At 59.3% G+C, this 57,222-nt stretch carries 51 protein-coding genes and 5 tRNA genes (1 of these 56 only partly in view); 30 read left to right on the top strand and 26 right to left on the bottom strand.

Going from position 1 to position 57,222, the window contains the following annotated elements:
• The 3 genes from C8D82_RS00290 to C8D82_RS00280 form a co-directional block, all read left to right on the top strand.
• Positions 1-848, top strand: the 3' end of a protein-coding gene (locus tag C8D82_RS00290; RefSeq protein ID WP_116882260.1) for a glycoside hydrolase domain-containing protein. Its footprint begins 1,789 nt before the window's first position; 848 of the gene's 2,637 nt are visible here — the last part of the coding sequence; its start codon lies off the left edge, out of view; the stop codon is at positions 846-848.
• Positions 849-1,238: 390 nt separating this feature from the next.
• Complete coding sequence (locus tag C8D82_RS00285; protein ID WP_116882259.1) at positions 1,239-2,315, top strand: glycoside hydrolase family 172 protein; 1,077 nt, start codon at positions 1,239-1,241, stop codon at positions 2,313-2,315.
• Positions 2,316-2,448: 133 nt separating this feature from the next.
• A complete protein-coding gene (locus C8D82_RS00280; protein ID WP_116882258.1) occupies positions 2,449-4,536 on the top strand; it encodes a glycoside hydrolase family 3 C-terminal domain-containing protein in 2,088 nt (695 codons plus the stop codon).
• 67 nt (positions 4,537-4,603) lie between these two features.
• Here the strand turns inward: C8D82_RS00280 and C8D82_RS00275 are convergent, their stop codons facing one another.
• The 3 genes from C8D82_RS00275 to aroE all read right to left on the bottom strand — a co-directional run bounded on the left by C8D82_RS00275 (position 4,604) and on the right by aroE (position 7,779).
• Positions 4,604-5,851 (bottom strand): L-rhamnose isomerase, encoded by a 1,248-nt coding sequence (locus C8D82_RS00275; protein ID WP_116882257.1) that lies wholly within the window; start codon positions 5,849-5,851, stop codon positions 4,604-4,606.
• Between the two features lie 201 nt (positions 5,852-6,052).
• Positions 6,053-6,943, bottom strand: a complete 891-nt coding sequence (locus tag C8D82_RS00270) for a prepilin peptidase (protein ID WP_116882256.1) — start codon at positions 6,941-6,943, stop codon at positions 6,053-6,055.
• Complete coding sequence (aroE, locus tag C8D82_RS00265) at positions 6,937-7,779, bottom strand: shikimate dehydrogenase (RefSeq protein ID WP_116882255.1); 843 nt, start codon at positions 7,777-7,779, stop codon at positions 6,937-6,939. The genes C8D82_RS00270 and aroE overlap by 7 nt, the downstream gene beginning before the upstream one ends.
• A gap of 132 nt (positions 7,780-7,911) precedes the next feature.
• On the opposite strand from aroE, the gene C8D82_RS00260 reads away from it, so the two are divergent.
• The 5 genes from C8D82_RS00260 to trhA are packed head-to-tail and all read left to right on the top strand — an operon-like array spanning position 7,912 to position 13,371.
• The gene (locus C8D82_RS00260) at positions 7,912-8,484 is read left to right on the top strand and encodes a hypothetical protein (protein ID WP_116882254.1); all 573 of its coding nucleotides are present in this window, start codon (positions 7,912-7,914) and stop codon (positions 8,482-8,484) included.
• Between the two features lie 26 nt (positions 8,485-8,510).
• A complete protein-coding gene (locus C8D82_RS00255) occupies positions 8,511-10,085 on the top strand; it encodes a Ppx/GppA phosphatase family protein (RefSeq protein ID WP_116882253.1) in 1,575 nt (524 codons plus the stop codon).
• The gene (gene ppk1, locus C8D82_RS00250; protein WP_116882252.1) at positions 10,082-12,271 is read left to right on the top strand and encodes a polyphosphate kinase 1; all 2,190 of its coding nucleotides are present in this window, start codon (positions 10,082-10,084) and stop codon (positions 12,269-12,271) included. The genes C8D82_RS00255 and ppk1 overlap by 4 nt, the downstream gene beginning before the upstream one ends.
• A gap of 1 nt (position 12,272) precedes the next feature.
• Positions 12,273-12,737 carry a GNAT family N-acetyltransferase gene (locus C8D82_RS00245; protein WP_165832727.1) on the top strand — a complete coding sequence of 155 codons (465 nt, stop codon included), beginning with the start codon at positions 12,273-12,275 and terminating at the stop codon, positions 12,735-12,737.
• Between the two features lies 1 nt (position 12,738).
• Complete coding sequence (gene trhA, locus C8D82_RS00240; protein WP_116882250.1) at positions 12,739-13,371, top strand: PAQR family membrane homeostasis protein TrhA; 633 nt, start codon at positions 12,739-12,741, stop codon at positions 13,369-13,371.
• A 194-nt stretch (positions 13,372-13,565) separates the two neighbouring features.
• Here the strand turns inward: trhA and C8D82_RS00235 are convergent, their stop codons facing one another.
• On the bottom strand, positions 13,566-14,060 hold the full coding sequence (locus C8D82_RS00235; protein WP_116882249.1) for a YbaK/EbsC family protein: 495 nt from the start codon (positions 14,058-14,060) through the stop codon (positions 13,566-13,568).
• A gap of 347 nt (positions 14,061-14,407) precedes the next feature.
• Between C8D82_RS00235 and C8D82_RS00225 the strand changes: the two genes are divergently transcribed.
• The 5 genes from C8D82_RS00225 to C8D82_RS00205 all read left to right on the top strand — a co-directional run bounded on the left by C8D82_RS00225 (position 14,408) and on the right by C8D82_RS00205 (position 16,020).
• Positions 14,408-14,483: transfer RNA gene (locus C8D82_RS00225), tRNA-Gly, on the top strand.
• A gap of 35 nt (positions 14,484-14,518) precedes the next feature.
• Positions 14,519-14,594, top strand: a tRNA-Gly gene (locus C8D82_RS00220).
• Positions 14,595-14,632: 38 nt separating this feature from the next.
• Positions 14,633-14,708, top strand: a tRNA-Gly gene (locus C8D82_RS00215).
• Between the two features lie 38 nt (positions 14,709-14,746).
• A tRNA-Gly gene (locus C8D82_RS00210) sits at positions 14,747-14,822 on the top strand.
• A 31-nt stretch (positions 14,823-14,853) separates the two neighbouring features.
• Complete coding sequence (locus C8D82_RS00205) at positions 14,854-16,020, top strand: DNA glycosylase AlkZ-like family protein (RefSeq protein WP_116882247.1); 1,167 nt, start codon at positions 14,854-14,856, stop codon at positions 16,018-16,020.
• On the opposite strand, the gene yfcE is transcribed toward C8D82_RS00205, so the two are convergent.
• From yfcE to C8D82_RS00130, 15 genes are all read right to left on the bottom strand, one after another.
• Positions 16,006-16,560 (bottom strand): phosphodiesterase, encoded by a 555-nt coding sequence (gene yfcE / locus C8D82_RS00200; protein WP_116882246.1) that lies wholly within the window; start codon positions 16,558-16,560, stop codon positions 16,006-16,008. The two genes, C8D82_RS00205 and yfcE, sit on opposite strands and share 15 nt — an antisense overlap.
• A gap of 66 nt (positions 16,561-16,626) precedes the next feature.
• Positions 16,627-17,775: a sialidase family protein gene (locus C8D82_RS00195; RefSeq protein WP_116882245.1), complete on the bottom strand. Its 1,149-nt coding sequence runs from the start codon at positions 17,773-17,775 to the stop codon at positions 16,627-16,629.
• Between the two features lie 34 nt (positions 17,776-17,809).
• Positions 17,810-19,144 (bottom strand): glycosyltransferase family 2 protein, encoded by a 1,335-nt coding sequence (locus C8D82_RS00190; RefSeq protein ID WP_116882244.1) that lies wholly within the window; start codon positions 19,142-19,144, stop codon positions 17,810-17,812.
• 100 nt (positions 19,145-19,244) lie between these two features.
• A complete protein-coding gene (locus C8D82_RS00185; protein WP_116882243.1) occupies positions 19,245-20,162 on the bottom strand; it encodes an aldo/keto reductase in 918 nt (305 codons plus the stop codon).
• 67 nt (positions 20,163-20,229) lie between these two features.
• Positions 20,230-22,239: a GH92 family glycosyl hydrolase gene (locus C8D82_RS00180; protein WP_116882242.1), complete on the bottom strand. Its 2,010-nt coding sequence runs from the start codon at positions 22,237-22,239 to the stop codon at positions 20,230-20,232.
• Positions 22,236-24,113, bottom strand: a complete 1,878-nt coding sequence (locus tag C8D82_RS00175; RefSeq protein WP_116882241.1) for a hypothetical protein — start codon at positions 24,111-24,113, stop codon at positions 22,236-22,238. Before C8D82_RS00175 ends, C8D82_RS00180 begins: the two co-directional genes overlap by 4 nt.
• Positions 24,114-24,245: 132 nt before the next feature.
• Positions 24,246-24,956: a prepilin-type N-terminal cleavage/methylation domain-containing protein gene (locus C8D82_RS00170; protein ID WP_165832726.1), complete on the bottom strand. Its 711-nt coding sequence runs from the start codon at positions 24,954-24,956 to the stop codon at positions 24,246-24,248.
• 23 nt (positions 24,957-24,979) lie between these two features.
• Complete coding sequence (locus C8D82_RS00165; RefSeq protein ID WP_116882239.1) at positions 24,980-25,705, bottom strand: type II secretion system protein; 726 nt, start codon at positions 25,703-25,705, stop codon at positions 24,980-24,982.
• 9 nt (positions 25,706-25,714) lie between these two features.
• Positions 25,715-26,830, bottom strand: a complete 1,116-nt coding sequence (locus C8D82_RS00160) for a GntR family transcriptional regulator (RefSeq protein WP_116882238.1) — start codon at positions 26,828-26,830, stop codon at positions 25,715-25,717.
• 191 nt (positions 26,831-27,021) lie between these two features.
• Positions 27,022-28,332, bottom strand: a complete 1,311-nt coding sequence (locus tag C8D82_RS00155; protein ID WP_116882237.1) for an FAD-dependent oxidoreductase — start codon at positions 28,330-28,332, stop codon at positions 27,022-27,024.
• A 26-nt stretch (positions 28,333-28,358) separates the two neighbouring features.
• Positions 28,359-29,633 (bottom strand): adenosylmethionine--8-amino-7-oxononanoate transaminase, encoded by a 1,275-nt coding sequence (locus C8D82_RS00150; protein ID WP_116882236.1) that lies wholly within the window; start codon positions 29,631-29,633, stop codon positions 28,359-28,361.
• A gap of 3 nt (positions 29,634-29,636) precedes the next feature.
• A complete protein-coding gene (gene bioD, locus C8D82_RS00145) occupies positions 29,637-30,317 on the bottom strand; it encodes a dethiobiotin synthase (protein WP_116882235.1) in 681 nt (226 codons plus the stop codon).
• A gap of 3 nt (positions 30,318-30,320) precedes the next feature.
• On the bottom strand, positions 30,321-31,079 hold the full coding sequence (gene bioC, locus C8D82_RS00140) for a malonyl-ACP O-methyltransferase BioC (protein WP_165832725.1): 759 nt from the start codon (positions 31,077-31,079) through the stop codon (positions 30,321-30,323).
• Positions 31,063-31,722, bottom strand: a complete 660-nt coding sequence (locus C8D82_RS00135) for a pimeloyl-ACP methyl esterase BioG family protein (protein WP_116882233.1) — start codon at positions 31,720-31,722, stop codon at positions 31,063-31,065. The genes bioC and C8D82_RS00135 overlap by 17 nt, the downstream gene beginning before the upstream one ends.
• The gene (locus tag C8D82_RS00130) at positions 31,719-32,882 is read right to left on the bottom strand and encodes an aminotransferase class I/II-fold pyridoxal phosphate-dependent enzyme (RefSeq protein WP_116882232.1); all 1,164 of its coding nucleotides are present in this window, start codon (positions 32,880-32,882) and stop codon (positions 31,719-31,721) included. The genes C8D82_RS00135 and C8D82_RS00130 overlap by 4 nt, the downstream gene beginning before the upstream one ends.
• A 174-nt stretch (positions 32,883-33,056) precedes the next feature.
• Here C8D82_RS00130 and C8D82_RS00125 point away from each other — a divergent pair, with 174 nt between their 5' ends.
• Positions 33,057-34,214, top strand: coding sequence for a Gfo/Idh/MocA family protein (locus C8D82_RS00125; protein WP_116882231.1), 1,158 nt, complete (start codon positions 33,057-33,059; stop codon positions 34,212-34,214).
• A 12-nt stretch (positions 34,215-34,226) separates the two neighbouring features.
• Entirely contained in the window at positions 34,227-34,697 is a 471-nt protein-coding gene (locus C8D82_RS00120) for a pyridoxamine 5'-phosphate oxidase family protein (protein ID WP_116882230.1), read from the top strand.
• 24 nt (positions 34,698-34,721) lie between these two features.
• Here C8D82_RS00120 and C8D82_RS00115 read toward each other — a convergent pair whose 3' ends face one another.
• From C8D82_RS00115 to C8D82_RS00105, 3 genes are all read right to left on the bottom strand, one after another.
• Positions 34,722-35,678 carry a calcium/sodium antiporter gene (locus C8D82_RS00115; protein WP_116882229.1) on the bottom strand — a complete coding sequence of 319 codons (957 nt, stop codon included), beginning with the start codon at positions 35,676-35,678 and terminating at the stop codon, positions 34,722-34,724.
• Positions 35,679-35,753: 75 nt separating this feature from the next.
• Positions 35,754-36,836 carry a 3-phosphoserine/phosphohydroxythreonine transaminase gene (serC, locus tag C8D82_RS00110; protein WP_206212552.1) on the bottom strand — a complete coding sequence of 361 codons (1,083 nt, stop codon included), beginning with the start codon at positions 36,834-36,836 and terminating at the stop codon, positions 35,754-35,756.
• A gap of 134 nt (positions 36,837-36,970) precedes the next feature.
• A tRNA-His gene (locus C8D82_RS00105) sits at positions 36,971-37,047 on the bottom strand.
• A gap of 258 nt (positions 37,048-37,305) precedes the next feature.
• On the opposite strand from C8D82_RS00105, the gene trpB reads away from it, so the two are divergent.
• A complete protein-coding gene (trpB, locus tag C8D82_RS00100) occupies positions 37,306-38,535 on the top strand; it encodes a tryptophan synthase subunit beta (RefSeq protein ID WP_116882228.1) in 1,230 nt (409 codons plus the stop codon).
• A 3-nt stretch (positions 38,536-38,538) separates the two neighbouring features.
• Positions 38,539-38,826 carry a DUF1805 domain-containing protein gene (locus C8D82_RS00095; protein ID WP_116882227.1) on the top strand — a complete coding sequence of 96 codons (288 nt, stop codon included), beginning with the start codon at positions 38,539-38,541 and terminating at the stop codon, positions 38,824-38,826.
• 63 nt (positions 38,827-38,889) lie between these two features.
• Here C8D82_RS00095 and C8D82_RS00090 read toward each other — a convergent pair whose 3' ends face one another.
• On the bottom strand, positions 38,890-39,420 hold the full coding sequence (locus C8D82_RS00090) for a hypothetical protein (protein ID WP_116882226.1): 531 nt from the start codon (positions 39,418-39,420) through the stop codon (positions 38,890-38,892).
• Positions 39,421-39,609: 189 nt separating this feature from the next.
• On the opposite strand from C8D82_RS00090, the gene C8D82_RS00085 reads away from it, so the two are divergent.
• From C8D82_RS00085 to C8D82_RS00065, 5 genes are all read left to right on the top strand, one after another.
• On the top strand, positions 39,610-40,338 hold the full coding sequence (locus C8D82_RS00085; protein ID WP_165832724.1) for a glycosyltransferase family 2 protein: 729 nt from the start codon (positions 39,610-39,612) through the stop codon (positions 40,336-40,338).
• Between the two features lie 78 nt (positions 40,339-40,416).
• On the top strand, positions 40,417-40,731 hold the full coding sequence (gene rplU / locus C8D82_RS00080) for a 50S ribosomal protein L21 (protein WP_116882224.1): 315 nt from the start codon (positions 40,417-40,419) through the stop codon (positions 40,729-40,731).
• Positions 40,732-40,756: 25 nt separating this feature from the next.
• Positions 40,757-41,653 carry a phosphoribosylaminoimidazolesuccinocarboxamide synthase gene (locus tag C8D82_RS00075; RefSeq protein ID WP_116882223.1) on the top strand — a complete coding sequence of 299 codons (897 nt, stop codon included), beginning with the start codon at positions 40,757-40,759 and terminating at the stop codon, positions 41,651-41,653.
• Positions 41,654-41,728: 75 nt separating this feature from the next.
• A complete protein-coding gene (locus C8D82_RS00070; protein ID WP_116882222.1) occupies positions 41,729-42,484 on the top strand; it encodes a sulfite exporter TauE/SafE family protein in 756 nt (251 codons plus the stop codon).
• 111 nt (positions 42,485-42,595) lie between these two features.
• On the top strand, positions 42,596-43,933 hold the full coding sequence (locus tag C8D82_RS00065) for a hemolysin family protein (protein WP_165832723.1): 1,338 nt from the start codon (positions 42,596-42,598) through the stop codon (positions 43,931-43,933).
• Here the strand turns inward: C8D82_RS00065 and C8D82_RS00060 are convergent, their stop codons facing one another.
• Positions 43,934-44,719 (bottom strand): amidohydrolase family protein, encoded by a 786-nt coding sequence (locus C8D82_RS00060; protein WP_116882220.1) that lies wholly within the window; start codon positions 44,717-44,719, stop codon positions 43,934-43,936.
• 59 nt (positions 44,720-44,778) lie between these two features.
• Positions 44,779-45,942, bottom strand: a complete 1,164-nt coding sequence (locus tag C8D82_RS00055) for an SDR family oxidoreductase (RefSeq protein WP_116882219.1) — start codon at positions 45,940-45,942, stop codon at positions 44,779-44,781.
• 220 nt (positions 45,943-46,162) lie between these two features.
• Here C8D82_RS00055 and C8D82_RS00050 point away from each other — a divergent pair, with 220 nt between their 5' ends.
• Genes C8D82_RS00050 through C8D82_RS00025 form a run of 6 tightly spaced genes read left to right on the top strand, consistent with a single transcriptional unit; the run spans position 46,163 to position 52,031 of the window.
• Positions 46,163-47,149, top strand: a complete 987-nt coding sequence (locus C8D82_RS00050) for a metal ABC transporter solute-binding protein, Zn/Mn family (RefSeq protein ID WP_147835618.1) — start codon at positions 46,163-46,165, stop codon at positions 47,147-47,149.
• 9 nt (positions 47,150-47,158) lie between these two features.
• Positions 47,159-47,944: a metal ABC transporter ATP-binding protein gene (locus C8D82_RS00045; RefSeq protein ID WP_116882217.1), complete on the top strand. Its 786-nt coding sequence runs from the start codon at positions 47,159-47,161 to the stop codon at positions 47,942-47,944.
• Complete coding sequence (locus tag C8D82_RS00040; protein ID WP_116882216.1) at positions 47,941-48,786, top strand: metal ABC transporter permease; 846 nt, start codon at positions 47,941-47,943, stop codon at positions 48,784-48,786. The genes C8D82_RS00045 and C8D82_RS00040 overlap by 4 nt, the downstream gene beginning before the upstream one ends.
• A gap of 23 nt (positions 48,787-48,809) precedes the next feature.
• Positions 48,810-49,568 (top strand): tetratricopeptide repeat protein, encoded by a 759-nt coding sequence (locus C8D82_RS00035; protein ID WP_116882215.1) that lies wholly within the window; start codon positions 48,810-48,812, stop codon positions 49,566-49,568.
• Positions 49,569-49,584: 16 nt separating this feature from the next.
• Entirely contained in the window at positions 49,585-51,441 is a 1,857-nt protein-coding gene (dnaG, locus tag C8D82_RS00030; RefSeq protein WP_165832722.1) for a DNA primase, read from the top strand.
• 17 nt (positions 51,442-51,458) lie between these two features.
• Positions 51,459-52,031, top strand: coding sequence for a hypothetical protein (locus C8D82_RS00025; RefSeq protein ID WP_116882213.1), 573 nt, complete (start codon positions 51,459-51,461; stop codon positions 52,029-52,031).
• Here the strand turns inward: C8D82_RS00025 and C8D82_RS00020 are convergent.
• Positions 52,018-53,943, bottom strand: coding sequence for an N-6 DNA methylase (locus C8D82_RS00020; RefSeq protein WP_116882212.1), 1,926 nt, complete (start codon positions 53,941-53,943; stop codon positions 52,018-52,020). The genes C8D82_RS00025 and C8D82_RS00020 overlap by 14 nt on opposite strands.
• A gap of 124 nt (positions 53,944-54,067) precedes the next feature.
• On the opposite strand from C8D82_RS00020, the gene C8D82_RS00015 reads away from it, so the two are divergent.
• Entirely contained in the window at positions 54,068-55,807 is a 1,740-nt protein-coding gene (locus tag C8D82_RS00015) for an ABC1 kinase family protein (RefSeq protein WP_165832721.1), read from the top strand.
• On the top strand, positions 55,800-56,663 hold the full coding sequence (locus C8D82_RS00010; protein ID WP_116882210.1) for an aldo/keto reductase: 864 nt from the start codon (positions 55,800-55,802) through the stop codon (positions 56,661-56,663). The genes C8D82_RS00015 and C8D82_RS00010 overlap by 8 nt, the downstream gene beginning before the upstream one ends.
• Positions 56,664-57,222: the final 559 nt, after the last annotated feature.

Raw genomic sequence — 57,222 nt, 5'->3', positions numbered from 1 at the left:
CCGCCGATATTCCGCTGGATGCGCCGCTGTACGGCCGCGACGGCAAGGTGAAATACAATCCCTTCGGCAGGATTCAGGACCTGCGCAAACGCTACTGGAATTTCGATGACCCGGAATTCAACGCATTCGCGGTCAAGGTCCTGCGCAACCTGGTCCGGCACCTGACCGAAAAGGGGTGGATCGGGCAGTTCCAGTTCATCTACCGCGACGAACCGGACCCGGTGATGTTCGCCAACGGCAGGCACGTGTACAAACACCTGCAGAAGATCGCGCCGGAGCTGGTTTACATGAACACCCTGACCCATACCGGACTGATCGAAGGATATCCGGATGTGGACATCGTGGTTCCCGCCTGGACCGCCAACGAAGGGATGGATGCGGCGATCCGGAACGCGACCGCCGCCGGACGCAGGGCGATCGTGTACAACAATTTCTCCAGCTATCTCGACCGCTCGCTGCTCTGCACCCGCACCATGGGCGCGATCCTCTACAACCTCGGCTGCGAGGGTTTCAACCAGTGGTCATGGGCGTGGTCGTGGGATAAGAGGAGCAATCCGTATCAGGATGCGTTCGTCGACGGATACGGGCCGGGGGAAGGGTATCTGGTCTACTTCGATCCCTATACAACCGAGATCACCAGTTCGATGCGCTGGGAGCAGTTGCGGGAGACGGCCGAGGATTTCGACGCATTCAAACTGTATGAAAAGCTCGGCGGCGACCCGCGCCGGTATACCGGACGGCTCGGCCGGGACATGGTCAATTTTGAAACCGATCCACAGCGTTTCATGGAAGTTCGGCGCGAATTTCTCGCCGATCTCGAAAAACTGGCCGCCGGCCGGAAGAATTGAGCGGCATGCTTTTACGCCCGCTTTCCGGAAAAAAACGCCGGGGAGCGGGCGTGATCCGATGCGGCCGGTATCGAGATTGGTCTGGTTATCGCCGTTGTGGACATTGTCCGGCCGCAATTCCGCTGCCGGACAGCGCAGCGGTTTGTGCATCCGCTTGCCGCCTTCGCTTTCGGAGAGGCCGATATATTCCGCGAAGTTCCGGAATTTGCCGGGAATAGACGCCGACCACGCCGTATATGAAGGAGATAAAAAGACGTTTTTTTGAAACACGGCTTGACTTCCGGTTCGGAAGTCGGTATAATTGAAAGTGTGCGATATAGGGATGAAATCCTTGGCCGCCGCCGGATTATTGGGATTTTAATTCCGAAACCATAACCACAAGGTGAATTCATGAACAATTTCGCATCCGCCTCCTGGAATGCCGTGTCGCGTCTCTCCGGCGCGCTGAGCCGCTCGATCAGTCCCGAGAACTTCACCGGCGCGCCGGGCAACGGCGGACGCGCCGCCGAAGGAACCGGCGCGGATTGCGCCCGCGAACTGGGCGTGGGCTGGAAGGTTTCGCCGAGCGTGGCGATTCCGGCCGGAACCACTTTCACGCTGGCCGATATCGAGGGGGAAGGGGTGATCCAGCAGATCTGGATGACGCTGACCGGCAACTGGCGCTTCCTGATCCTGCGGTTTTACTGGGATAACGCGGAGACTCCGGCGATCGAATGTCCGGCAGGTGACTTCTTCTGCAACGGCTGGGGCAGAACCGCCGTGTTCGCCAGTCTGCCGGTCTGCGTGAATCCCGGCAGCGCCTTCAACTGCTACTGGGAGATGCCGTTCCGCAAGCGCGCCCGGATCACGCTGGAGAACATCTCCGGCGAAGAGATGCGCGCCTACTACCAGATCAACTATGCGCTCGGCTGCGTGCCGGAGGACGCCGGATATTTCCACGCCCGGTTCCGCCGCTCCAATCCGCTGCCGTACAAGGAGGTCCATACGATCCTCGACGGCGTCGAAGGCTTCGGCCACTACGTCGGGACCTATATGGCGTGGGGCGTCAACAACTGCGGCTGGTGGGGGGAGGGGGAGATCAAATTCTACCTCGACGACGACACGGATTTCCCCACCATCTGCGGTACGGGGACGGAGGATTACTTCTGCGGCTCCTATAACTTCGAGAACCAGCAGACCCATCAATATCAGGAGTTTGCGACTCCGTACTCCGGCATGCCGCAGGTGATCCGTCCCGACGGCGTCTACCAGTCGCAGCAGCGATTCGGTCTCTACCGCTGGCACCTGACGGATCCGGTCCGTTTTCAAAAGCGGCTCCGGGTCACGATCCAGGCGCTCGGCTGGCGTTCCGGCGGCCGCTATCTGCCGCTGCAGGACGATATCGCTTCGGTCGCATTCTGGTATATGGATAAGCCGGCGCACAAGGCGTATCCACTCCCGGATAAAGACAGTCTTGAAGTCATCTGAACCGCCGTTGAGTTCCGCCGCTTGTGGAAGGATTGGTGAAATAGGCTGAATTTCAAGTTAACATTTGCCGTTTGCGGCTGCATTTTTATGATTGTAACGGAAAACAACCATTTTCAGGGAGCCGGATGGAGTTATGGAAAAGTTCAGGAATGTTGCACTGCCGCTGGAGGAGCGGATTGATGCGTTGCTGTCGGCATTGACCGTTGACGAGAAGCTCGGATTCATCAATTACCGCAATGAGGGTGTGCCGCGTCTCGGCATACCGCCGTATGTGTGGTGGAACGAGGCGCTGCACGGGTTAGCCCGCAGCGGTACGGCGACGGTGTTTCCGCAGGCGATCGCGATGGCCGCGACGTTCACGCCGGAGCTGGTGGAGCGCATGGGCGAAGTGATTGCGAAAGAGGGGCGCGCCCGCCATTTCGAATCGGCGCGGTATGGCGACTACGGCACCTACAAGGGGCTGACCTACTGGTCGCCGAATGTGAACATCTTCCGTGATCCGCGCTGGGGCAGGGGGCAGGAAACCTACGGCGAATGCCCGTGGCTGACCGGCGAGATGGGGGCCGCCTATGTGCGCGGCGTGCAGGGCGATGACCCGGAACACCTGAAAGCGGCGGCCACGCCGAAGCACTTCGCGGTTCACTCCGGGCCGGAAAAGACGCGGCTGGGTTTCGATTCCCGCGTCAGTGAGAAGGATTTGCGCGAGACCTATCTGCCCGCGTTCCATCAGTGCGTGAAAGCCGGGGCGCAATCGGTGATGAGCGCCTACAACGCGGTCAACGGCACGCCGTGCAGCGTGAATTCCCGGCTGCTGAATGAAATTCTGCGGGATGAGTGGGGATTCGACGGCGCGGTGGTCACCGACGCCGGGGCCGGCGAGGCGCTGGTGCGCGATCATAAACATTGCGCAGATTATCCCGCTGCGATTGCGGAAGAACTGGGAAGCGGCGTGGATGTGGTGACCGACTGGGCGGCCGGAGTGCGCGAGGCGTATGAACGCGGCCTGATCGCGGAGGCAGACCTTGACCGGGCGTTGCGGAACCAGTTGCGCGTGAAGTTCCGGCTGGGGCTTTTCGATCCGCCGCGCGACGTGCCGCCGTGCGATGTGATCGAGTGCCCGGAACACCGGGCGCTGGCGCTCGATGCGGCGCGCAGAAGCATTGTACTGCTGAAAAATGACGGAAATATTCTGCCGCTGGATTTCGCCAAGCTGAAGTCGGTCGCGGTGATCGGCCCGAATGCGGATTCGCGTGAAGTGCTGATGGGAAATTACTTCGGTACACCGACCCGCACGGTCACATTGCTGGAAGGAATTCTGGATGCGGCCGGCGGCGATTGCCGGGTGATCTATGCGCGCGGCTGCGAGCCGGTTGCGCGCAAAACGGAAGGGTGCGCCGAGGAATACGACCGGATCGCGGAGGCGGTCAGTGCAGCGGAGCGGGCCGATGTCGCAATTCTGTGTCTGGGGTTGAATCCGCTGATCGAAGGCGAAGCCGGAGATGCATTCAACTCCGAAGCGGCCGGGGATAAGGTGAGCCTGGAATTGCCCGGTTTGCAGAAGCTGCTGCTTGAAAAGGTTGCGGCGGTGGGCAAGCCGGTGATTCTGGTCGCGGTGTCGGGCAGTGCGCTGGCGCTTCCCGAGGAGTCGGCGGCCGGAGTGGTGCAGTGCTTCTATCCGGGAGCGGAGGGCGGCACGGCGCTGGCGGAGGTGTTGTCCGGCCGGGTGAACCCGTCGGGCAGACTCCCGGTGACCTTCTACCGGAGTGCGGATGACCTGCCTCCCTTTGAAGATTACGCGATGGCGGGGCGCACCTACCGCTTTTTCGGCGGAGAAGTACTGCATCCCTTCGGTTTCGGCTTGAGCTACACGGAGTTCAGGTATTCCGGCCTTTCCGTTCCGGGCAGGATCGCCGCCGGCGAACCGTTGAAGGTTGCGGTCGGCGTTGAAAATACCGGAAAGCGCGCCGGTGAGACGGTGGTGCAACTTTATGTCGCGGCGTTGAATCCGCCGACCCGGGCGCCGCAAAAACAGCTGGCGGCGGTGAAACGCATCTCGCTGAAACCCGGCGAAACGCGCCAAGTGGGGCTGGAGGTCAAGCCGGAATCCTTTTTGCTGACCTTCGACGACGGCGAACGCAAACTGCTGCCCGGCGCGTGGCGGATTGAGGTCGGCCACGACTCCAGAAGGAGCGCGGCAACGACTGAAATCGAACTGATTTGATAGAAAAATCGCCGCCCTGTCTCGATGTTCAGATACAGGGCGGCGGTATCGGTCAGCGGAACTGAGGTCAGGCGCGCTTGGCGAGGACGCTCTTTTCGTAGCGTTTGACCTCCTCGATCCAGGCAGTGCCGACCGGAACATTGTGGCGTTCGCAGTATTCGTTCCAAATCGGGGCGAAGGGCAGGGTCTTGATCTCCTCCATCAGCGCGAGGCGGGTGGAGAAGTCGCCGCTGTTCTCCGCATCGCGGAGCTGCTTGGCGGGTTCGACCAGCGCCATCAGCAGCGCCTTGGACATATTGCGCGCACCGATGGTCCACGCCATGATCCGGTTGATCGACGCATCGAAGTAATCAAGGCCGATATGGACGCGCTTGTCGTAGTTGTGGCGGATCACCTCCTCGGCGATCGCCTTGAGTTCTTCATTCATGATGACCACGTGGTCGCTGTCCCAGCGGACGCCGCGGCTCACGTGCAGCAGCACCTCGTCGACGAACATCAGGCAGCTGGTGAGCTTGTCGGAGATCACTTCGGTCGGGTGGAAGTGGCCCGCATCGAGGCAGAGCAGCTTTTTATTCCTGGCTGCATAGCCCATGTAGAATTCATGGGAACCGACGGTGCAGCTCTCCGCGCCGATGCCGAAGAGCTTGCTTTCGACCGCGTCGCGGTTGCAGTTCTGATCGATTTCGACCGCGAAGATTTCATCGAGGGAGTCGCGCAGCCGCTCGCGGGGGGCGAGACGGTCGAACGGAATATCCTTATACCCGTCCGGCACCCAGAAGTTGGTGATGCAGGTGTCGCCGAGTTCCCGGCCGAAGGCTTCGGCGATCTTCCGGCAGGCGATGCCGTGGCGGATCCAGAATTTGCGCACTTCCGCATCGGGGCTGCTCAGCGTGAAGCCGTCCTTCATCATCGGGTGGGAGAAGAAAGAGGGGTTGAAGTCCAGGCCGACGTTATTCTTTTTCGCCCAGGCGATCCAGTTGGCGAAGTGTTCGGGCCGGATTTCGTCGCGGCTGACCTTCTCCTTGCCGGGTTCGGCGTAGAGCGCGTGCAGATTGAGCCGCTTTTTGCCCGGAATCAGCGACAGGACTTCATCGATGTCGCTGCGGAGTTCTTCCGCGTTGCGGGCCCGGCCCGGATAGTTGCCGGTCACCTGAATGCCGCCGTCCAGCGCGCCGCTGTTCTCGAAACCGGCGACGTCGTCGCCCTGCCAGCAGTGCAGGCTGACCGCGATCTGATCCAACCGCTTGAATGCCGCCTCGACGTCGACGCCGAGTTCCCCGTACACCTGCTTTGCGGAGTCAAACATGGAAGCCATACTCGTTTTCCCTTCTCTGTTAATCCTATATCATGAGAGTTTAATTTTAAATATAAGCATTGTTATGGAATAATACAAGCAAAAATTGGAAAAAGACCGGAATTTTGATTGCTTTGACGGATGCGGATAAGTTTTATGGATCAGCCGTCCCCCCTTCCGGCCGACAGCGGATGGGGGACGGTGAAATCCCGGTGACGGGAATCAGGGGGCTGGGGGGAGATGGACGCCGTGGACCAGATACCAGCGCAGGATTTTTTCCCCGGCGAAAAGCCAGACGAGAGCGGCTCCGGCGAGGAACGGCCCGAAGGCGATCTTGACGCGGGCGACGGGACGCTTCAACACTGCGGCGACGCCGATTCCGTAGAAGGTTCCGGCAAGCGAACCGGCGGCGACCGCGAAGAACGCGGCAGGCAGGCCGAGCAGCATCCCGACGGCGGCAATGAAAGTCACGTCGCCCCAGCCGAGAACTTCCTTGCGGGTGAGCTTTTTGCCGATGATTGCGAAGAGTGCGAGGAACAGCGCCGGGATCGCTCCCGAGATCAGGGCGTACACCGGGGCGTACAGGCGGCTTTCGATTCCCCAGACGGAAGGACAGACCGCGGAAACGGCGACGCCGAAACACATCGCCGGGATGGTCAGCGCATCCGGGATCAGGCGGTGTTCGGCGTCGATCCAGCTGGCGGCGACGGCGAGCAGGATCATGGCCCAATAGGGGAAAACGGTGCAGATCGGCTGGTCGGCAAGCCCGACTTTCACGAACGCAAGCACGAACAGCACTCCAGTCAGGGCCTCGACGACCAGATAGCGGCAGGAGTAGGGTTCGCGGCAGCAGCGGCAGCGCCCCCGCAGCACGAGGTAGCTGACGATCGGGATGTTGTCGTACCAGCGGATCTCATAGCCGCACTTGGTGCAATGGGAGGGAGCGGTCACGACCGATTCGCCGAGCGGCAGCCGCCAGATGCAGACGTTCAGGAAGCTGCCGAGGCAACTGCCGAATACGAACACCGCGAAAAAGGCGAAAACCGCCACCGTCGGATATTCGAGTCCGGCCCGGAACCACCATTCGCTCATTCCGTCGGTCAGTCTCAGCATGGTTGCGCCTCCAGAAAGCCGCGCCGCATCGCGTCGAGCGGAGCGGACAGGCCGGTCCAGAGCTCAAAGGATTTCGCCCCCTGATGGATCAGCATGGCCGCGCCGTCGGCGACCGGAAGCCTGAGTTCGCGCGCTTTCGCCAGCAGCGGCGTCGGCTTGTAGATGGTGTCGAATATGCAGAGCTTCAGCTCCGGTTTCAGCAGCGCGAGGTCGAACGGAGCCGGATCTCCGGCTTTGAGGCCGAGGCTGGTCGCCTGAATCAGGAAATCGGTGTCGGCGAACCAGCGCGCCAGCGTTGCGGAGTCGTCAGGCCGGGCGGTTTCGACAAAGAGCGCCGGATGAAGGCGGCGGAGTTTTTCCGCGATCTCATCCGCCTTCGCAACGGTGCGGTTCGCGATGCGGATCGACTTCACGCCGAGGGCGGCGAGATGGAAGGCGGTCGCATGGGCCGCGCCGCCGGCCCCGATGAAGGTGACGCCGGCTCCGGCGAGGGGGCGGCTGAAATTCTCCAGCAGCGCATGTTCGAGGCCGTAGCCGTCGGTGCTGGCGCCGTGGATGCGGCCGTTTTCGATGATCAGGGTGTTCACGCTGCCGGCGGTCTCCGCGGCCGGGTCGACGGTGTCGAGGTACGGGATCACCGCCGCCTTGTGCGGCACGGTCAGGTTCACGCCCTTTAAATTGGCGCGGGCGAATTCGATGAAGCCGCCGAGTTCATCAGGGCGGACATGGCGGATTCCGTAAGGCGAACCGAGGCCGTGAAATTCAAAAGCGGCATTCTGCATGCCGGGGGATCTGCTGTGGGCGATCGGGTCGCCGATAACCATGTACTTTATCATTTTTTTACTTTTTTACTGGATTTTGGTTTAATTGGTGTTAATATACATGAACAGTCGTTTCTTGGCAATGGAAAAATGAAACGGGAGTGATATATTGACGATGTTTTTCGAAAACAATGGAGGTGACTTCTGATGGTGCGCAGGTTTTTGGGGCTGGTTCTGGTCGGAGTGTCGGTGTTTTGCCTGACCGGATGCGAGACGTTCAACGAGGCGTTCAAGCAGGCGTTGGAGGAGGGCAGCAACAGCGAGAATCCGAACAGCGAGGATTACCGGCCGAAGTTCGTGGTCAGCATCAATTCGGTGGTCGAGTACCCGCGTGCCGGGGATCTGGAGCGGGAGATCGAAGGGATCGACGGGAAGTCGGTCTGGATCAACAGCGTGCCGATCTTCAGCAGCATGAATATTTCGGACGCCCGCGTGGTGGCTCGGCCCGGCAATCCCGATCTGTGCGACCTGCAGTTCAAGACCGACCGGGCGGGCAAACTGAAATGGCAGGTGGTTTCAGGCAATCATCGCGGCGACGCGGTCGCGTTCGTGGTGGACGGGGTCTATTTCGGCTCGTTCATGCCGGAATCGCTGGACGATGACAATTCCGACTGGATCACGGTGCGGGTCGGCATCGATTCGGTGACCGCCAACGGCATCGCCAAATATGCGAAGAAAAACTATACCCATTATCATCCGAACACCGCGTCCTGGTTTTGACGGTTGAATTGTTTTGAGGATTGTGAATGAAGAAGTTGAGACGTTTGAACTCCACGTTTCAGGCCGGAGTGGTCGACGTGGGGGCGCATTCGATCCGGCTGGACATCTTCGAGGTGTCCGGCGGCGGAAAGATCGACCTGCTTGAGAGCCTGTCGCGGACCGTGAATCTGGGGTACGACGTATTCCGGCACGGTTCGGTTTCGCCGGAAAACCTGGCGCGGCTCTCCCGGGTGATGTCCGACTTCTCGCGCAAACTCGATGAATACAAGGTGCAGGCGCACCGGGTGGTTGCGACCAGCGCGATCCGCGAGGCGTTCAACCGCGAGCTGGTGGTGAACCGCATCCGCAGCGATGCGCACCTCGACCTGGAAATCCTTGAAGCCCCCGAGGAAGTGAAGATTTCGTTTATCGCGATGCGCGATTCGCTCCGCAGGCAAATGGAGTTTGACAAGCTCTCCGGGATCTGTCTGGTAATCGGCACCGGTTCGCTGCTGGTTTCTTATTTTGCGGGGGGGCTGATGCGGTTCAGCGAGGAGGTGCCGCTCGGCACGGTCCGGCTGTTCGACGCGTTCGGCCGCTCCGGGCTGTCGGTGGAGCGGGTGATCGAAACGCTCCGCTCCCAGGACATCGGGCAGCGGATGATGGAGTGCGTCGGGCTGGAAGCCGGGCGGCCGATCACGCTGATTGCAATGGGAGCGAGCGTGCGCGCTTTGACCGGCTGGATCGCCGGCACCGCCTCGGAGCGCGACGAGGAGGATTGCCTGACGCTCGACCCCGCTGCGATCGCACCGACGCTGCGCCGGATCATGAACATCGATCCGGTCAAGCTGGCCGAGGAGCTGAAGCTGCCGGAGGAGGAGGTCGCCAGCGCCGGAAGCTGCGCCGGCATCCTGACCTACTTTCTCGACGCCTTCAACTGCCGCAGCTTCCTGAGTCCCGGCACCACGACGCGCAGCGCATTGATTTACGATCTGATCCGCCGCAACCGGGAGCCGGAGCGTTCGCCGTTCCATGACGACCTGATTGCGATTTGTGACGCGATCGGCTGCAAATACGGCTACGATCCGGGGCACGGGCGGCAGGTGTCGCAGATCTGCAGCAAACTTTTTAAGAAGCTGAAGCGTTCGTTCGACTTCGCTCCGCGCTCGGAGCTGCTGCTGGAAGCGGCCGCCCGGCTGCACGACATCGGGCGTTTCGTGGATACCCGGCAGCATCATAAGCACTCCCATTACCTGATCAGCAATACGCAACTACCCGGGATTTCGGAGGAGGAGTTGCGGATTATCGCGACGGTTTCGCGTTATCACCGCAAATCGGAGCCTAAGACCTCCCATCTGGAGTACACGATGCTCTCCGCCGAGGACAAAGTGACGGTGCTGAAGCTCGCCGCCATCTTGCGGGTGGCGGATGCGCTGGACTGTTCGCGCCGGGGGCGGTTCGACAAGGTGAAGCTCGTGCAGCGCGGTCACGTGCTGAGCGCGGTGGTGCCGGAGTCGGGGGATTTCCGGACGGAACGGCTCTACCTGGAAATGAAAGGCGGGTTGTTTACGCAGGTGTTCGGGTTGGATGTGAAGATTGAAGAGGCGCCGTTGTCATTATGAGTACGAAAAAGAACAAACAGAACGAAACTCCCGACAGTGAACTGTTCATCAGCCGGGAGCTGAGCTGGCTGGATTTCAACTCGCGGGTGCTGGACGAAGCGTTCTGCCCGGCGAATCCGCTGCTGGAGCGGCTGAAATTCATCGCGATCTTCAGCAGCAACCTCGACGAATTTTTCATGGTTCGGATCGCCGGGCTGCGCCAACTGGTCAAAATGGAGCAGAATCTGCCTGATCCGGCGGGCAACCGTCCCGCTGACCAGCTGGCCGCCGCCCGCCGCAAAATCGAACGGCTGGTGAAACGGCAGTACTCCTGTCTGCACGACGAAATCCTGCCGGGGCTGGAACGGCACGGGGTGCGGCTCAGCCGTCCCGCCGACCTCTCCTCCACGCAGCGGGCCGAACTGACCGGCTACTTCACCACGCAGGTGCTGCCGGTGCTGACGCCGCTGGCGGTGGATCAGGCGCACCCGTTCCCGATCCTGAACTCCGGCGCGATCGAAATCGCGGTCAGCATGAAACCGGCGGACCGTAAAAAGCTGGTCTACGCATTCGTCGAAGTGCCGGATGTGCTGCCGCGTTTCATCGAAGTGCCGGGAATGCAGCCCGGACGGACGTTCGTGCTGCTGGAGGACGTGATCATGGACAACCTCGGCGCGCTGTTTTCCGGCTGCGAAATCGAGGAATTTTTCCCGTTCCGGGTGACCCGCGACATGGACTTCTCGGTGGAGGACGAGGGCGCGGAGGACCTGCTCCAGAGCATTGAAAAGAAACTTCTGCAGCGCCGCCACCGCGAACCGATCCGGGTCGAAGTGTTGACCAACACCCGCGGCCCGCTCGCCAGATGGCTGGAACAGGAATTCCGGCTGGACGAGCAGTTCTGGTATGCAGTGCGCGGCCCGCTTCATTTGAAACAGTTCTTCGAGCTGGTCGGCAAGGCCCGGCTGCCCGAACTGCTCGAACCGGCATGGCCCGCGGTGGAACCGGCCGCATTCAGCGAGCACAACAGCGTTTTCGACGCGATTTCGGCGAAAGGTACGATCCTGGTGGCGCCGCCGTTCCACTCCTTCAGCCCGGTGGTGCGGCTGCTGCAGCAGGCGGCGGACGATCCCGACGTGCTGGCGATCAAGCAGACCCTCTACCGGGTCAGCGGCAATTCGCCGGTGGTGCGCTCGCTGCAGCGCGCCGCCGAAAACGGCAAACAGGTGACGGTGGTGGTCGAGCTGAAGGCCCGTTTCGACGAGGGCAACAATATCGCTTGGGCGCGGCTGCTGGAGGAGTCCGGCGCACATGTGGTCTACGGCGTCGCCGGACTCAAGGTGCACTCCAAGGCGCTGCTGGTGGTGCGCCGCGAGGATGGGGCGATCCGCCGTTACGTGCATCTTTCGACCGGCAACTACAACGACAAGACCGCCGCGCTGTACACCGACCTCGGCATCATGAGCAGTGATCCCGACCTCTGTTTCGACGTGGCGAACCTGTTCAACGTGCTGACCGGCTACTCGTCGCCGCCGGCGGAGTGGCGCAAGATCGCGGCGTCCCCCTTCGACCTGCGCCGCCAGGCGATGCGGCTGATCGAGCGCGAGATCGCGAATTCCACGCCGGACCGTCCGGGCCGGATCATTGCGAAAATGAACAGCCTTTCCGACGAGAAGATGATCCGGCTGCTGCACAAGGCGGCGGACGCGGGCGTCGAAATCGACCTGATCGTGCGCGGCATCTGCTGTTACAAGCCGCGCGCCGGGCAGGAAAACGTCAGGATCATCAGCATTGTGGACCGCTATCTGGAACACAGCCGGCTTTTTTATTTTTTCAACAACGGCGACGAAGAGTATTATCTGTCCAGCGCCGACTGGATGTACCGCAACCTCGACAAGCGGGTCGAGCTGCTGTTCCCGATCGAGGACGAGAAGATCCGGGGGATTCTGATGCGGCTGCTGGAGTTCCAGCTCAACGACACCGACAAGCTGCGGCGGCTTCAGGCCTCCGGGAGCTATACCCGGAGCATGGCGGAGCACTACACGGGAGCGCGCAGCCAGTACAACAGCTATCGCTATTTAAAGGAGCTGGCCGGAGCGGAAATGCGCGACGTGACCGGCGAGGCGCTGAAAGTGTTCACTTCGCCCGAACGGCCCGTGCCGACCTTTGCCGAAGACGATGACGACGAATTTGAGGACGGGGGCGAGTAGCATGGAACCTAAGATCAGGCTGTACCGCCCCGGCGACGAGGCGGCGGTGGCTCAGCTGGCCGTCGCCGGATTCGAGCAGTCGATCCGGCAGTACTACTCGGAGGAGGGCGTGGCGGCGTTCCTGGCCTATATTTTCCCGGCTGCGATCGCGGAGCGCCAGCGGAACGGCTGCCAGATGGCGGTCGCCGAGCTGGAGGGGGAGATCATCGGCGCGGTGGAGCTGCGCGATTTCGAGCATGTTTCGATGCTGTTCGTGCTGCCGGAGTTCCAGTGCTGCGGCATTGCGCGGCGGCTGCTGACCCGTGCGGTCACGCTGCTGAAAAAAGCCCGGCCCGAAGTGAAGCTGCTGACCGTCTTTGCCGCTCCGGGCGCGGTGGAAGCGTACAGGCATCTGGGGTTTCTGCCTGACGGAGCGGAACGGGAGGAGTCCGGCATCCGCTTTTTCCCGATGAAAATGAAGTTGTAAAATGAGTAAGCTGCCACCTGTCTATTCGCCCGCGGAAGAGAGAACCAACGTATGGACCCATGCCGCCGGGGCCGTGATCGCGCTGGCCGGAGTGGTCGGGGCGTTCTTCATCGCGCCTCCCTCCGGCGTCGCCGGAACGGCCGGTTATCTGGTTTACGGAGTCAGTCTGGTGTTGATGTATCTGGCCAGCGCCTGTTATCACGGAGTTTCGGAGCCGTCCCGCCGGGCGCTGCTGCGCCGCTTCGATCATGCGGCGATCTATCTTCTGATCGCCGGGACCTATACGCCGGTGCTGTTGCTGGCGGTCGGCGGCAGGCTCGGTGCGTGGCTGCTGGCCGCGATCTGGTCGCTGGCGGCGGCAGGGATTGCGATGACCGTGCTGGCGATGGGGAAGTATCCGAAAATTTCACTGACGCTCTATCTGGTGATGGGGTGGCTCTGTCTGCCGGTGTTGAAGACGATCATCGCCGGGATGAGTGCGACGGCGTTCGCATTCCTGCTGGGCGGCGGCGTTGCATACACGCTCGGCGTGATCTTCTATGTGCAGAAGCGCCCGTTCAGCCATGCAATCTGGCATTTGTTCGTGCTGGCCGGGAGCATTCTGCAGTTCTTTTCCGTGATCAATCTCCGATAGGCTCATTCTGCTCCTTCTTTTTGAGTGTATAGGAGTTTGCCTGCTCTTTCAGGAAGTCTTCGAGGCAGTTCAGCGCTTCCGGGATTCCAGCTTGCCGCTGTCGGCAGGGCTGACCTGAAGACCGGGCAGCGGACATGGAAAATTCCGGTCTCTCAACATGAGAAACCGGATTTTTTGAAGATCAATTATGACAGTCAACAGATAATCGGCGGCTCCGTCCAGCCTTTGCACACGTCGATCCAGCCGAGGGCGCGGGAACAGGTTTCCAGTTCGGCGCAGGTAAGTTCGATCGCGGAGTTGCTGCTGCCGCAGGCCGGAAAGACGGTCGCAAAACGTTTCAGTGATTCATCCAGCCAGATACGGGCAGCGGGATTTGTGATTGCGAACGGACAGACTCCTCCGATTGCATGGCCGGTGCGGGCGATCACCTCGTCCGGCGAGAGCATCCGCGCCTTGCGGTGAAAGAAGGCTTTGAATTTCGCATTGTCGATCTTCGCATCCCCGGCGGCGACGATCAGGATGCAGCCGTCGCCGTCGTCCGAAAACGAGAGGGTTTTGGCGATGCGGGCCGGCTCGACGCCGAGCGCCTGCGCGGCGAGTTCGACGGTCGCGCTGGAGACCTCGAACTCCCGCACGGCGGCATCTTTGTTCCATTGCTTCAGATACTCTTTGACGGTTGTCACGGACATGATCGGAACTCCTCGGAATAAAGCGCCCGGACATCGCCGAGCTGTTGCAGGGTATGAAGACATTTGCGGCATTGTCCATCCGGACCGACGACGATGGAACGCTTCTGCAAACAACTATAGCGGCAGTATGCCATCCATTTTTGTTCAGTTCTTTTCATCACCGGTTTCTTTCGGAAATAACCAAGCATTTTTTCACCATTGAGCAAGTATATACGCAGTCGGGAAAAATGCAAGAACGAAATCCGATACATCCGTCGATTCCGTCAAATTTTTATATATTTTTGATTTTCTGAGCTTGCAATTTTTTAAACCAGGGATACATTAAGGGACATGGAAACGGGAAACATGCGAGTGTAGCTCAGTTGGTAGAGCATCACGTTGCCAACGTGATTGTCGCCGGTTCGATTCCGGTCACTCGCTCCATCTTTCGGGATGGAGTTTCAGATTTCCGGGCAGGTGCGAGTGTAGCTCAGTTGGTAGAGCATCACGTTGCCAACGTGATTGTCGCCGGTTCGATTCCGGTCACTCGCTCCAACTTTTGAAAAAACAACCGGAGTTTCCGGTTTGCAGGTGCGAGTGTAGCTCAGTTGGTAGAGCATCACGTTGCCAACGTGATTGTCGCCGGTTCGATTCCGGTCACTCGCTCCAACTTTTGAAAAAACAACCGGAGTTTCCGGTTTGCAGGTGCGAGTGTAGCTCAGTTGGTAGAGCATCACGTTGCCAACGTGATTGTCGCCGGTTCGATTCCGGTCACTCGCTCCATTTTTTTGCCTAAAGTTCGAAAGGTTCCTCCATGGCGCAATATTCCATCAGCCGTCGCGACGCCTGCCGTTTTCTGATTGATTATCATCATCTTTCGGATGAAACGGAGCTGAAAATGCCCGCCGACACGGTGGAGTATGTACGCAAGGTGGGGTGCATCCAGTTTGATCCCCTGGATGTGGTCGGGCGCAACCCGGAACTGGTGTTGCAGGCGCGTTGCCGGAACTACCGGAAGGGGGATATCGGCGAGCTGCTTTACCGGGAACGCCGGTTGTTCGATGTATGGGATAAGAATATGGCAATCTGTGCCGTCGAGGATTGGCCCTGCTTTTCACGGTTCCGGAACAGTCACGCGCAGTGGCTGGAGGAACACGCCGATGCGGTGCGGATCGTGAGCGATTACCTGAAAACACACGAGTACGCCTGTTCTTCCGACATTGAGCTTGAAGGGCGGATGCCCTGCTGGCATCGGCAGCAGCAGATGTCCCGAGGGGTTCTTGAGTGCATGTGTCACGCCGGGCTGGCGGTGGTTCACCACAAGCGGGGAGCACGCCGTTACTACAGTCTGGCGGAACACACGATCCCGCGGCATCTGCTGGAACGGCAGGTTGACCATTCGGATGACGCCGGATATTTTCTGTGGCAGGTGCGCCGCCGGACCGGCGGAGTCGGCCTGCTGTGGAACCGCCCCGGCGACGCATGGCTCGGGATACGGGGTATGAAAAGCGTCCACCGCAATGAAGCATTCCGGAAGCTGGCCGAGTCCGGCGAACTCCTCGAGGTCGCGGTGGAGGGGCTGAAGCACCCGCTGTATTTGCCCGGACCGGCGCTGCCGGTGCTGGAAAATGTTTTGCGGAACGCTCCGGCGGAGGCAGCCGAATGCCGCATGATCGCGCCGTTGGATAATCTGCTGTGGGATCGCAAACTGATCGCCGAACTGTTCGGCTTCTCCTATAAATGGGAGGTCTACACGCCCGCCGCTGAACGGAAGTACGGGTACTACGTGCTTCCCGTGCTGCTGGGCGACCGTTTCATCGGGCGGATCGAACTGCGTTCCGCCGACGCAGTGCTGCAGGTGGAACATTTCTGGCCGGAGCCGGATGCCGGTCGGGTTTCCGGCTGGAAACCGGCCCTGAGGCGGGGGCTGAAACGCTTTGCCGCCTATCTCCGGTGTCGCGCGGTATCAGGGCTCAAGTGAGAGCCGCAGCATCTCCCCGGCGTCCTGCAATCGGCAGACGGTGAGCACCCCATCCTCATAGAAGCCGAAGGAGGCAGGATTTCCTCCTTTGGGCAGTGAAATGGAGCCGGGATTGAAAGCGATCCGACCGTTTTCGAGCCGTTCCAACTGGGGCAGATGGGTGTGGCCGTAGGTGAACACGGCGCCGGCGGGAATCGGGGGAAGCTGCCCGGGATTCCAGAGATGCCCGTGGGTCAGGAAGAAACGGTGTCCGTCAACCAGCAGCGTGGAGTAATCCGACATCAGCGGAAATTCAAGCAGCATCTGATCGACTTCGCTGTCGCAGTTGCCGCGGACGGCCACGATCTGTTCCTTTCGGCGGTTGAGCTGTTCGACCACCTGCGGCGGCGCATAGTCCGGGCGCAGGGGATTGCGCGGGCCGTGGTACAGGGCGTCGCCGAGCAGCACGAGCAGGTCGGGGGCGTGGGATTCGATATGACGTTCCAGCAGTTCAAAGCTCTCGGGGGAGCCGTGTACATCCGAGAAAAAAAGCAATTTCATGATTGATCCTGTCATTGGGTTGATCCATGCCTGTAATATAGGCGGCGGAGTGGAAAAGTGCAAGATTCAGAAGCGGATCCGGGCGATGAAGATCGAATTGTCGCTGCCGCGGCTCATGCACCGCTCCCAGTTGGCGGGCCCGAGTGGACCGTCGCACTGCATCCATTCGGAGACGACGATCCACGATTCGCCTTCATCGATCCGGCAGCATCCGAAGTTGCCGAGCCGGGCGCCGCGCTCAGGCACCGCTATACACTCCGTGGAACGGATCACGCGCAGCGTATCCGGGTTGACTTCCGCCAGGAACAGCGGTGCGCGGTGGCGGAATACATGGCCGTTGTTTCCGGCGCGGCGGGTGTAGACCAGAAACAGGCGGCCGCCGCCGGAAATCCAGTGCTGCTGGGTGTTGTAGTTGCCCAGCTCTTCGCCGTCATCGAACCGCCATTCGACCGGGCGGGAATAGTGCAGCCCGTCGTCGCCGGCCGCGACGTAACCGGTTTTATCATTGCGCATGGTCAGGTAGAAGCGCCCATTGTGGCGAATGATCGACGGTTCGCACAAACCGCGGGGCTCCGGCACGGACAGCGGCTCCCCGCATTCGAGGAAACGCAGTTCGTTGCCGTCGAAGCCGCAACGCATCACAGCGGCGCGATAACAGCTCTGCCACGGAGTCGCGGCTTCGGCTCTGGTCATGAAATAGATCGGAATCAGCAGCCCGCCGTCCGGCTGTTCGTAAATCTGGGAACAGGCGGCCGCCGCGTTGAAAAAAGTCTCCTCCGGGTCGTGCGGCATCATCAAAGGGCGGTAGCCGCTCCATGTCCCGTCATCCGGGGACATCACGCTCCAGACGGTGTGCCGGGGACGCGGATCGGGGATGAATTCGTCGTTGCAGTAGATCATGCTCGAACCGGTCAGCAGGAATTTTCCGGTGGCGGCATGGTAAAACGGCGTGGCGTCCGCCATCGCGATCTCCCATTCCGGGTGGCCGGGGAAAGGGCGGCGCGCCAGTTCCGGCACTTCCCGGATCGGCGACCAGTTCCGGCCGCCGTCGGAGCTGGCAAGCTCCCTCATGCCGTAAAAGATGTCGCTGCCGGTAAGCCGAAGCGGCTGGGTGGTGATGACCGCCCGCCCGTCCGGGGCGGCGGCGCCGCGGGCATGGGTGTAACAGAACTCCCCCTGAAATCCGGTGGCGATGCGCTGCAGTTCGATTTTCATGGTTTGCCGGATTCCTTCCGTTGAGTGTGGCAGGTCAGATTTTCCCGGCGGAATTGGCTCCGCTGCGGGTCAGCCAGCGCGAATTGCCGATGGTGAACACCGCGTAAGGCACCACCCAGAAAAGGGTCAGCGCGTGAAAGATTCCGTAGAAATAGCAATACAGAATATGGCGCAGCGAATTGCGCTGCAGATTCACCAGCGCCGGAAGCGTCGACCACAGCATTGCGGTCGCTGCAATGCTCAGCACCAGTGTCCCGTTGGTGGTGAAGATGTTGTAAAGGGTGAACCAGATCATCACCACCGGCAGCACCGTCATCAGCGTATACAACAGCAATGTCGCGAGCATGAACCACCGGCGCGGATCGGTGAAGCGGAAATTGCGGAAGATAAAGGAGTACATCTCCAGATTCTCCCGGATGTTGCTCCTTTCCCAGCGCAGCAGCATCTTGGAGATGCCGCGGTAGCATTCCGGCACGTTGGTATAGATGTAGGCGGAACGCTGCATGATCACGCCGTATCCCTGCCGCAGGATCAGGTTGGTCAGTGCGCGGTCCTCGCCGATTCCGGCAGGTTGGCCGAAGAAGGTCTGGTTCAGCCACTCGTTGAGCAGCGGCATCAGGGCGGTGCGGCGGTAGGCGCTGAGCGCGCCCGGCGTGCAGAACACGCTTTTGAACACCGTCTGCCCCGCCCGGATGAAGTCGAAGGCGAAGGTGAAACCGGCATCGATCATCGGCGGGAAGATCCCGCCCTCGAGGTTGGCGACCCGGACGTTGCCGGAGACCGCGCCGACCGAGTGATCGCGCCGGAACGGGGAAACCATCCGGGCCAGCGCATCCGGTTTCAGCAGCGAGTCGCTGTCCACCGTTACGAAAACTTCGCCGGAACCGCTGCGGAACCCCTGGTAGAGCGCGTAGCGCTTGCCGCGGTTTTCCGGGTAAGTGATCACCCGGATGCGGCCGCCGGACTCTTCCGCCGCCTGCTGCATCCAGCGGAGGGTGTCGTCGATGCTGCCGTCGTTGACGGCGATGATTTCGAGCTTGTCGGCGGGATATTCGCTGCGGCAGACGCTTTCGAGTGCGAGCTTGATGGTTTCGCCCTCGTTGTAGGCGGGAATGATGACGGTACAGACCGGGAGTTCTTCCGGCGGCACCGTCGGAATTTCCCGGTAGAAAAAATACCGGCAGACCGCGATCAGCAGGAAATATCCCAATGGGCAGCAGAGAAAGAAAAACGTGAAGGCCAGCGAAAACCGGTCAAATGGAGAATCCTCCTGAACCCAGCAGTCATAATACTGGGAAAACATCACTCCCGAAAGAATAAAAATAATGGCCAGGACCACGATCCGGCCCCAGCGTTTCAACCTGTACATGATACCATTCCCGATTCCGCTCGTTCAAAAACCATTTAATATAATGACGATTCTAATGGATTTCAAATGATTTTCGCGGAATCGGAATGGAATTTCCGGATTATGGAAGCCGGTTGCCCGCCGAACGGTAGATTTCGTACCATTCTTCGCGAGTAAGCTCCACATCGGCGCCCCGGGCATTTTCGCGGACCCGCTGCGGTTTGGTCGAGCCGATGATCGTCTGAATTTTCGCGGGATGGCGCGCGACCCATGCGACCGCCGCCGCACCGGGGCTGAGCCGGTAACGTTCGCCGATCCGGCCGAGGGTGCGGGTCAGTTCCGTGTAGCGTTCCGAAGTCAGGAATACGCCCTCAAAGAAGCCGAACAGAAACGGCGACCAGGTCTGGATGGTGATTTCATTGAGCCGGCAATATTCGAGCACGCCGCCGTCGTACATGGTGCCGAGGGGACTTTTGATGTTCACATTCAACCCGGAGTCGACCAGGGGAGTGTGGGCGGGACCGAACTGGAGCTGATCGGCGATCAGCTTGAACGGCACATACTTCTGGAGCAACGCCATCTGCGACGGATTCTGGTTGCTGACGCCGAAATGACGCACCTTGCCGGACTGATGCAGATGCGTGAAGGCTTCGGCGACCTCCTCCGGCTCCATCAGCGTATCGGGACGGTGAAGCAGCAGCACGTCGAGATGATCGGTCTGAAGCCGGGTCAGGCTCTGATCCACCGAGTGCAGGATGTGCGGCAGCGAGAAGTCGAAAAAGCCGGGGCGGATGCCGCATTTGGACTGAATGAGAATACGGTCGCGCACGCCGGGGTGAGTGTGCAGATATTCGCCGAACCGCTCCTCGCAGCGTCCGCCGCCGTAGATGTCCGCATGGTCGAAAAAATCGATGCCGGCTTCGAGGCAGGCGTCGATCAGCTGCGCAAGTTCGGATGCTCCGAGTTCCGCGATGCGCATGCAGCCGAGTGCGACGGCGGAGGCTTCGAGTCCGCTGTTGCCGAGATTGATGCTTTTCATGAAATGGTTCCTTTCGCAATGGTATGATGTTCAATCTATCACGGAAAGGAGTTCCGGTCAAGCGCGGTCAGGGGTGAAGTTCCTGGATTTTTCCTCCGGCGAGCAGTTCGGAGTGGGAAATCGTGCGGGCCGTTCCGGCGGAGCCGGGCGCAAGCTCCAGCATCCTGCCGTTGCCGAGCCTGATTTGCATCGGATGCTGCGGCGCGGCGAGCACATACTCCGGCCTGCCGGGGCAGAAGGGATAAAAGCCCATCTGTGCAAACACATACCAGCCGGACATCTCGCCGTTGTCCTCATCCCCCGGCAGGGTGTCGGGCGTATAAAGTCCTTCCGTGACGCGGCGGATCGCGGCGGCGGCTTTGCCGCGCGCCCCGGCCAGCGTGTAGAGCCACAGCACATGGTGAACCGGCTGGTTGGAGTGGGCGTACTGGCCGAACCCGGCCAACGCCATTTCGGCCATTTCATGAATCTCTTTGCCGTAAGCGCCGGTCTGGAAGTCAGGCGGGGCCTCCAGCATCCGGTCGAGCCGGGCGACGGTTGCGGCAGGGCCGCCGAAAAGTCCGATCAGCCCTTCGGGATCGTGCGGAACCGCGAAACCGCACTGCCAGCTTGAACCCTCAATGTAGGTGCGGTTCCAATCGGTCGGGGAGAGGGCGGAAAAAGTGCCGTCGGCACGGCGTCCCTGCAGGATTCCGGCGGCCGGATTCCATAAATTCCGGTAGTTCCGGCTGCGGCGGAGAAGGTCGTCGCAATGGACGGCGTCTCCGAGTATTCCGGCGATCTGCGCCAGACAGAAGTCATTGGCGGCGTAGTCCATCGTGCGCGATGCGGCGTGTTCGCACTGATCGTCCGGCACGAAACCGTACCGGATGTACTCCGCGAGGTTGCGCCGCCCGAAAAGCCCGTGCGGTTCGACCGGTTCATACGCATTTTTCAACAGATAACGCCACGCTTCGGCGAGGTCGAAGCCGCCGATCCCCTTGACCGCCGCGTCGGCATAGACCGCGTCGATATGGGTGCCGGTCATGCAGCTGCGGTAACCGGGACTGCTCCAGCGCGGAAACCAGCCGCCTTCGCGGGCGGCGTTAAGCCAGCCGGAGAGGATTTCTCCGTATCGCGCCGGGTCGAGCAGCGACAGCAGCGGGTAGACGGTGCGGTGGGTGTCCCAGAAACCGTTGTCGGCGTAAAGCACTCCGGGCCGTGCGGTTCCGCTGTACGGACTGTAGTGGATCGGGTTGCCGGAACCATCGAATTCGTGAAATTCACGCGGAAACAGCATTGTCCGGTGCAAACAGGTGTAAAGAATGCGGCGGGTGCGTTCGTCGGCGTCAACCTGAATCGCGGCAAGTTTTTCTTCCCAGCTCGCGGCGGTTCGGGCGGCGGTCTCCTCCAGCGTGGCGGCGAGTTCGCGCAGGTTCCGTTCCGCCTGCTCCGGAGAGAGAAAGGAAGTGCCGATCCGCAGCTCCGCGACGGTGGTTTCGGGCGGCAGTTCCAACACGCCGCAGTGGAATTTCGCCACGGCGGCCGAACAGTGTGCGACGAAGTGAAACCGGAAATTCTCCGGCACGCCGCCATTGTGATTGGAGGTATGGCCGTGAAAGGTGTGCGAACCGTCCTGTTTCAGTTCCGAACGGCCGCACTTCAGGTCGAAGATGATCCGTTTCGGAACTTCGGCCGGAAAAGTGAAGCGCAGCCACGCGCAGCGAGCGGTCGCGGCAAGATCGACGTCGACGCGGTAACGGTTGAGATGCAACGAGAAACCGGCGGGGGTGAACCGGAGCCGTCGCGGATCGTATACGCCGATGCGCGCTTCGGGATCGAGCAGTTCCGGCCCGGTCTGCGGCAGGATCAGGAAGGTGCCGTAATCCCCGATCCACGGACTCGGCTGGTGGGTCGCCCGGATGCCGTGAAAACAGCGGCTGCGCGGCGTGAAGAACCGCACGTCGTCCCGGTTTTCGATGCTCCAATGGGTCATTGCATAAGGCGGTCCCGCCAGCGGCAGGGTATTGCCGGTCGAGTAGTGAAACTCGGAGTCGCTCCCCTGCAGCGGATTGACGTAGTCGAGCAAAGCGGTCATGGCTGTTCCGGTATCATTTTAAGTCCGCAGAACTGGACCGCCCATGATTTGGACGTATCGGAGACGCGTACTCCGATACGGACATAACGCGTGGATTTTTTCAGCTGGTTGCGCGGTGTGATGAAAAATTCGGTGTAATCACTCCCCGTATGGCCGGGCCGCATTGCTGGGGCAACAGGGGTGAAATGCCGGTTGTCGGCGGATTCTTCAATCAGAACCATCTCCGGTATGCCGGGACGGTTCCACAGGAAAGCGCGCACTTCCACCCCGGAGGCTTTCTGAGCCTTTAAATCGATGGTACCGAAATAGTAGTCCCCCGGCTTATCGGCAACTGCGGCTTCATTCACTTTGGCCCTGATTTTTTCTCCGTTGAAATAGTGGGAGGCGCGCAGGTCGAGAATGATGGCCGGGGAAGTGGAGCCAGGCAGAAAGCGGGAAAATACCTGTTCCCGCAATTTGGAGCCGAGCATGGAACGGGGCGCGGCGATGGCGAAAGGCTTCTCCCGGCCCTGATGTACGGCTTCGAGGCGGCTGTTGCTCTTGCACACTTCGGCAAGCATCTCTTTGTAGGGACGGTCCTGTTGGCTGACCAGGCCGAAATTGTGGTTTTCCCCGTCGGGCAGGCTGCGCATGGTTACCGGCTGGTCGTAGAACAGAAAGTAACCGAAACCGATGCAGAGCGGATGGGCAGCGAGCCGTTCCGTGTAATGGCGGTAAGCGATGCCGCGCTCCCGTTCGGTGCCGACGTTGTTGGTTTCCCAGCGAGGCGGCATGCCGCGGCCGTCGGCTGTGAATGAAAACTCTGTCACGACAAACGGGACATCCAGCTTTTCGTAACCGGCGATCTGCCCCATGATCCACGGGGATTCAAGATCGTATTCGTTGAGCATGAATGCATCGACATACGGGGCTCCCGCATAAATCCATTCCATCGACTGTCCGCGACAATGGGAGGCGGCGAACCACATGTGGCCGGGATCGAGTTTCCGGTAAATGCCGGAAAGAATTTCGTGGTAACGCCTTGAGGCGGCGGTAATGACGGCGGCGGCATCTTCGCGCGGCAGCGTCACGGCGGTGCGGTTGGCCAGCATTTCCTTCCTGCCGCCGGTCAGTCCGAACAGCCGGGCCGCTTGTTCTTCACCGTACTTGCCGATCAGATAATCGACAAGCTTCTGTTTGGCCGCCAGGTCCGCCGGAGCGGCGGTGAGCTCCTGTATATTGTTGAAATCCCAGCCGTTTTCATTCTCGGTGGCATAAGCGACCAGCATCGGATCATGTTTGCGACGTGCCACCTGAACGGCAATCTCCCGCTCCGCCCGCTCTGCGAAGCCGGGATCATACGGATCGATACAGCGTCCGAAACGCCGGACGCTTCGGAAATTCAGATCCTCGAAATACGGCAGCCCGATTTCGGTTCCCCAACCCCATTTGGCGGAACTGTTGAATCCCCAGGCGATCAGGCGCCGCCGAGCCGTTTCCAGCGCCTTTTTTCGGAAATCGGGGCCGTACTTGCGTTGCAGATTGGCGGCCAGATAGTTGAATTTGCTGCGGTTGCCGTTGTAAGCGCCGGGGTACTCACCCGGATCGGGAAGCGTGCCGGCCAGTTCCGGACGCGTTTTGCCGCCCGGACCGTAAACCGGGGTGGAATAACCGTTCTCATTATAATCGACCGCATCGCAGCCGATCAGGAAAAATCGATGCCCCTCCGGTGTGATCAGCCACCAGCGGCCGTCGATTTTCTTTTTGCAGAAACGGCCGGTCGCTTCAAAACTGCCGGCGTCAAGCCGTCCGCCGAACCGGTCGAATTTTGCCGGATCAAAGGCGGAAACGGTCAGTTCCGACGCTTCCCGTGCTGCATCGGCGCGCAGTTCCATATCCGTTTTTACTTTGCCGGGCCATTCCTCTGCGGTGATCTGGCCGTAGCGGTCTACCTGAATTCCTGCGGTTGCCAGGACGGCAGACAGGCAGGAAACTGCCGATAGAAGTTGTTTTCTCATGTTGAACCCTCAGAATCTTTGAATTGCATCGCTTTTATAAGCGACAGTGAATTTATTTACCGGTGCAGTGGAAAGTTCGTTCCAGCCCATTGTCTGCACATGGCCGTCAAAAAAGCCGGGATTGGCCCGGTTGGAATGACGCAGGATTGCTGCAATGGCCTGTGAACTGCCGCTGAGCGTCTGGGACGGCGAAAAATTGTAGGAACCGGCGCCGTGATTGGAAAAAGCGGTACTGGTCGCTCCCGCGTCGATAAAGAAAACGGTTCTGGCGGGATATCTGATCTGGGACGGCCGGAAATAGGAACGGCTTTTGTCGTTGTTATCGAAGCTGACCGCATTGCCGAGGATGCTGTTGTCGTTGGTATAATTGTCATCCATCCCGGCGGAATACATCGCATAGATTCCCCAGTATTGGCCGATGTTGTTCGCTGTTACCGGATCGTTCGGGCAGATCGCGGTTTTACGCGGCATGTACTGCGGAAAAAACGGCTTTTCCCTATTTCCCCAGCCCCGGTATGCTTCGGTATAGATTGCCGGTGTGCTGCCGAAATCATCCGCATAAATGTTCATTGCGGTCAGCAGTTGTCTGGTATTGCTGACGCAGGTTGCGGAGCGGGCTTTTTCACGCGCCTGATTCAGGGCCGGAAGCAGCATTGAGGCGAGAATTGCGATAATTGATATTACAACGAGCAATTCAATTAAAGTGAATTTATTTCTCATATTTTCCTCCTTATCTCCGGTTTTCACCATTTCCCGATGAGATCCGCTTTCAAGATGTAAGTGAACTTATTGTTGACTGTTTTCAGTTCACCGGCGGTTAAAGTTGCGGCATGTCCGTCGAAAAAGCCGGAGGCGGCCTTGTTGTTGTGAATGGTCGCCACGCCCTGCCGTGCATTGTTGTCGATATATTTGGAGGGGGAAAAGGAGTACGAGCCGATTCCGGCAGTGTAAATTCCGGCAGTCACCGTGGTCCTGGAGTCGCTGAGAAATACGGTCGTGCTTGCCGATTTCATCTGGCCCGGCCTGTAAGTACACCGGCTGATGTCGTTTTCCACATAACCGTAAGAGCCGCTTCCGAGAACAGAAGAAGCTCCGCCGTTTTCAGACAGATTGTCATCCCGGCTCCACGCGTACATTCCGTAGATTCCGTGACTGTTGTCAAGCTGTGCTCCCGCAGCGAGATCGCCCGGACATTTGGCCGTCTTGCGGTCCATGTACTCCGGAAACAATCCCTGAGGAGAGATTGCGCCCCACCCGCCGATTCCGATACGCCAGATCGGAACCGTCCAGCCTTTGGAATCATCCGCATACAACGTCATGGCGGTCAGGGTCTGCTTGAGGTTGCTGAGGCAATGGGCGGAACGGGCCGCTTCCCGTGCCTGATTCAGGGCCGGGAGCAGCATTGAGGCGAGAATCGCTATGATTGCTATTACGACGAGCAACTCAATAAGGGTGAATTTTTTCTGCATCTGATTCTCCTATTTTGTGAGTGAAGCTGTGGTATCGCGATTGATGAAACGGCTGGGGACCAGCGTTCGGGGCGGAATGGGTGTATTGCGATTGATGCGCTCCGCCAGCAGCCGGACGGCGGCTTCCCCCATTGCTTCGCCGTCCTGCCGGACCGTCGAAAGGCGCGGGGTGATCAAAGTGCAAAGCTCGTCGTCGTTGAAACCTACCAGCGAGACATCGCGCGGCACTTCGCGGCGGGTGTCGCGGATCGCGGCGATCGCTCCCGGCGCCAGCTCGTCCCACAGCAGCAGCACGGCGGTCGGAGGGCAGGGGAGGTGCAGCAGCCGGTTCATGGCCGGATAGCTGAACAGCTCCAGCCCCACGTCGGAGGGGCGCATGTGCGACAGCGCCGGCCCCAGCTCGGAGATCAGCGCCGGATCGAATTCCAGTTTCGCGTCGGCCAGCGCCTGCCGGTAGCCTTCAAAACGGTTGCGGACGGAATCCACCTCCCGCGCCGCCTCCAGCGTGGTCAGCAGGAAGCCGATCCGGCGGTGGCCGAGTCCGATCAGGTGCCGCACCGCCTCATAGGAGGCCCGGAAGTTGTCGGAGGCCACCAGCGGTATTGCGTCGGTGGCGAAACTGTTGTCCAGGCAGACCAGCGGCAGTTCGGCGGCGATCCGCAGCGCCAGTTCCCGGTTGCGCTGGAAATAGGGAATCAGGATAATGCCGGCTGCCCCGCCGGAACGGGCACGGCGCAGGTATTCGGCTTCGCGCTCCGCATCGTTGCGGGTATTGCACGTGACAAGGGAAAAACCGTGCCTGTGCGCGGCGCTTTCCACTCCGACCAGCGCCCGGTGGGCCAGGGATTCCTGAAGGTTCGATGCAATGTAGACGAGTTGCCGCAGCCCGGAAGCCGGCCGCGGCGCGGCCGGAGCGTTTACGAACGTCCCCCGACCCTGTTCGGAGCGGAGCGTCCCTTCAAGTTTCATGATGTTGAGCGCCTTGAGCAGGGTCTGGCGGGTTACGCCGAAGCGTTCGGCCAGCGCCTGTTCGGTCGGCAGCTTTTCGCCGCCGGAGAAAACCCCTTCGGCGATGTCGCGCATCAAAGCGCGGTAGATTTCCTTGTAACGGACCTGTGTAGACATCTGAAAGTTGCACTCCTGTATTTACCGTCAATTATAGTGAATTTTCTCGCAAAAGGCAATAGAAAGACGGTTTTTTTATCGGAAAATTGCAAGTTCAGGCCAAACTTGTATGTACAAGGCGTCCGTTTTCACGCGACGGTCCCCGGCTTATCGGAACAATAAACCGGGGACCTGAATATGGAGCAGCATTGTTACGGCAGATATACTTCGAGTTCGTCACGCAGGAAAGCGCGCAGCTTTTCCACATCGACCGACCGGACGGCTCCGTTGCCCGCGGCGCTCATGGCCGCGGCGGCTCCCGCCGCCTGTCCGGTCAGGAAACAGCCGGGAATCACCCGGATCGAGGATTGCGCTTCCCGGTCGCAACTGATGCAGCGTCCCCCGACCAGCAGGTTTTCCACCTCCTGCGCGACCAGCGCACGGTAGGGAACCCCATAGTTTTCACCCCATTTGTACATGGTTGCGGCCAGTTCTTTTTCCACCTCCTTCTGCCGGGCGACGTCGCCCGAGGAGTGGATGTCGATCGGATAGTTGAAGCGGCCGATCTCGTCCGGGAAAGAGGCGCGGCGGCGATAGTCCTCCCCGCTCAACTGGTAGTCGCCCCGGACCCGGCGGCTTTCGCGCACGCCCATCAGCGCCGCGGTCTGGGAGAGTTCTGAGTTTTCAAAGCCGGGTACGTGTTCCCGGTAGAAGTTATGGTAGACCAGCGCGAGTTTCCGGCCCTCGATGTAGGCACGGGTCAGCTGTTCGTCGTCGAGCGTATCCGTGCCGTAAAGATGGCCGACGTTGGCGCGCCCGCTCTTTTCACTGTACTCCCAGAAGCCGGGAAAATGGAATTCCGCCACCGGAGAAACGCCCTTTTCCGCCATTTCCATCCAGATGGCGCGGTCGGAACGCCCCCGGGCTTTCGCTTCCCGGTAACGCGCCATATCGACATTGGTGTACTGCGCGCAGAGGGTGGGGCTCATCGTATTGCCGTCGCCGTCGCCCTTGTCGAAAGGGACTCCGGCAAATGCCGCAACGGAACCGTCCCCGGTGCAGTCGACGAAAACCCGGCCGGTGACTTTCTGCAGGCCGGAGGAAGTCGCGACCAGCAAGGCCTCAATCCGGTTGCCGCGGCGGATCGCATCCGCGATGCGGATCATGTAAAACACCTTGACCCCGGCCTCCAGAAGCCGCCGGTCGCAGACCCGCTTCAAAGCTTCGGTATCGACCGGCTGCCAGAGGGGATGCACTTCATGAATGCCCATTTCGGCGCACGCATCCCGGACGATGGAGTGGCAGATATTGCCGACGACGACCCGTTTGCCGTCCCCCTGGTGAAGAATGATCGGAATCAGGGAGTTGGTGCTCATGCCGCCCGCGGAACCGGTCTGCTCCAGAAGGACGGTTTTCCTCCCCTGCATGGCGGAAGCGATTGCCGCTCCGATTCCGGCCGGCCCCGCTCCGGCGATTACGACGTCGGCATCACAGAATACGGGTACGTCAAGCGATTCAAACATGATTTCGTTCCTTATAATTCGATAGATCAGGCCAAGGCGATTGCGCGCATGGCCCGGGTGATGCGGGTCAGCTCTTCCGGGGAGGCCACAAAGGGAGGCATCGTGTAGAGCCACGGTCCGAAGGGGCGCAGCCAGACGCCGGTTTCGCGCACGATCCGCTGGACGGTTTCGGGGGAGGGGGTGGAAGCAAGTTCCGCCACTCCGACGGCTCCGAGCGTGCGGACATCCTTTACATTGGGAAGGTTGCGCAGTTCCTCAAGCTCCGAGCGGAGCTGCCGCTCGATCGCCTTGACGTTGCCGCGCCAGTCGTATTCGCTGAAGAGTTCGAGCGACGCGCAACCTGCGGCGCAGGCGAGCGGGTTGGCCATGAAGGTCGGCCCGTGCATGAACTTGCCGGGGGGAACCGCCGAAATCGTCTCCGCGACCTTGTCGCTCGCCAGCAGCGCGGCCAATCCGATCGCGCCGCCGGTCAGCCCTTTGCCGACGCACATCAGGTCCGGGGAGACTTTCGCGTATTCGGCGGCGAAAAATTCCCCCAGCCGCCCGAAGCCGGTCGCGACCTCGTCGAAAATCAGCAGGATGTCGCGCTCGGAACAGGCACGGCGCAGTTCGGCCAGGTACCGCGGGTGATAGAAGCGCATCGCGCTGGCACCCTGAAAGACCGGTTCGAGGATCACCGCCGCGATTTCGTTTTCATACCGGTCGAGCATGGCTTCCATCGGGGCGAAATCGTCCGGATTCCAGTCGGCGCCGAACGGCGTGGCGGGCTGCGGAGCAAAGTGGTGTTTCGACAGAATGCCGGAAAACATGTGGTGCATCCCGTCCGGGTCGGAAAGCGCCATCGCTCCGGCGGTGTCGCCGTGATAGCCGCCCCGGACCGTGCCGAGCAGCCGCCGCGAACCGCGCCCCGCCGCCAGCTGGTACTGGAGCGCCATCTTGGCCGCGCATTCGACGGCCACCGAACCGGAATCGGCGTAAAACACCCGCGTCAGTCCGGCCGGAGCCGATTCCACGAGCAGCTGCGCCAGCCGGATCGCCGGTTCATGGGTGAAACCGGCGAACATCACCTGCGACAGTTTCGCGGCCTGTTCCCGGATCGCCGCGACGATCTTCGGGTGGTTATGTCCGTGGCACATGCACCACCAGCTCGAAACCCCGTCCAGAAGCTCGCTGCCGTCGGCCAGTCTGATTTTCGTGCCGGAGGCGGAAACCGCGAAGTTCACCGGCGGCGGCTCGGTCATCGAGGCGTAGGGGTGCCACAGGTGTTTGCGGTCGAATTCCAGAAGCTGTGTCGTATCCATAGGTCAGCGTTCTCCGAAGATCGGGCCGAAATCGGTGTCCGGATAAGGCTCCGCGACCTTGCCCAGCTCCACGAGGATTTCCGGCTGTTGATATTTGTTCAGATATTTCAGGATCATCCGCCGGGAGTCGGCGGAGATTTCCGGGTCGGCCCCGGCGCTCCAGTTATAGACGACGCCCGCGAGCTTCATGCCCCGCCGAACCGCCATTTCGATCGACATGATGGTGTGGTTCAAACTGCCGAGACGGCCGGAGGTGACCAGAATCAGCGGATACCGCCGCTCCGCCGCGAAATCCACCGTCAGGAGATCTTCGGTCAGCGGCACCGCGAGGCCGCCCGCGCCTTCGAGCAGCACGACATCGTAATTCGCCGAAACCTTCTCCACCGCGGCGCGGATTGCGTCGAGGTCGACGGTGCGGTGTTCCCGCGCCGCCGCGAAATGGGGGGAGGCGGGAAAGCTGAAGATCGCCGGAGCGGTCAAACCGGCTTCGTCTTCCGGGAAACGCCCGACGCCCATCATCGCGCGATGCCTGTCGAGGTCCTCGGAAAAACCGACATTGCCGGTCTGGATCAGTTTCACAGTGATCACGCGCCTGCCGCGCCGGTGCAGATAACGGGCCATCATGCCGACCGCGACGGTTTTGCCGATGTCGGTGTCGATGCCGCTGACGAAGTAAACATTCATAATTCAGGCCTTCTTTCTGGCAATCAGGGTAATGGGATGATAGGTGAGCGGGAACTTGCCGTCCCCGAGTTGAAACCGGCGGTAACCGGCGGAAAATTCTTCGAGCCGCTTCCGGGTCCAGCGCAGCGGACCGCCGGTCGCGGTCACCCCGGTCGCCTTCAGGTGTTTCAGCACCGCCAGCGGAGTATCGAAGCGCGGCTTGAGCAGCTCCTGCCGGAAGCCGATCAGGTCGAACTCACGGCTGAACAGTTGCTGAAGACGGCCGGGGTCGAGGTAACGCAGTCCGCTGCCGGTCAGGTCGGCGATCTCATAAAGATTCTCCGGCCCGAAGGTGGTGACCGCCAGCAACCCGCCGGGATTCAGTGCTCCTGCCAGCTTTTTCAGCAGCGCGGGCAGGTCGCTCATCCACTGGATCACGGCGTTGGAGAGGATCAGGTCCAGCGAGCCGGGCAGGGGGATTCGCTCCACATCCCCGGCGATGAACTCCGCCCGCTCCCGGTTGCGGTGAAAGCGGCTCCACTCCTCCACAAGATCGAGCAAATAGAGTTTGCCGTAGTCGAAGCTCTGTTCGATCCGGTCAGTCAGAATGCCGGAGCCGCATCCGAGTTCGAGGATACGGGGAAAGTCGCGTTCGCCGGTCGCGAGCCGGAACAATTCCAGCAGCTCCTCCGCCATCAGGCGCTGGACCTCCGCCGCGTGGTCATAGCTTTCCACGCTGCGGCGGAAACGGCTGCGGACCAGATTCTTATCCAAGTTTTCCAAGTTCGGCCACCTCGGGATAAAGGGCAAAAGGATAATGGGGCGAATCGATTTCAACGATCCGGCTTTCGGTCATCTGCCATGCGGCGCGCTGGGCGGCGGGAGAAAAGATCCGGTCCCGGCTTCCGATCACCGCCAGCCGGAACAAATTGGCTGGAATGAGCGACTCCATGATATTGTGCAGCAATGAGTTGAGTTCGTTCTGCTGCGACTCGGCGGAACGGCCGGAACCGGGAAACGCGGCCAGTTCGGCGCGCCCCCCCGCCAGCCGCAGGTTGAACCGCTCCCGGGCGCGTTCTTCAAGCCAGTTGGCGGCGGTTCCGGCGAAGATGTCCGGGGCGATGCCGTATTCGGCGCTGACCGGCTGAAGCGTGCCGTTGACCGCGACCGCGTCGGCAAATGCAACCTCCTTGTTTTCAAAATATTTCGCGGCGGACCAGACGCCGAGCGACCATGCGGTCAGGCGGATTTCCCGGTAACCGGCCAGCAGCGGCAACAGGTCGAGATCGAAGCTGGTGTAATCCCAGACCGCCAGCAGGTCATCGGCACCGGCGAGGGCGTGCGCGACACAGTCGTCCATGCTCCAGCCGTTGAAAAAAAGTTCAAGCACGGGAGTGTGGTTCTGTCGGATGAATGCCGCGTTCACAGGAGCTTCCCCACTGCTTCGATATCGCTTTCATCCAGCGCGGCGGTCAGCGAAAAGCGCAGCCGCGAGGTGTGGGCCGGAACCGTCGGCGGACGGATCGGAAAGACCAGAAAACCGTTGTCCTGGAATTTTTCCGCCATCAATTCGGCATCGCGGTCTTCTCCGACCATGAAGGGGACAATCTGCGAATCGCCGTCCTTTTTCACTCCGGCGGCAGTGAAAATCGCCCGCAGCCGGTCGCTCATGCGTTTGAGTTTGGCGCGTTCGGCATCCATCTCTGCCGCATGGCGCAGCACGAAGTCGCTCCAGTTCAGCACCACCGGGGGCAGCCCGGTCGTGAAGATCAGACTGCGCATGTGATTGACCAGATATTCGCGCACCTCCGGCTCCATGATTGCGTAGGCCCCGGTCGAACCGAACGCCTTGCCGAAAGTGCCGATCAGTACATCCACCTTGCCGGCCACGCCGAGCTCGGCGGCCAGCCCGGTTCCCCGCGGGCCGCGCACTCCGACCGAGTGGGCCTCGTCGACCACCAGCACGGCGTCATATTTTTCCTTGAGTTCCACGAGTTTGCGCAGATCGGCGAGGTCGCCGTCCATGCTGAACACCGACTCGGTCACGATAAAGACCTGCCGGTAGGCGGCGCGCTTCGCGGCGAGCTGTTTTTCCAACTGCTCCAGGTCGAGATGAGGGTAGCGGCGGAATTCGGCGTCGGCCAGTTTCAGGCCGTCGATGATGCTGGCGTGGTTGAGCTTGTCCGACAGGATCAGGTCGCCGCTCCGGGCCAATGCGGGCAGCACGCCGATGTTGGTGTGGTAGCCGCTGTTGAACACCAGCGCCGAACGGCCGTTGTAAAGCTCACTCAGAGTCCGCTCCAGCCGGTTGTAGGCGGGCGTGTTGCCGGTCAGCAATCGGCTGGAAGCGCTCGACTGCGCCAGTTCGGGCGTCGAAAGGTCGGCGGCGTACTGTTCGTAAAATTTCCGGCGCAACTCCGCGTCGCCGGAAATACCCATATAGTCGTTGCCGGAAAAATTGCAGTAGCGTCTGCCGTGATAGACCGCCCGCCCGTGCGGTTCCGGCGCGATTTCGCGCAGCACCCGGAGCCTTCCGGCCGATTTCAGCGCCGCGGCGTCGGCGGCGAGTTCTTCCAACCAGGACATATTGCATCCCCCTCATTTGATGAAATTCATTTTCTTACTATAGCACCTCAATCATCAAAAATCGAGTGAACCGGCTTGCAAACCCGGCCGTTTTGTTGTAGATTATAGTCGTTCTGTTAATTTATCATTGTTTTGAAATCGTTTCATAACTGAAATCACAAGGAGTTCATCCACATGGACAAGGTAAAAGTCGGTATTATCGGCGTCGGCAATATGGGGAGCGGACACATCGGATTCGTGAAGAACATCCCGGAAGCTGAACTCGTGGCAATCTGCGACATCGACAAGGCCAAGGCGGACGCCAAGGCCGCCGAAGCCGGCTGCAAGGCCTATTATTCGACGGATGAGCTTTTTGCGGCGAAAGCGGTCGATATGGTGATTATCGCAGTGCCGCACTACTCGCACACTCCGATCACCATTCAGGCGTTTGAAAACGGCGTGCATGTGCTGTGCGAAAAGCCGATTGCGGTGACCAAGAGCGACGCGCAGAAGATGATCGACGCCCACGCGAAGCACCCGGAGCTGCGCTTCGGCCTCGTGTTCCAGCAGCGCACCAATGAAGCGCACAAAAAGATCAAGAAGCTGATCGAAGGCGGTGAATTCGGCAAGATCGTCCGGGTCAACTGGATCGTGACCGACTGGTTCCGTTCGCAGAGCTACTACGACAGCGGCACCTGGCGCGCCACCTGGGCGGGGGAGGGCGGCGGCGTGCTGCTGAACCAGTGCCCGCACCACCTTGACCTCTTCCAGTGGTTCTTCGGTTTGCCGGTCAAGGTGCGCAGCTCGGTCTCCATCGGCAAGTACCACGATATCGAAGTCGAGGACGATGTGAACACCTACTGCGAATTCGCGGACGGCTCCACCGGCAACTTCATCACCTCCACCGGCGAATTTCCCGGCACCAACCGCCTTGAAATCATGGGTACCCGCGGCCGCATGGTCTTTGAGGACGGAGTGATCAGATTCCGCCGCACCGAGGAGGATGTGAACCACTTCTGCCGTACCACTCCGGAATCTTTCCCGTCGATGACCACCTGGGATATCGAGGTGCCCTACAAGAAGGACTCCGGCAACCAGCACCAGAACGTCGTTGCGGCCTTTGTGAAGGCGGTGCTCGATCCGAAAGCCAAGCTGGTTGCGGATGGCGAAGAGGGAATCCGTTCGGTCGAATTCGGCAACGCGATGCTTTACTCCGGGCTGAAGCACGAGGATGTGGCGATCCCGATGGATACCGCCAAATACGACGCGATGCTGCAGGAACTGATCAAAAACTCGAAGTTCGTGAAAAAAGAGGCCAAGGCCGCCATCGTCGACATGAGCAACTCCTACTGAGGAAAATAAAAGATGCGCCGGATGGAACGTCAGCTGGAATTTCAGCAGATATTGGAGATTCTGAAGGATGCTTCATTCGGCGATCTCGCCTTTCTGGACCACGGCCGTCCGGCCGTGGTGCCGCTCTCTTTCGGCTTTCAGCAGGAAGAGAAGCGGCTGGCATTTTTCTTTCACTGCGCCCCGGAAGGGCGCAAGATTGAGGCGTTGCGGGCGAATCCCGCCGCCTCGTTTTCGGTCGTGAGTCGGGCGGATGTTGTGCTGGCGGAACCGGCCTGCCGCTCGACCATGCACTACGCCAGCGTAATCGCCGACGGCGAAATTTCAGAACTCACGGTTCCGGCGGAGAAAGCAGCCGCACTTGATCTGATCATGAACCACTACGGCGCGGCCGGGCATTTCGATTATCCGGCACCGATGCTCGAACGTACCGCCATCCTGAAGCTGACCGCAAGTTCCATCACCGGCAAATCCAACTGCCGCTGACCGATTCAGCGGTGTTCGGTGTTTTTATTCTGCCGCATTGATGACGAGCCAGGCCATATAACCGACGAAGACCGCGAGCAGCCCTCCGCCCTCCCAACGGTTGATCCGGCTGCCGCTGCGCACCATCGGATAGAGCAGGATGGTGTAAAACAGCATCAGACTCCAGTCGATCCACGTGATGCCGCTCGCCTGAACCGGGCGGATCAGCGGCGCGATCCCCATGATGCACAGGATGTTGAAGATGTTCGAGCCGACCACGTTGCCGATCGCGATGTCGTCCTGATGGCGAATCGCCGCGACCACCGAAGTCGCCAGTTCCGGCAAGCTCGTACCGATTGCCACCACCGTCAGTCCGATCACCGCCTTGCTGACGCCGAGTGCATCGCCGATGGCGACCGCGCCTTCCACCAGCAGATGCGCACCGCCGACCAGCGCGGCAAGACCGACCGAAACCAGTGCAAATGCCGTCGGCAGCTTCATATTGCGGTTTTCTCTGACCTCATCGGCCACTTCATCGTCAGGCGCGCCGCCGCCTTTGAGCGCGGTGCGCACATTGCAGAGAACGTAGCCGATCAGCAGCAGGAAAAAGACCGCCCCCGCAATCCGGCCGATGCCGCCGGTGGCGATGCCGAGGCCGGAAAGCAGCAGCGAAACCGCAATCAATACCGGCACGTCGAATTTCAGCAACTGCTTTTCCACCGCCAGCGGCGTGATCAGCGCGGAAAGTCCGAGAATCAGCCCGACGTTGCAGATATTGGAGCCGACTACATTCCCGATCGAAATATCCCCGGAGCCGGCCAGCGCCGCCTTGACGCTGACCACCAGTTCCGGCGCACTGGTCGCGAATGAGACCAGCGTCAGGCCGATGATCAACGGCGGAATGCCGAGGCGGGCGGCGATTCCGACGCCTCCCTTGACCAGCCATTCCGCGCCGTAATAGAGCAGGGCGATTCCGGCGAGCAGTTGAATTGCAATCAGCATAGATTCCCCTTGTGGATTAAAAAGGCCGAACCGGCTTTGGTATCCGGTTCGGCCATATCGTGTATTCGGATGGGATTACTTGTTGGCCAGCTCGAACTTCTTCATGAATTCGACCAGGGCCTGCACGCCTTCCATCGGCATCGCGTTGTAGATGCTGGCGCGGCAGCCGCCGACCAGACGGTGCCCCTTGAGGTCGGTCAGGCCGTTCTTTTTCGCCTCCGCGACGAAAGCGGCGTCGAGCTCTTCCGACGGAGTGCGGAAGACCACGTTCATGCGGGAACGGTCCGCCTTCGCGACCGGAGTCTTGTAGAAGTCGGAGGTGTCGAGGAAGTCGTAGAGATACTTCGCCTTTTCATTGTTGATCTTTTCGATCGCCGCGACGCCGCCGAGCTCCTTGAGCCAGTCGGTGACGAGCGCGAGCATATAGATCGCGAAGGTCGGCGGAGTGTTGAACATCGAACCGTTTTCGATATAAGTGCTGTAACGGAGCATGGTCGGCACCTTTTCCTCGACGGTGCGGGCCGCAAGGTCCTTGCGGATCACCACGAGGGCCACGCCGCTGGGACCGAGGTTCTTCTGGGCGCCGGCGTAAAACATGCCGAAGTCGTTCACATTGAAGACGCGGGACATGATGTCGCTGGACATGTCGGCAATCATCGGCACTCCCGGAGTCGGAGTCGGCATCACCTGATACTGGCTGCCGGCGACGGTGTTGTTGCTGGTGATGTGCATGTAAGCGGCATCGGCGGTGCGCTTCCAGGTGTCGGCGGCCGGGATGTGGTCGTATTTGGCTTCACGGCTGGAAGCGACGATGTTGACGTTGCCGAAAAGTTTGGCTTCCTTGGCCGCCTTGTTGCTCCAGACGCCGGTGTCGACATAGTCGGCGGTGCCGCCGTTGAGCAGGTTCATCGCCAACATGCAGAACTGCATGCTCGCACCGCCCTGAATGAAGAGCACCGCGTAGTCATCGGAGATATTCAGGAGTTCGCGGATATTCGCTTCGGCGCGGTCGATGACCGGCTGGAAGAGCTTGCCGCGGTGGGAGAGCTCCATGATGCCGCTGCCGCAATTCTGATAGTTGGTGAATTCGGCCTGCGCGCGTTCCATGACTTTCTTGGGCAACATAGCCGGACCGGCTGCAAAATTATAAACTGCCATGATCAAATCTCCTGAATATATGGTTGTTTATTGCGTAGGTGATTATAAAATATACCACGGCAACTGTCAATTGCAAATGAAATTTACCGGAAATCTCTGATTCAGCAGGAGTTATATTGAGGCTGGATAAAAAATGGGGTGGTAGACCGGACTTGAACCGGCGACCTCCTGGGCCACAACCAGGCGCTCTAACCAACTGAGCTACAACCACCATTTTGTCGTTATGTCATATAAGATAACCGCTGTATTCCGGAAATGCAAGCTCGGCTACCCTCAAAACACACATTTTTTTGAATTATTTTCGCTTTCCGGAAAAACGACGCGGCTCCGACGCCCGGAAAAGTTCAGGCCAGCCGGTCAATTCACCGGAGAAAAACTTGAAAAAGCTCCCCGGCTGTGCTATTTTCTTTGTACTATTATACCTCTTTACCATAGTTAAATAAAATTTACAGTTAAGGATTGCTGCATCATGGATTTCTCCCGGTATTTTCGCGATTACCCGACTCCCGACGGTCATTTCGGTCCCTATGGCGGTGCGCATCTGCCGCCGGAGTTGCTGGCGGCATTCGAGGAGATCAGCAACGCCTATCAGTCCATCTGCCACTCCGCTTATTTCATCAATGAACTGCGGCGTATCCGGCGCGAGTTTCAGGGGCGGCCGACTCCGGTCTATCACTGCGACCGGCTCTCTCGCCTGATCGGCAACTGCCAGATTTACCTGAAGCGCGAGGATCTGAACCATACCGGTGCTCATAAGCTCAACCACTGCATGGGGGAGGGGTTGCTGGCCAAATTCATGGGCAAGAAGCGGCTGATCGCCGAAACCGGGGCAGGGCAGCACGGCGTCGCGCTCGCAACCGCCGCCGCCTATTTCGGGCTGGAATGTGAAATTCACATGGGCGAAGTCGACATTGCCAAGCAGGCTCCCAATGTGACCCGCATGAAAATCCTGGGCGCCAAGGTGGTGCCGGTCTCCTTCGGCCTCAAAACCCTGAAGGAGGCGGTCGACTCGGCTTTTGAATCCTATGCGCGCAATTACAAGGATTCCATCTACTGCATCGGCTCGGCGCTCGGCCCGCATCCGTTCCCGCTGATGGTGCGGGATTTCCAGTTCTGCATCGGCGAGGAGTCCCGCGAGCAGTTCAAGGCGATGACGGGCCAGTTGCCGGATGCGGTCTGCGCCTGTGTCGGCGGCGGCTCCAATTCCGCCGGCTCCTTCGCCGCGTTTCTGAACGATCCGGTCGACCTGTACGGCGTGGAACCGCTGGGGAAGAGCTCGAATCTCGGCGATCACGCGGCAACGCTGACCTACGGAACGCCGGGCTCAATGCACGGCTTCGACAGCTATATGCTGAAGGATCAGGAAGGCGGACCGGCTCCGGTGTATTCGATCGCCTCCGGTCTCGACTATCCGTCGGTCGGCCCTGAACATGCGTTCTGGAAGGATTGCGGCCGCGTCAACTATGTGACGGCGACCGACGAAGAGGCGGTGGACGCCTTTTTCAAGCTCTCCCGTTATGAGGGAATCATTCCGGCGCTGGAAAGTTCGCACGCGATCGCGTATGCGATGAAATGGGCCAAGACCCATCCGTACGGCGCGATCCTTGCCACCTGCTCCGGGCGCGGCGACAAAGATGTCGATTATGTGGTGGAGCATTACGGCTACGGCGAGAAATACAAATTTGAATCAGGAGAGTAATTCATGACCCGCGAACTTGAAATCGACGGCAGGCTCTATTCCGGAGTCGAACTTCACACCCGGCACGCCGTGATGCTGCTGATTCAGGGCGAACAGGGCAATCTGGGATGCGGCTACTTCTCGCTGGCTCCCGCCGATAAACTCGGCGACCGTTTCGCGATCGTGACCGGCGTTAAAAGTTTTTCCGATATGCTCGAAGCCAAAGTGGTCGCCGCCAGCAGTGCGGCGCTGGCCTGCGGCGTTGAAATCGGCATGGCGGGGCGAGCCGCTCTGGCCTGCATGGAAAAGTAGGAAGCATCCATAAAAAAGGACCGGTTTCCCATGCGGAACCGGTCCTTTTTTCGCAAATCAGAATCAGTCATCAATCTCGACATCAATATCGGAGAAATAGACCGCTCCCATTGCAGACTGCAATCCGAGGCTGATCGCAACCTCTTTGGCATTTGTCGGGATCGCGGCTTTGACTTTGCATTCCCGCCAGTCGTAAGAACCGGATTTCCCGGTCGTAATATCAACGTACTGCCTGGTGCCGTCCGCTTTGGTGATCACGATCATCATCTTGACGCCGAGGTAATGCTTGGGGGGCTGACTCACATTTTCAGCTTTGACATCGGCGGAAAGCTCAATGACCTTTCCCCGCACTTTGTCGAGATCGAGCTTGTACTGGATCTGGCGGTTGGCGTCGGAAGCGCCGCTGGCAATGCGAATGGCCGGTTTTCCCTTGGGGCCGCCTGTCGGCAGCAGCGTGGCGAACTGCGACGAGCCCCACCGCTTCAGCAGTTCCGGGGTGCTGGCCATGTTTTCCTCGACATTGTCGCCGGCGAAAAGCGCGGTTCCGCCGAACAGCATCAGGCCCGCCAGGCCGAGAGTGGTGAATTTCTTCATGATTTTTTCTCCTTATGTTAAGCAGGGAGCGCAATCTCCCGTTTCCATCAGTAACCTACATCAAATCACCGAAAAGTCAAGAATCTTCGGGATTATCTGTAAAAATCCCGGAATTTCCGTTGAAAAAAACACCGGATGGCTGTAATGTTGCACCCTGTCGTTTTAGTTGGTAATCATTTGGGATTTGCGATGAAAATTTCAGTAGTGACCGTGGTCCGCAACAATGTGGAGCACATAGCCGAAACGATCCGCTCCGTGCTGGACCAGAATTACCCGGAGCTGGAATATATCGTGATCGACGGCGCCTCCACCGACGGCACCGTCGACGTGGTCCGTTCCTTCGGGGACCGGATCGCGCAGTTCGTCAGCGAACCGGACCGGAGCCTGTACGACGCGATGAACAAGGGAATCGCCCGGGCGACCGGCGATGTGGTCGGCATGATCAATTCCGGCGACCGTTATCTGCCGGGCGCGCTGGAACTGGTGGCGAAGTCGTTCGCGGGGCATTCGCTCGATGATACGATTTTCTGGGGTGATGTGCAGTATGAGTTCCTGGGGCGTGTGAAAGGCTTCCGGCCGCACAACCTGAAACGCGGGGCGTTCGCGCCCCATCCGTCGATGTTCGTGCCGAAGCGCATCTACGACCGGATCGGCGCCTACGATATTTCGTTGCGCTTCCTGGGGGATTACGACTTCATGTACCGCGCGATCAACCATCACGGCCTGAAGCCGCTGTACGTGCCCGAGCTTGTCGCGTTCTACCGGGAAGGGGGGCTCTCCGACCGCAATATCGTGCCGTGCCTGAAAGACGAACTGACCGTGAAACTGCGTTACGGACAGTCGCCGCTCATCGCCAGAACCGTCTATATGCTGAAGTTAATCAAAAATCTGCGGCGGATTTTGCTTGCAAACCGCTGAAAATGGTATATATTATCAGGATATGTGCGAATTAACTGGATGTCAGTTCATAATAACCCGTAAGGAGCAAGAAAAAGAATGTATGCTATCATCAAAACCGGCGGCAAACAGTACAAAGTGAAGACCGGCGATCTGGTCGAAATCGAAAAGCTCGATACCGAAGTCGGCGGCAAGGTCACCTTCGATGAGGTTCTCGCGATCGGTGAAGAAGGCGGCAAGCTGAACTACGGCGCCCCGGTTCTGGCGGGCGCGACCGTCGAAGCCGAAGTCAAGGATCAGTTCCGCGGCAAGAAGGTCATCGCTTTCAAGATGAAGCGCCGCAAGGGCTATCGCCGCACCCACGGCCACCGCCAGAGCCTGACCCGCGTTCAGATCGGCGAAATCAAAGGCTGAATCCGAATTTGAGAGGATAATCATCATGCAGTACGATGCCAATGGCGCGTTGATCCAGACGGAAATTCCGGGACTCAAGCTGATCAATCGCGGCAAGGTGCGCGACGTCTACGATCTCGGTGATGCGCTGCTCTTTGTGGCCACCGACCGGCTCAGCGCGTTCGATGTGGTGATGCCGAACGGTGTGCCCCGCAAGGGCGAGGTGCTGACGCAGATTTCGCTCTTCTGGTTCGACCTGATGCGTGATATTCCGAACCACCTGATTTCCGCCGATGTCGCCTCCCGTCCGGAGCTGACGGCGTATGTGAAGGATCTGCAGGGACGTTCGATGATTGTCCGTAAGGCGAAGGTGCTTCCGGTTGAGTGCATCGTGCGCGGCTATCTGGTCGGCAGCGGCTGGAAGGATTATCAGAAAACCGGTATGGTCTCCGGCCTGAAGCTTCGCGCCGGCTATCAGCAGGCGTCAAAGCTCGACGAGCCGCTGTTCACTCCCTCCACCAAGGCTGAAATCGGTGATCATGATGAGGCGATCTCTTTCGAGCAGGTCGGCGGAATCATCGGTGCGGATAAAGCGGCGGCTCTTCGCGAGCTCTCGCTGAAAATCTACAGCACGGCGCGGGATTATGCGGAAAAACGCGGCATCATCGTAGCGGACACCAAGTTCGAATTCGGTGAAATCGACGGCAGGATCATTCTGGTCGACGAAGTCTTGACTCCGGATTCGAGCCGGTTCTGGCCTGCGGATCAGTATCAGGTCGGCACCAGCCCGGTCAGTCTCGACAAGCAGTACGTCCGCGATTATCTCGAAACGCTCGACTGGAACAAGACCGCTCCCGGTCCGGAACTTCCGGCCAATGTGGTGAAGAAAACCTCCGATAAGTATCTGGAAGCGTACCGGATGCTGACAGGCAAATCCCTGTAGGCGGCGGTTTTGCAATGCAAGGGGCGGTGGAATGGAAATTTCGCCGCCTTTTCTGTATTTCCCGATGTGACGACTATGTTTGATATTCTGAATCATTTTACGATGTTGCAGATCGGTACGCTGATGATCAGCGCGATCCTGATCGGCATCAATAAAACCGCGATCCCGGGAATCGGCGTATTGCCGGTGGTGCTGTTGACCATGGCATTCGAGGGGCGGCTCTCTACCGGGCTTCAGTTGATCATGCTGGCGATGGCCGACCTGATCGCCGTGGCCTATTACCGGCGGAATGCCGACTGGAAGATCGTGCTGCGGCTGCTGCCGTGGGCCTGGGCCGGATTGGCCATCGGTTCTTTTATCCTGCATGTGATTCCGGAAGACAACGACCGGATCATGCGCATGATCATCGGAGGGATTGTGCTGGTGCTGGCACTTCTGAATTACATCCGCAGCCGCCTGCCGCAGGAGAAGATTCCGACCGGCCTGGCGGTTTCGGCCGGATGCGGTACGCTGCTCGGCGTCACCACCCAGATTGCGAATGCCGCCGGGCCGGTCGCGGCCCTTTACTTTCTGGCGATGCGGCTGCCGAAGACGGTCTATATGGGGTGCAGCGCCTGGTTCTTCCTGATCATCAACTGGACCAAGCTGCCGATTTTCATCTGGGAGGGACGGATTACGCTGCAGGCGTTCCGGATCGACCTTCTGATGATTCCGTTCCTGTTCATCGGCGGCGCCCTGGGTGTGTTTCTGCTGGCTAAAATGCCGCAGAAGCTGTTTGAGAACATCATCCAGATATTGGTGGTGATAACGGCAATCAAACTGTTTTTCTGAGGAATTTCAATTGAATTTGTCTTTTTTGCCGCTATGTTATAAAATATGTTGTCCGGAATACCGCGCACATTTCAGCGCGGCGGCATTTCACTCGAACAAAAAGGATTTATTTTGGAAGACGGTAGTTTACTGCTGCTGCAGTTGCTTTTTCTGGGGTTTCTGATTCTGCTGAATGCGTTCTTCGCTTCCTCCGAAGTCGCGTTGATCTCTCTGAAGCCGGCGACGGTCCGGCGGCTGGGGACCGAAGGCGGACGGCGCGGACGCCGGCTGGCCGATCTGGTGGGAAATTCCGGCCGTTTTCTGGCCACGGTTCAGGTGGGAGTCACGTTTGCCGGTTTCATGGCGAGCGCTTTCGCGGCGGACACGTTTTCCGAACCCGTTACCGGCTGGCTGTACGGTTTGGGTTTTCAGTTCCTTTCCAAGAAGATTCTCGGCGGAGTCATCATGGTGGCGATCACCATTCTGCTCTCCTATATTTCGCTGGTGTTCGGCGAGCTGGTCCCGAAGCAGCTCGGACTGCGTTATGCGGAGGCGGTGGCTCTGAATGTCGCCGGCCCGATCGACTTCATCGCCAGAGTGACCGCCCCTTTCGTATGGTTCCTGAATGCCTCGGTGAACTTCGTATTGCGGCTCTTCGGCGTGACGCTCGGCAATTCGCAGGAGGTCACCGAGGAGGAAATCCGCATGATGGTCGATATCGGTGAGGAAAACGGTGCGATCGAAAGCGACGAAAAGCGTATGATCGAGAATGTGTTTGAATTCAACAACACCACCGCTGCCGAGGTGATGACCCACCGTACGGAAATGGTGGCACTGGATATCGAAGCTCCGCCGGAAGAGGTCGAAAAGGTGTTGATGAGCTGCGGCTTTTCCCGCGTGCCGGTTTATCGCGAGGATATCGACGAAATCATCGGCTTTCTTCATTTCCGGGAATATCTTTCCGCCAAGGTGCAGGGGAACAGCGCGCCGGATATCCGTAAGTTGCTCAAGCCGGTCTATCTGGCGCCGGAGACGATGCGGGCCAATATCCTGTTCCGCAATATGCAGAGCAAGAAGTTCGGAATGGCGATCATTCTGGATGAATTCGGCGGCACCTCCGGCCTCGTCACCATCGAGGACCTGCTTGAAGAGATCGTCGGCAGTCTGTACGACGAATACGACGAAGCGGACATCGAAATCGAACAGCTCGGGGAAGGGGAGTGGCGCATCGACGGCTCCATGCGGCTGGATGAAATTTCGCGCCGTCTCGATCTCGCGCTGCCCGAGGAGGAGTACGATACGATCGGCGGGCTGGTGTTCGGGATGCTGAACGAGGTTCCCACGGTCGGCGCGACGGTGGAGCTGCCTGTTTCCGGCATCTCAATCCGGGTCGAGTCGGTCGAGGAACGCCGGGTGGACAAGGTGATCCTGCAATATACTCCGCCGCAGGAAGAAGAATCCGGCGAATAATTACAGATGCAGGAGTTTCGCCGCATTCCGGTGAAAGATCAGTTCACGCTCCGCTTCGCTCAGTGGCAGGGAGCGGATGTAATCCACATGTGCTTTCTGCGGACTCCACGGGCTGTCGGTTCCGAAAAGAATGCGCTCCGCGCCGTGCTTGCGGATGATCGCCAGCAGCCGTTGCGGCGGAAGCCGGTCCGGCGTCAGCAGCGCAAGGTCGAAATAGACCGGCAAACCCGCCAGTTCCGTCTCCACAGCATCCCACATTTCCATGGAGCCGAGGTGCGCCAGAATCAGCTTCAGCTCCGGAAAGCGTCGGTGAAACGCCGCCAGCCGCGCCGGATCGGAATGCCACGGCGGTTTGAACATCACGTCGCAGCCGGCATGTGTGATTACAAATAAATCCAACTCAACACAGCGTTCCCAGACCGGATAGAGCCGTTCATCCGCAAAGTCGAACTGCTGGTATTCGGGATGCAGCTTGATTCCCGGAAGTCCCTGTTCCGCAATATACTTCAGGGTGTCCGGCAGGTGCGGGTCCCCCGGATGGATCGAGCCGGTCAGTCCGATGTTTTCCGACCGCTCCGCCGCCGCCCATGTGTTGATGCCGCGGCTGTTGGCCGGGCGGGTCGCGATCGGCAGCGCGAGAGAATAATCGATCTTCGCTTCACGCATGGAAGCAAGCAGCCCGGCCCGGCTCCCGTCAGTGTAATGGCCGATTCGCCCCTCGACGGCGGCGAGTGCTTTGCCGACGACTTTAGCCGGGTAATAATGAGTATGAAAATCGATGATCATCTGATAAAAAAAGCGGAACCGGCTTTGAAGCAGATTCCGCTGTCGGATTCAAGAGGTTTCTATCGGCGCGGCTGGCGCTCGATCGGCGCTTTCGCCAGCGTCTGGAGCCATTCGACATTCGGGAAGTAATCCAGGTAGAACGAACGGATCAGCGTTTCCTGCCCCTTGGTGCCGTATTCCCAGTCAAGAATCTGCGGACCGAGTTCATTGCGGACATTGGACTGGTCAAAGACGATGTCCGACGAGAAATACGGGAACAGGTCGCCGAGGAAACGGCTCATCAGCTTGTTGTCCATGGTCGGCGCGACTTCGCCGCCGTCGACGGTCACGCCGTCGAGACGAAGCACGCTGCAGATGGTGTTTTCGATCTGGCGGGTCGAAACCGGGCTGTCGCCGGTGATATGATAGGCGCGGTTGCAGACCGGGCGCTGAAAGAGCGCGGTGATCGCCTCCTGTACATAGTCGATCGGCACAAAGTACACATGCTCGGAAGGTTCGGTCGCGAAATTGATCTGCAGATTCGCCCAGTCGACCGGATTCTGCCCATGCTTGGAACACTGATGGCTCTTGAGTTTGCCGAGAAATTCGAGAATGCGGTAAAAGGCCAGCGGCTTGCGGATCCGGCCGTCGGAACGGCGTCCGGTCACGATGGCGGGACGGTAGACCGTAAACGGAATGCCGGAGTTGCGGACCAGCATTTCAGCTTTGTACTTGCTCTCTTCGTAGGGATTGTTGAAACCGTTGTCGACCGGTTTGTCCTCGATCGCCCGGCCGACCAGCTTGCCGGCGATATAGGCGGTTCCGACGTAGTGAAACTCCTTGACCTTCAGCAGTTGGGCCAGCTTCACCATGTTCTCGGTGCCGGTGTAGTTGATCCTGAAAGTCTTGCCGGTCGGATCCTTGCCGAGATTCACATCGGCGGCGCAGTGGAACACAATGTCGGTTCCCTGCAGCAACGGGTCTTTCGCCATCGCTTCGGGGTCCATGGTGACCACATCTCCCTCGATCACCTTCACGGATTTCAGAATCCGGTCGGCCAATTCGGGGCAACCGTCGAATTTACATTCGTCGCGAATGATCTCCTGCGTTCTCTGCAAGGCACTCTTCACCGGAGATTTGCGGGCAAGGCATACAATCTCGTAGTCTTCCCGTTCGCGAAGCAGCGCAACCACAAACGCACTGCCGACCAGACCGGTGATCCCGGTCAAAAAGATCTTCTTCATCAGTCACCTAGTTTATTTTTCGTGAGCATAGAGTACAAGAGTTTAACTATACACCCAAACAGGGAAAATTCAAGCACACCCTCAAAGAAATTCGACCGATTACGGTAAAAAGCCGGAGCCGGCCCATGAATTCCATCCGGAAAATGCTTGACTTTGAAGTGTAATGCCATTATGTTATAAAATCAGGAGTATCCATATATACAGAAAGAGGTGCGCGCCGATGAAGATGATTCCCTGGTCTGCTTTCGCAGTCACTTTGTGCCTTACGCTGCTGGGAGTCGCCGGCTGCGGTGATTCCGGAGACGGAACGGATGCCGCTTCCGGAAAGCTGTCCGTTTACACCGGTCTGCCGCCGATCGCCTTCATGGCCGCCCGAATCGGCGGCGATGCGGTTAGCGTCAAGTCGGTTCTGCCTGAAGGAAGAAGTCCCCACGATTACTCCCCGTCCCCGCGCGATATCAAAGGAGTGGCTTCCGCGACGCTGTTCCTGACCACCCGCATGGTATTTGAAAAGGCCCTGACGCGGCCATTTGAACACAGCAAAGTCAGGATCGTCGATGTCTCGGCGGGAGTGCCGCGCATTCCGTTTGACGGCGCCGGCTGCACCGATCCCGCGCACCATCACGATCACGTGAACGAAGCCGATCACAACCACCCCGGCGACCATCCGGACCACTATCACCATGACGACGGCTGCAGTGACGACGGGCTGGATCCGCATATCTGGCTCTCGTTGGCCAACGACCGCATCATTGCGGAGAATATCTGCCGTGCTTTCAGCGAAGCGGCACCGGCGCACGCCGCCGAGTTCCGCAGGAATACCGATGCGCTGAAAGCGCAGCTAGCGGAACTGGAAATGGAGATCCGGGAGAAGCTGACAGCGCACAAGGGAGGGGCGTTCTACGTGTATCATCCCGCTTTCGGATATTTTTCCGCAATGACCGGTCTGAAGCAGGTCGCGGTGGAAAAGGGAGGACGCGAGGTGACTCCCGCCCATTTCGCCGACGTGATCCGGCGGGCGCGGGCGGATAAGATCAAAGTGATTTTCATTCAGCCGCAGTTCAACCCGGCCAGCGCGAAGGCGCTGGCCGACGCGGTCGGCGGCAAGGTGGTGGAGCTGGATCCGCTCGCATCGGACCTGCCGGCCAATTTCCGTAAAATGGCGGATGCGCTGGTCAACGGCTTCACCGAAGAAAAAGGACGGTAACGGAATTTTATGCATACCAGCGACGCGATCATCGAAATCCGCGAACTGACGTTCGGCTACGACGCCGGCAATCCGGTGTTGGATTCGATCAACCTGACCGTGAAGCGCGGCCAGTCCGGCTGCATCGTCGGTCCGAACGGCGGAGGCAAAAGCACGCTGCTGCGGCTTCTGCTCGGTCTGTTGACTCCCGATCGCGGCACCATCCGCATTTTCGGCGAATCGCCGGCTGCGGCCCGGCTGCGAATCGGTTACATGCCGCAATACCACCAGCTGGACGGGGCCTTCCCGATCACCGCGTTGGAGGTCGTGCTGCAGGGGAGAATCCGCAGGGGGTTCTGGGGATGGTATACCGCCGCAGACCGGGCGGCCGCGATGGCGTCCCTTGAGGAGATGGGAATCGCTTCGCTGGCTCCGCGCAGCTTCGCCGCGCTTTCCGGCGGCCAGCGGCAGCGGGTTCTGATCGCCCGGGCGCTTGCCTGCGAGCCGCAGCTCCTGCTGCTGGATGAGCCGACGGCCAATATCGATCCCGGAGCGGAAGAACAGTTCTATGCCACCTTGAATATTCTGAGGCGGCGTATGACCGTACTGACGGTTTCGCATGACCTCGGCTTCGTAAACCGGGAAATCGACCTGGTGATCTGCGTAAACCGGCAGTTGACGGTGCATCAGGCGGGTGCGTTCAACGCGGAGACCGCCAACGCGGTTTACCACCACGAAGTCAACCTGATTCAGCACGATCACTCCTGCTTCTGCAGCTGCAAGCATCCGGAAGAGTGCGGGGAGGGGCGGAAATGATCGCGTTTCTCCGGGAATTGATGCAGCCGGAATGGATGTTCCTGAGGTATGCGCTGCTGGTCGGCGCGCTGGCCAGTCTGTCGCTCGGCGTGATCGGCACGATGGTGGTGACGCGCCGGATCTCCTCGCTGGCCGGAGCCAGCGCCCATGCCGCCCTCGGCGGCGTCGGCGTCGCGCTGTTTTTGCAGCGGGTCTGCATGTGGACCGGTTTCACGCCGATGCTCGGCGCGGTGATCGGCGCGATGGCGGCGGCGCTGCTGGTCGGGGTGATCAATCTCTGCGCGAAGGAGCGCGAGGATACGATCATCAATGTGGTATGGGCGCTTTTCATGTCGGTCGGTCTGCTGTTTCTCGCCCGCACGCCGGGAGCGATCGACCTGCAGGGATATCTGTTCGGCAATATCGTGCTGCTGGACCGCTCCGCAATCTGGCGGACGATGGTGCTGGATGTGGTCGTTCTGGCGCCGACGGTGCTCTTTTACAACAATATTCTGGCGATGTCGTTTGACGCGACATTCGCCGAGCTGCGCGGTATCCGGGTGAAAATCTTCTATCTCGGGCTGCTGGCGCTGACGGCGCTGACGATCGTGCTGCTGATCGATGTGGTCGGCATTATTCTGGTGATCGCGCTGCTGACGCTGCCGGCCGCTACGGCGGGATGCTTCACGCGGCATTTGTGGTCGATGATGATCCTGTCCTCGATTCTCAGTTGGGTGTTCGTTACGGCGGGTCTTCTGGTCAGTTCCCGCTATGAATTTCCGGCCGGTCCGATGATTGTGGTTCTGGCCGGCGTGGTCTATGTGGTCGGCCTTGCGGTCAGTTCGCGCCGCAAGGCGCGCTGAACCTGCGAAAGAAGGGTGAGAAAATGAAAATGACAAAACTGTTGATCCCGGCGGCGATCGCGCTCCTGACGCTGTTCGTTGCGGCCGGATGCGGAGACAATACGGTCGAAGGCTGCCTGAATAAGGCCAATGAATACGCCACCGGCGGCGACTGGAAAAGGGCGTTGAAGTATACCCGGAAGGCGACGGAGCTTGCTCCGGAAAATGTCTCCTCTCTGGTTTTCCGTGCCATTGCCGCCGAAAAGGCAGGTGAGCGCGATCTGGCGGTCAGTTCCGCCACCAAGGCGGTCGGCTGCAATCCTGACAGCTTTTCCGCGCAATATACGCTCGGGCGGCTCTATTCCACGGATCCGACCCGATATGCCGAAGCGATGAATGCCCTGCTGAAAGCGCTGCGGCTCAAGCAGAACGACACCAACACGCTGGTGCTGCTCTGCAATGTGGCGGTTGCGATGCGCTCCAATCAGACGCTGACCTTCCTGATGGCGTTGAAGCGGCTGCCGGAGTTTGCGAACAATCCGGCACTGAACAATCAGCTCGGAGTCTATTATGTTTCCCGCGGTGATTACGAGGCGGCGAAACGGGCGTTTCTGGCGGCGTGCTCCCGGGACTCGAACAATCCGGAAATCGTATTCAACACCGCGACGTTCATGGAACGCTATACCAACTCCAAAATGAATGCGAAAAATTTCTATCGCCACTATCTGCGGTTGATCTCGGACCGGCCGGAATATGCCGCCCGGCGCGATGAAGTCGAGGCGCGTCTGCAACGGCTCAACTGAGCGGATGGCGGGGAAAATGAATTTCGGCGTCTCCAAAGATATCATTGAGGACATCCGCGCCCGGTGCGACATTGTCGAGCTGATCGGAACCTTTGTACAGCTCAAGCGCTCCGGAACCAACACCTACAAGGGGTTGTGCCCGTTCCATCAGGAAAAGACTCCGTCGTTTCACGTGGATGCTTCCCGCCAGACGTTTCATTGCTTCGGCTGCGGCAAGGGGGGCGATGTTTTCCGCTTCTATATGGACAAGGAAAATGTCGGCTTCGTCGACGCGCTGCACATGCTTGCCTCGCGAGTCGGCGTGGTGATCCCGGAAAATTCCGGCGGCGGTGATCCGGGGGAGGGAAGACGGCGCGCCAATGAGCGCGAACGGCTCTACCAGATCAATGAAGCGTTTGCCACTTTCTTCCATCAGGTATTGGTCCGCAATCCGAATTCACCGGCGGCGGAGTATCTGCGGCGGCGCGGCATTCCGCCGGAGGTGGCGGAACGGTTTAAAATCGGAGCCTGTCCCGATGAGTGGACGGCCTGTCTGGATTACGGCCGCAGCCTTGGATTCACCGACGAAGAGCTGGTCACCTCCGGGATCATCCGGAAAAAGGCCGAGACCGGCCGCTGCTTCGACCACTTCAAAGGCCGCCTGACCTTCGCGATCGAAAACGAGCAGGGCAGGGTGGTCGGATTCAGTTGCCGTTCCCTTGAAGCAAAACCGCTGGCCGGCGGCAAATACATCAACACCCCGGAAACCCCGATTTTCAAAAAAGGCAATCTGCTCTACGCGCTGCCGCTGGCGCGCAAAATGATGAGCGACAGGAATATGGCGGTGATTTGCGAGGGGCAGCTCGACTCCATCGCGTTCCACCGGGCCGGAATTGAATGCGCGGTGGCACCGCAGGGAACCAGCTTTACCGAAAATCAGGCCCGGATTCTGAGCCGCTACTGCAACCGGATTTACCTGGCGCTGGATTCCGATTCCGCCGGCCAGAAAGCCATTTTGCGCGATGTGGAGATTCTGCTGCCGATGTCTTTCGATATCAAGGTGGTCCGCATCCCCGGCGGCAAGGACCCTGACGAACTTTTCGCGCACGGCGGAGCAGCTGCGTTGCAGCAGGCGCTGGACGATTCGGTATCGTGGCTGAAGGTTTTGTGCGATTCCTTGCCGCAACGCCATGATATGGGTTCGGCGGCCGGCCGGGGACACGCCGCCGTCGAGGTTGCCGGTTATCTGAACCGGATCACCAACCAGGTGGAACTGGAGCTGTACGTGCGGGATGCCGCAATGCTCCTCGGCGTCAGCGAGGACGCGCTCTATGCGGAGCTGCGGCAGGTGAGCCGCAAGGCCCGGCGCAACGAGGAGTTCTCCCGCGGCGGCCCGGCGGCGGAACCGGCGTACACACCGAATACCGGGGAATTCATCCCGCCCCGGCCCCGTTCGGAGAACCGGCCCTTGCCGGGAATTCAACAGGAGGATCCCTGTTCTCCGGCCTTGCTGACTTTGCTGGAATTGGCCGTCAACTCCGAAACGGCGGCCCGGCAGATCGCGGAACTGGTGCCGCCGGAAGAGTTGCCGGACTCCAATCCGATCGCCAGAGCGGTCAACCTGACTGTGAACCTGGCGCTGAATGGAGAGTTCGAGCAGGTTCCGGCGGAGCTTTCGGAACTGCTGATCGAACATCCCGTGCCGGAGATCAGCCGCATATTGGTCAGCGAATTCGTCTGCAAGGACATTCCGACCGCCGTTGAGGAGTCGGCCGCCGAATTGCGCCGCCAGTTTAAAAAGGAGGAACAGCGGCTGCTGATGCTCCAGATGAAAAATGCGTCCACGCCGGAGGAGCGGCTTGCTCTCCTGACCCGGCTTCAGTCGATGTCATGAACAGAAAGGCAAAGAGAATGAAAACCGGATACATCACTGCTGCATTGATGCTCGCCCTGCTCGGAACCGGCTGCGTCCGGGAAGTCACGGAACAGCCCTGGGGCAAAGGAATTGCGGAACTGCCGGAATATCCTCCGCTGGCCGACTACAAGCTGAGCCTCAATCTGATCAGCAAACGCGAGCTGATCACCGGGGAAGGGGGCAGACTGATGTTCGCCCTGAAAAATATCGACAACAAGCCGATTCGCCTGGTGGAATGGTATGTCAACGAACCATACAATGTGCAGGTTTACTGTCAGCCGTGGTTCCCGGGGATGAACGGACCGGATCCGAATATGTGGATTCCGATCCGGATGGAAATCGATCCGAAACAGACCGGACGTTTCCCGCTGGACCTGATGCCCAACAATGAAGTGCAGATCGAAAAGGAGCTGCCCTTTGTCGACAGCCTGGTCGTCTCCCCCAACGGCGAACGGCGTTATTTCATCAAGGCCGAGCTGAACCTGAAATCAGTCAAGGTGGAGAGCCCGCTTGCCGCGGTCGCGATTCGTTCCCCGGAGACCAAAGGAAAAGTTGTCACAGTTCAGTAACCAGCACCTTTTCCGCCTCCGTCAGGCCCAGCACCGAAGCCAGCACGACATCGACCCGGGAGATCGCGGAAGCATCTCCGGCCAACAGCCGGTCCGCCAGCCCTGACAGTTCAGCGCGGACCGGCGCCGGGAAATCGGGCAGGGGCAGTTGCTCGAGGTCGCTGCGCAGTACCTTGTGCGTATTGAACCTGCTTCGGAACAGCAGTTGATAAAGCCCGGAATTGAACAGCACGGCGATCAGTTTCATCGGATAGAATGCCGGCGGAACGATCAGATTGTTGGCGCTGTTGAGCGTCAGGACGCCCTTTCGGTCCAGAGCGAAGACCAGACGCCTGGAGATGAAGCGGTACACCAGTTTTTCCGGGACCCGGTAAAGGCGTTCCGGCGCACATTGCTGAAATTTTTTCGGATCGAAGAAAATTTCATATTGCGCCGGAGCCAGCCGGTACGGTTGAACCTCCACTCCCCGGACGATCGGCTCGCCGCCGCGGCTGCCGACCGGCAGGAGCCACTTCCGGTTGTTTCCGGTCACGATTCCCAATGCCCATTCCGCCCCGCTGTCTTTCAAAGTCCGGTGCGGATACCGGCTCACCTTCTCCCAGATCGAATTCTCCAGCGGGCCACTTTGGATCACCAGGCCGCTCTCAGGTTTCAGGCTGGTTTGCAGCAGTTGAAACTCCGGTCCGGCCTCCGGCCGAATCTCAATCCGGTGATTGGGAGAAGGCGGAATATTGAGCAGATCAAGGGTGATTGCACCGGTAAAGACTCCGGAAAATTTCCGGCCGCACTCCGCGATGCCGCGCCAGGTACACTCATTCAGCAGTTCGCTTCTGATTTCCGCATGGCGGCGGATATTCAGGATCGCCTCCGGCAGCAGAAAGCGGATGGTTCCGCCAGGAACGGCAAGCGCACGGGCCCGCAACAGGAAGTACGAGAAGCTCTCCGAGAAATTGCGCTTCCGTAAGTACCTGCGGTTCAGGCGGCGGCGAAGCTCACCATCCGCCAGACGTCCCCACGGGGGATTCCCGATCACCACGTCAAACCGGCGGCGCCCGAAGGAATCCGTCAACAACGCATCGGCGCATTTCAAATTGGGCAACGCATCGACTGCCGGAAACGCCAGAAGCAGATTGAGCGCTGCCAGCCGCAGTGCCAGCGGATCCAGATCGATGCCGAAAAGCTGATCAAACTCCCAACCGGCCTCAGCAGCGCCCAATAGAAACTGGCCGCTGCCGCAGCCGGGATCAAGCAATGTGAAGCCATCGTGCGGCGTCAAGCCTGCCGTCATGCTCCGAACCACTTCCGGCGGCGTATAAAAGGAGCCGGCCTGCACCCGGCTGCCGGTACGGCGAAGCGCCTGGTAGAGGAAACCGAGCTGGTCGGAACCGGAAACCGGTTCCACCGGCAGTTCAAACGGCCTGCGGTAATCGGCTGCGGAGAGGACCGATACTCCCAGATCGCGCCGCCAGCCGCGCATGATCCGGGCCACACTCTGCCGCCGCCACCGGGAAGCCGGCGGCAGGGCAGGGGAGAACGGCGTCGCCGGCTCCCATTCGCCGGCTTCCGCCAGCAGCCGCAGCGCCCGGACATACAGAATGCACGCCGGATTGAGCTGCCGCTCCCGGATCAATCGCCGGAGCCGGATGATCTGACTGGCGTCATTGCCGTCTTCGGGACGGGATGGAAAGGGAGTCCGGTAACCGTCTGCATGCCGCTTGTTGGCACGCGCATTCAATCGCGGGACATGGCCCGCCGCAATGGCCCGCTGAAGCTTGTGCACCTGTTCGGCCGGAAAGCGCCGAACCGCCTGCTGATATCCCTGAAGAATGCCGCTTCTGGCCCAATGGTATACCGTGGCTTGTGAAACTCCCAGAAATTCCGCGGCCTCCCGGACGGAGAGCAGGGCATCCATCAAACAAAACTCCCGATTAGAACAGATTATTTACGCTTATAATATAAAACCGATTTTGCTAAAAGCAATTTTACGCTATATTATTATTCAGAGGAATCAAATTCCGGAAAGAGGAGAGAAGAATATGTCGCTGATGCCGTTTGAAGTCAACCGGGATTACCGTTCATTGAAGCGTTTTCTGCGCATTTTGGAGACGATGGCGCGCTACGGCTTCTATGATCTGACGGAAAATATCCATCCGATCAAAAAGATTTACAGCCGAAAAAGTCAGGAGGAACTGGCCGGCAAAAGCCGTCCGGAAAAACTGCGGCTGTTGTTGGAAGAACTGGGGCCGAGCTTCGTGAAGCTCGGGCAGATTCTCTCCACCCGTCCCGATCTGATTTCCCAGAAGTACGCTGATGAACTCTCCAAACTGACCGAGCAGGTCACACCTTTTTCCGGTGAAGAGGTACGCAAGATCATTCAACAGGAGCTGAAACAGCCGCCGGAAAAGCTGTTCCTCTCATTTTCCGAAAAGCCGCTGGCAGCCGCCAGCATCGGTCAGGTCCATGCCGCCCGCCTTCATGACGGAACGGAAGTGGTGGTCAAAATCCAGCGGCCCGGGATCAAGGAGACCATCGAACTCGACTTGGACATCATGCTGTACATCGCCCGCAAGCTGGAGGACTTCAACGAAACGCTGGCCCGCAACGAACCGGTCAAAATCGTCGGGGAGTTCGCCTACTCCCTGCGGCGGGAATTGAACTACCAGTTCGAAGCGGCCAACCTGCTCCGATTTACCAACAGCATGAAGGATTCTCCGGGGCTGGTGATCCCGAAATTGTATTTGAATTACACCACAACCAAAGTCCTGACCATGGAACGGATCTTCGGCGATTCCGCCACCAGGGTGCTGGAGCATCCGGAATTGCGGGCCAAATACGATCTTCCTCTGGTCGCCCATCTCGGGGTGAATCTGATGCTCAAGCAGATTTTCGAAACCGGTTTTTTTCATGCCGATCCACACCCCGGCAATCTGTTTCTGCTGGAAGGCAACCGGGTCGCGTTTATCGACTTCGGCATGATGGGGAGAATCGATGAGCAGGAACGGCGCGACTTCGTGCGGATCATCGACTATATGCTGCGCGGCGAAATTTCCTCCATGACCGACTGCGCCCTGCGCATGACCATTACCGGCACTTACGAAGGCGACCGGGAAGAGTTGGAACGGGACGTCGCCGACCTTGTGGATGAAAACATCAACCTGCCGCTCGACAAGATCAGTGTATCGCATATTCTCGAAGAACTGATGGAGCTGTTCCGCAAATACTCATTGAGCCTGAAACCGAATCTCTACATGATGTTCAAGGCGCTGATTTCCATCGAGCATCTGGGCAGGACCTTCGATCCCGCATTGAAGATCGTCGACATGGTCAAACCATTCATCGAGCGGCTGAAATGGCGTTCCTACGATCCGATGCCGCATTTGCGACGTTTTCTGGATAATTTCGGCGACAATCTGAGCGCTTTGGAAACGCTGCCGACCACGCTTCGCAAACTGATTACTTCCGCTGAGAACGGCAATCTGACGCTGCGGGTGGAGCATCACCGGCTGGATGATATTGAACAGACTATGTATGTGACCGGCGAACGGCTTTCCCGCTCCATGCTCGTCACCGCGCTGCTGATCGGCACCGCGTTGATCATCGTGGCCAAAATACCGCCGTTCTGGAATGATATCCCGATCATCGGCATGTTCGGCTTCGCCGTCTCCGCCGTGCTGGGAGTTATTATTCTGATCGACGACCACTGGCAGCGGCGGAAGTTTCTGAAAGAGCGTGCCCGTCGGAAACTGGATGCAAAAAGGGAGAAAAGAAATGAGTGACGTTCCGTGGAAATCATTGAAAAACGGTTTTGCGATTCCGGTTCTGGGGCAGGGGACCTGGCGCATGGGTGGCGTGGATACGCCGGATACCGCAAACGATGACGCCGACATCGCCGCAATCCGACGCGGCATTGCAACCGGCTTGTGTCATATCGATACCGCCGAAATGTATGCGGGCGGTCACGCCGAAGAACTGGTGGGAATCGCAATGAAAGGGCAGGGGATCAGACGTGCCGATTATTTCCTGACCGACAAGGTCTGGAAAACGCATCTCCGTTACGACGACGTTCTCCGGGCCGCCGAAGCCAGCCTGAAACGGCTCGGAACCGATTACATCGATCTTTATCTGATCCATCAGGTGAATCCGGATGTGCCGGAGGAAGAGACGATCCGAGCCATGAACCGGCTGAAACGCGAAGGAGTAATCCGGCATATCGGCGTCAGCAACTTTTCGGAAGAGCGGCTGAAACGGGCGCAGGCAGCCTCCGATGCTCCGATCGTCGCCAACCAGCTTCACTATAACCTGCGGATCCGGGAGATCGAGCAGTGCGGTCTGCTGGATTATTGCCGTTCACAGGATATCATGGTGATCGCCTGGCGTCCGCTGCGCGGTCTTGACCTCGCTCTGCCGCTGATCGTTACTCTGGCGGAAAAATACGGAAAAACTCCATCGCAGATCGCCTTGAACTGGCTGTTGTGTCAGGAGAATGTGGTGACCATAACCAAAGCTGCCAATCCGCTCCACCTCGCAGAAAATATGGGTGCGCTCGGTTGGGTGCTGGAAAAAGAAGATGCGGAACGTCTCCGCCGGGAATATCCTGCCGAAGCAGTTTCCGATGCAGTTCCGCTGATTTGATCCGAACCGAACAAAGGGCAGGGGGGCAGTCTGCCGAATCCCCCCCTGCCCAATTTCAATATAACACCAGACTCCGGAATATTCCATCCGTCAACTGTTCCTAAACAACGGCCTCATCCTCCACAACACGGCTTCCTGATAGATGCCGTTCTGCCGCTCCACCATAAGCCGTAACATCTGCGGTATCATGAAAACGTTGACAATTCTTCTTCTAGTGTACAAAAAGATTCTTTCCCGCAAATCGACGTAGAGCAGGGGATATGAATCATTCCGGATGGTGCTACCCATCCTGATTTACCCTGCCTCTGCGTTGCTTTCTGGCGCACAAGTAACGTCGCATAAGGAAACGAGTTACGTAAAAAGCCCCGGCGTTGGAGTGTTCCGATGAGCCGGGGCTTTTTGCGTAACGTACATTATGCGGGGAGGCGCTCCCGGAGGGCCGTAAAGCGCCGACCGAAACGTTACTTGTACGCTACGAAGCGAAAAAGGCAGGAAAAGGGAGTGGAGCGAAGCGGATCGGGGTGAGCTGTAGGGGTGGAACCCCTAAAGTAGCAGCGCG

The organism is Victivallis vadensis, from assembly GCF_003096415.1.
Lineage (GTDB): Bacteria > Verrucomicrobiota > Lentisphaeria > Victivallales > Victivallaceae > Victivallis > Victivallis vadensis.
The sequence above is the reverse complement of the archived record's forward strand: the minus strand, read 5'-3'. Positions and strand labels throughout refer to the sequence as shown.

Coding starts and splice junctions, on each gene's coding strand:
- C8D82_RS00285 (WP_116882259.1), top strand. CDS start 1,239: ATGAACAATTTCGCATCCGCCTCCTGGAATGCCGTGTCGCGTCTCTCC.
- C8D82_RS00280 (WP_116882258.1), top strand. CDS start 2,449: ATGGAAAAGTTCAGGAATGTTGCACTGCCGCTGGAGGAGCGGATTGAT.
- C8D82_RS00275 (WP_116882257.1), bottom strand. CDS start 5,851: ATGGCTTCCATGTTTGACTCCGCAAAGCAGGTGTACGGGGAACTCGGC.
- C8D82_RS00270 (WP_116882256.1), bottom strand. CDS start 6,943: ATGCTGAGACTGACCGACGGAATGAGCGAATGGTGGTTCCGGGCCGGA.
- aroE (WP_116882255.1), bottom strand. CDS start 7,779: ATGATAAAGTACATGGTTATCGGCGACCCGATCGCCCACAGCAGATCC.
- C8D82_RS00260 (WP_116882254.1), top strand. CDS start 7,912: ATGGTGCGCAGGTTTTTGGGGCTGGTTCTGGTCGGAGTGTCGGTGTTT.
- C8D82_RS00255 (WP_116882253.1), top strand. CDS start 8,511: ATGAAGAAGTTGAGACGTTTGAACTCCACGTTTCAGGCCGGAGTGGTC.
- ppk1 (WP_116882252.1), top strand. CDS start 10,082: ATGAGTACGAAAAAGAACAAACAGAACGAAACTCCCGACAGTGAACTG.
- C8D82_RS00245 (WP_165832727.1), top strand. CDS start 12,273: ATGGAACCTAAGATCAGGCTGTACCGCCCCGGCGACGAGGCGGCGGTG.
- trhA (WP_116882250.1), top strand. CDS start 12,739: ATGAGTAAGCTGCCACCTGTCTATTCGCCCGCGGAAGAGAGAACCAAC.
- C8D82_RS00235 (WP_116882249.1), bottom strand. CDS start 14,060: ATGTCCGTGACAACCGTCAAAGAGTATCTGAAGCAATGGAACAAAGAT.
- C8D82_RS00205 (WP_116882247.1), top strand. CDS start 14,854: ATGGCGCAATATTCCATCAGCCGTCGCGACGCCTGCCGTTTTCTGATT.
- yfcE (WP_116882246.1), bottom strand. CDS start 16,560: ATGAAATTGCTTTTTTTCTCGGATGTACACGGCTCCCCCGAGAGCTTT.
- C8D82_RS00195 (WP_116882245.1), bottom strand. CDS start 17,775: ATGAAAATCGAACTGCAGCGCATCGCCACCGGATTTCAGGGGGAGTTC.
- C8D82_RS00190 (WP_116882244.1), bottom strand. CDS start 19,144: ATGTACAGGTTGAAACGCTGGGGCCGGATCGTGGTCCTGGCCATTATT.
- C8D82_RS00185 (WP_116882243.1), bottom strand. CDS start 20,162: ATGAAAAGCATCAATCTCGGCAACAGCGGACTCGAAGCCTCCGCCGTC.
- C8D82_RS00180 (WP_116882242.1), bottom strand. CDS start 22,239: ATGACCGCTTTGCTCGACTACGTCAATCCGCTGCAGGGGAGCGACTCC.
- C8D82_RS00175 (WP_116882241.1), bottom strand. CDS start 24,113: ATGGAACTGCGCGCCGATGCAGCACGGGAAGCGTCGGAACTGACCGTT.
- C8D82_RS00170 (WP_165832726.1), bottom strand. CDS start 24,956: ATGAGAAATAAATTCACTTTAATTGAATTGCTCGTTGTAATATCAATT.
- C8D82_RS00165 (WP_116882239.1), bottom strand. CDS start 25,705: ATGCAGAAAAAATTCACCCTTATTGAGTTGCTCGTCGTAATAGCAATC.
- C8D82_RS00160 (WP_116882238.1), bottom strand. CDS start 26,830: ATGTCTACACAGGTCCGTTACAAGGAAATCTACCGCGCTTTGATGCGC.
- C8D82_RS00155 (WP_116882237.1), bottom strand. CDS start 28,332: ATGTTTGAATCGCTTGACGTACCCGTATTCTGTGATGCCGACGTCGTA.
- C8D82_RS00150 (WP_116882236.1), bottom strand. CDS start 29,633: ATGGATACGACACAGCTTCTGGAATTCGACCGCAAACACCTGTGGCAC.
- bioD (WP_116882235.1), bottom strand. CDS start 30,317: ATGAATGTTTACTTCGTCAGCGGCATCGACACCGACATCGGCAAAACC.
- C8D82_RS00130 (WP_116882232.1), bottom strand. CDS start 32,882: ATGTCCTGGTTGGAAGAACTCGCCGCCGACGCCGCGGCGCTGAAATCG.
- C8D82_RS00125 (WP_116882231.1), top strand. CDS start 33,057: ATGGACAAGGTAAAAGTCGGTATTATCGGCGTCGGCAATATGGGGAGC.
- C8D82_RS00120 (WP_116882230.1), top strand. CDS start 34,227: ATGCGCCGGATGGAACGTCAGCTGGAATTTCAGCAGATATTGGAGATT.
- C8D82_RS00115 (WP_116882229.1), bottom strand. CDS start 35,678: ATGCTGATTGCAATTCAACTGCTCGCCGGAATCGCCCTGCTCTATTAC.
- serC (WP_206212552.1), bottom strand. CDS start 36,836: ATGGCAGTTTATAATTTTGCAGCCGGTCCGGCTATGTTGCCCAAGAAA.
- trpB (WP_116882228.1), top strand. CDS start 37,306: ATGGATTTCTCCCGGTATTTTCGCGATTACCCGACTCCCGACGGTCAT.
- C8D82_RS00095 (WP_116882227.1), top strand. CDS start 38,539: ATGACCCGCGAACTTGAAATCGACGGCAGGCTCTATTCCGGAGTCGAA.
- C8D82_RS00090 (WP_116882226.1), bottom strand. CDS start 39,420: ATGAAGAAATTCACCACTCTCGGCCTGGCGGGCCTGATGCTGTTCGGC.
- C8D82_RS00085 (WP_165832724.1), top strand. CDS start 39,610: ATGAAAATTTCAGTAGTGACCGTGGTCCGCAACAATGTGGAGCACATA.
- rplU (WP_116882224.1), top strand. CDS start 40,417: ATGTATGCTATCATCAAAACCGGCGGCAAACAGTACAAAGTGAAGACC.
- C8D82_RS00075 (WP_116882223.1), top strand. CDS start 40,757: ATGCAGTACGATGCCAATGGCGCGTTGATCCAGACGGAAATTCCGGGA.
- C8D82_RS00070 (WP_116882222.1), top strand. CDS start 41,729: ATGTTTGATATTCTGAATCATTTTACGATGTTGCAGATCGGTACGCTG.
- C8D82_RS00060 (WP_116882220.1), bottom strand. CDS start 44,719: ATGATCATCGATTTTCATACTCATTATTACCCGGCTAAAGTCGTCGGC.
- C8D82_RS00055 (WP_116882219.1), bottom strand. CDS start 45,942: ATGAAGAAGATCTTTTTGACCGGGATCACCGGTCTGGTCGGCAGTGCG.
- C8D82_RS00050 (WP_147835618.1), top strand. CDS start 46,163: ATGAAGATGATTCCCTGGTCTGCTTTCGCAGTCACTTTGTGCCTTACG.
- C8D82_RS00045 (WP_116882217.1), top strand. CDS start 47,159: ATGCATACCAGCGACGCGATCATCGAAATCCGCGAACTGACGTTCGGC.
- C8D82_RS00040 (WP_116882216.1), top strand. CDS start 47,941: ATGATCGCGTTTCTCCGGGAATTGATGCAGCCGGAATGGATGTTCCTG.
- C8D82_RS00035 (WP_116882215.1), top strand. CDS start 48,810: ATGAAAATGACAAAACTGTTGATCCCGGCGGCGATCGCGCTCCTGACG.
- dnaG (WP_165832722.1), top strand. CDS start 49,585: ATGAATTTCGGCGTCTCCAAAGATATCATTGAGGACATCCGCGCCCGG.
- C8D82_RS00025 (WP_116882213.1), top strand. CDS start 51,459: ATGAAAACCGGATACATCACTGCTGCATTGATGCTCGCCCTGCTCGGA.
- C8D82_RS00020 (WP_116882212.1), bottom strand. CDS start 53,943: ATGGATGCCCTGCTCTCCGTCCGGGAGGCCGCGGAATTTCTGGGAGTT.
- C8D82_RS00015 (WP_165832721.1), top strand. CDS start 54,068: ATGTCGCTGATGCCGTTTGAAGTCAACCGGGATTACCGTTCATTGAAG.
- C8D82_RS00010 (WP_116882210.1), top strand. CDS start 55,800: ATGAGTGACGTTCCGTGGAAATCATTGAAAAACGGTTTTGCGATTCCG.